This is a genomic window from Allobosea sp. 47.2.35, assembly GCF_024655635.1.
GTDB lineage: Bacteria > Pseudomonadota > Alphaproteobacteria > Rhizobiales > Beijerinckiaceae > Allobosea.
Window position 1 is genome coordinate 55,430 of sequence record NZ_JANLGI010000014.1, and the last position, 57,671, is coordinate 113,100.

The following is a 57,671-nucleotide window of genomic DNA, read 5'->3' on the forward strand; positions in this document are numbered from 1 at the left end:
GCCGATCAGGATCTTGGAGGCGCCGGCGCGTTCGGCCGCCGCTTCCAGCACGGCGGTCGGCTCCGGCTCCTGCGGCGCGATCACGGCCGGGGCGCCGCGCTTGAAGATGCCGGCCTTCTCGCCGGCGATCTTGGTGACGGTATCGCCGAGATATTCGGAATGGTCGAGCGAGACGGGCGTCACCACCGTGCAGGCCGGGTGCGCGATGACATTGGTCGCGTCGAAGCGCCCACCGAGTCCGACCTCCAGCAGCAGGACATCGGCCGGATGCTCGGAGAAGAGCAGCAGCCCGGCCGCCGTGGTCATCTCGAAGAAGGTGATGGGATCGCCGGCATTGATCGCCTCGCAGCGCTCCAGCGCCTCGACCAGCTTGTCCTCGGCGACGAAGCGTCCGCCGCCGGGCGCACCCAGCCGGATGCGCTCATGGAAGCGCACCAGATGCGGCGAGATATAGACATGGACCGAGAGGCCGGCCGCTTCGAGGATCGCCCGCATGAAGGCGATGGTCGAGCCCTTGCCATTGGTGCCGGCGACATGGATCACCGGCGGGAGCTTCTTCTGGGGATCGCCGAGCCGCTCGAGCAGGGTCAGGATGCGGCCGAGCGAGAGGTCGATCAGCTTGGGATGCAGCGCCATGAAGCGCGCGAGCAAGGCGTCGGAAGACCCCATGGCGTGACGGCCCCCAGCCGTAAGCAAAAGTATTTTCGAGCGAAGTGGGCACCGGTTCGCGCGAAGAAAATGCGTCAGTACAAGAGATTAAAGCAGTTCCGCGGAACTGCTTTAACTTAGACGGCCTCGGCCACCGGACGCGCGGACGCCGCCTCTTCCTTCACGGCCGGCTGCTTCATCAGCAGGCGGCCAAGCCGGGCGAGCGTCTCCGGGAGGTCGCGGCGATGCACGACCATGTCGACCATGCCGTGATCCTTCAGGTACTCGGAGCGCTGGAAGCCATCAGGCAGCTTCTCGCGGATGGTCTGCTCGATCACGCGCGGGCCGGCGAAGCCGATCAGCGCGCCGGGCTCGGCGATATGGATGTCACCCAGCATGGCATAGGAGGCGGTGACGCCGCCGGTCGTCGGATTGGTCAGCACGACGAAATAGGGCAGGCCGGCCGCGCGCAGGCGTCGCACCGCGACGGTCGTGCGCGGCAACTGCATCAGCGAGAGGATGCCTTCCTGCATGCGCGCGCCGCCCGACGCCGCGAAGACGACATAGGGCGTCTTCTTGTCGAGCGCCGTCTCGGCGCCCTTCACAAAGGCTTCGCCCGCGGCCATGCCGAGCGAGCCGCCCATGAAGTGGAAATCCTGCACGGCCAGCGTCATCGGCAGGCCCTTGACCCGGCCATAGCCGATCTTGAAGGCGTCCTGCATGCCGGTCTTGGCGCGGGCGTCCTTCAGCCGGTCGACATAGCGCTTCTCGTCGCGGAACTTCAGCGGGTCGGTCGCGACCTCCGGCAGCGCGACGTCGAGCCACTTGCCGTCGTCGAAGGTCAGGCGCAGTCGCTCCGAGGCGGTGACGCGCATATGGTGCTCGGAGCCGGGGATGACGTAGCCATTGGCCTCGACATCCTTGTGGAACACCATCTGCCCGGAATCGGGGCACTTGATCCAGAGGTTCTCGGGGCTCTCGCGCTTAAACAGCGTCTTGATGCGCGGCCGGACGACTTCGGAAATCCAGTTCATCGGATGAATCCCTGATGGGTTGTCGGCGCTTGCGCGCCGTCACGCCGAAAATGGGGTCGCGCCTGCCGGCGGGCAAGCGGCGCGACCGTTGAACGAAACCGGGCTCAGGCCGCCTTGGCGACGGAGCGGATACCTTGGGCGAGCTCGCTGACCAGCGAGGTGACAGCCGAAACCGTCTTTTCCGTGGCCTTGCCCTGATCGTCGAGCGAAAGCCGGACGCGCTCGACCAGCGCCGAGCCGACGACGACGCCGTCCGCCCGCTTGGCGATGGTGGCGGCATCCTCGGCGGTCTTCACGCCGAAGCCGACAGCGACGGGCAGGTCGGTATGGCGCTTGATCCGGGCGACGGCATCGCCGACCGCGCCGTAATCGGCGATGGCGCCGCCGGTCACGCCGGTGACCGAGACGTAATAGACGAAGCCGGAGGTGTTCTGCAGCACCTTGGGCAGGCGCTTGTCGTCCGTCGTCGGCGTCGCCAGGCGGATGAAGGAGACGCCGGCCTTGAGCGCCGGCAGGCAGAGCTCCTCGTCCTCTTCCGGCGGCAGGTCGACGACGATCAGGCCATCGATGCCGACGCGGCGGGCATCCGCCAGGAAGGCTTCGACGCCATAGGCCCAGATCGGGTTGTAATAGCCCATCAGCACGATCGGCGTGTCATGGCCGGCCTTGCGGAAGCTCTCGACCATGGCCAGCGTCTTGCGCAGCGTCTGTCCGGCCTTGAGGGCGCGCTGCCCGGCGAGCTGGACCGGCACGCCGTCCGCCATCGGGTCGGTGAAGGGCACGCCGAGCTCGATCACGTCCGCGCCGGCTCCGGGCAGGGCTGCGAGGATCGCGCTGGAGGTCTCGAAATCCGGGTCGCCGGCGGTGACGAAGGTCACGAGCGCCGCCCGGCCCTCGCGGGCGCAGGCCTGGAAACGGTTCTGGATGCGGGTCTGGCCGGTCTCAGTCATGCCGCAGCGGTTAGCATGACGCGCGCCGGCTGGCGAGTGGCTTGCGCGTAGAGCGCGCCTGCGCCACATCGGCCGGGCATGCGCGCCTTCGACACGCCCCTTCCGATCGACGTTGTTCTCAACGATCTCGCCGCCGCCCTGCAGGCGCGGCCGAATGCCGTTCTGGTCGCTCCGCCCGGCGCCGGCAAGACCACGCGCGTGCCGCTTGCTTTGCTCGACGAGCCCTGGACCAAGGGTGGCAAGCTGATCGTACTCGAGCCACGGCGGTTGGCAGCGCGCGGCGCAGCGAACCGGATGGCGCAGACTTTGGGCGAGCGCGTCGGCGAGACCGTCGGCCTGCGCGTGCGCCTCGGCTCGAAGATCGGCCCGAAGACGCGGATCGAGGTTGTGACCGAGGGCGTCTTCGCCCGGATGATCCTCGACGATCCCGCGCTGGACGGCGTCGCCGCCGTGCTCTTCGACGAATTCCACGAGCGTTCGCTCGATGCCGATTTCGGCCTCGCGCTCGCGCTCGATGCGCAGGGAGGCCTGCGCGAGGACCTGCGCATCCTCGTGATGTCCGCGACGCTGGATGGCGCCCGCGTCGCAAAGCTGCTCGGCGATGCCCCGGTGATCGAGAGCGAAGGGCGGGCCTACCCCATCGAGACGCGTTATCGCAGCCGCGACCCGCTGAAGCGCATCGAGGATCAGGTCACCGAGACGGTTCTGCTGGCGCTCAACGAGCAGCCGGGCTCGCAGCTTGTCTTCCTGCCCGGCCAGGGCGAAATCCGCCGCGTCGAGGAGCGTTTGCGCGAGAGATTGCGCGATCCCGCCGTCGAGATCGCGCCGCTTTATGGCGCGCTCGACCAGCGCGAGCAGGATCGCGCCGTGCTGCCGGCGCCGGCGGGCAGGCGCAAGGTCGTGCTCGCCACCGCCATCGCCGAGACCTCGCTGACCATCGAGGGCGTGCGCGTCGTCATCGATTCCGGCCTCGCCCGCGTGCCGGTCTACGAGCCCGATATCGGCGTGACCCGGCTGGAGACCCGCCGCGTCAGCCGCGCCGCCGCCGACCAGCGCCGGGGCCGCGCCGGCCGCACCGAGCCAGGCGTCTGCTATCGACTCTGGGAGGAAGCCGCGACCGGCGCGCTCGAAGCCTTCGCCCGACCGGAAATCCTCTCGGCCGATCTGAGCACGCTCCTGCTCGATTGCGCCGCCTGGGGCGTGGGTGATCCCACCACGCTGGCCTTCCTCGACCCGCCGCCCGCACCCGCTCTCAAGGAAGCCCGCGCGCTCCTGAGCCATATCGGCGCGCTCGATGCCGATGGCCGCATCACGCCGGATGGGCGCGCCTTGCAGGCCCTGCCGCTGCCGCCGCGTCTCGCCCGCATGATCGTGGCGGCCGCGCGCTTTGGGCAGGCCGACATGGCCGCCGAGCTCGCCGCTGTGCTGGTCGAGCGCGGCCTTGGCGGCGATGCCATCGATCTCGCCGAGCGACTGGATCGCTTCGACCGTGAGCGTGGCGGCCGGGCCGGCGACATGCGCCGCCTCGCCGAGGGCTGGGCGCGAACCGCCGAGCGCAGCGTCGGCAAGGGGCAGGTTTCAGCCAGCGAGGCCCTTTCGGCAGGCCTCATGCTCGCCTTCGCCTACCCGGATCGCGTCGCTAGGGCGCGTGCGCCGAGCTCCGGCCAATATCTCCTCGCCAATCGCCGTGGCGGCGCGCTGGAGCCGTCGCAGCGCCTGGCGCGCGAGCCCTACATCGTCGTGGCCGAGATGACCGGCGCGGCCCAGCAGGCTCGCATCATGGCCGCCGCCGCGATCACGGAAGCGGAGATCGCGGCGCTCGTCGCCCATGGCCTCGCTCCCTTCGCCATCGCAGAGCGCGAGGAAGCGAGCTTCGACCGTGCCGCGCGCGCCCTGCGTGTCCGGGCTGTGCGCCGCTACGGCGCGCTGTCGCTGTCGGAACGGCCACTATCCGTTGCCGACAGCCCGGAGAATGCCGAGGCGCTGGCGAGGGGCATCGCGGCGCTCGGCATCGGCCTGCTGCCCTGGAGCAAGGGGCAGAACCAGCTGCGCGAGCGCGCCGCCTTCCTGCGCAAGGCCGAGCCCGAGGCCAGCTGGCCCGATCTTTCGGACGAGGGTTTGTCGCAGGAGTCCGAGCTCTGGCTGGCGCCGCATCTCGCGGGCCGCGCCTCGCTCGCTTCGATTCAAGCCTCTGATCTCGATTCGGCGCTGGTGGGCCTCCTGCCCTGGGAGATGAAGCGCCGGCTCGATCAGGAGGCGCCGACGCATTTCACCGCCCCAACCGGCTCCTCGCTCGCGGTCGACTACGCCGCCGAGGCCGGCCCGACCATCTCGGTCAGGGTGCAGGAGCTTTACGGGCTGGCGACGCATCCGGCTCTAGCGGGCGGGCGCGTGCCGCTCGTTCTGGAGCTGCTTTCCCCGGCGCATCGGCCGATTCAGGTCACGCGTGACCTGCCCGGCTTCTGGCGCGGTTCATGGGCTGCGGTGAAATCCGAGATGAAGGGCCGCTACCCCCGCCATCTCTGGCCGGACGACCCGGCCGCAGCACTGCCGACGACGCGGGCGAAGCAGCGCGGGACTTGAGCCTAGTTCCCCATCCGGTCGCGCCATTGCCGCTCGCCGGCGAGGCAGGTCGCGATATTGCCGGACTGCGCTTTGTGGAATGTCGCGTCGGCCGGGGCCTCGGCGATCTCGCGCAGCAGCTTCGTCTTGGTCGCCTCGACGAACTGGTGCTTCTCGCGGATCGGTATGACGAAGGCGCCGACGCCGGTGATGACGCAGTCGGTGTAGTAGGTGTCGAGATTGTCGATGTCGAAATAGCCGGCCTGTTTCAGCATCACCGGCAGGCCGTTGATGGCGATGCCCTTGGCGCCGGCCTCGTCGCGCGCCACGGTGACCGGGCGCCCGTCATTATTGGCGCCGTCACCGGAGATGTCGATCACGCGCCGCATTGCGCTGACATTCGACTGTTCCAGCAATTGCACGCCGAGATCGATCGCGCCGGAGATCGAGGTGCGCCGGCCGCGCCGCGTCGGCGCCTCGCCCAGCTCCTCGGCGAAAGCCATCGCCGCGGCCGGGCCGTCGATCACCTTCCAGGGCCGGACGATGTACTGGAAACTGCCGCCGGCCCATTCGAAATAGGTCACGGCGATCTTGCCGATCGCGCCCTTGTTGATGGCATCGTGCAGCTGCTTCGAGCGGAAGGCTTCGATATATCCGTTGCGCTGCAGGGCGAGCTCGTCGAGATCCATGGAATAGGAGACGTCGACCGCGAGCACGAGCGCGACATCGACCTCCTCGGGCGGAGCCGCCGTCTGGGCTCTGGGCAGGGCGGGCTGCCAGAGCGCCGCCACTGCCAGACATGAGAGACCGTACAGCCAACGCCGCATCGCCACCTCCGTCGCCGATTTGCGGAGGGAAGTGTGCGCCCGGCCGGGACGCGCGCCAAGCCGGAAAATCCGGCTAAGGGCGCCTGTTTCGATAGCAAATTCGCGAGCGGAGAGCTCAGGCCGCGCGACGGCCCTCGACGATGCCGATCGCGGCAGCAGCCGCCTCCTCGACGGTGAGTGCCGAAGTGTCGAGCACGACCGCATCCTCCGCCGCCTTGAGGGGGGCGTCGCTACGGCCCGAATCGCGGGCATCGCGCCGGCGGATATCGGCGAGGATGCCGTCGAAGGTCACAGTCTCGCCGCGCCCGACCAGCTCCTTGTGGCGCCGCGCGGCGCGCACTTCCGGCGTCGCGGTGACGAAGAGCTTGGCCGGCGCCTCCGGGCAGATCACCGTGCCGATATCGCGCCCGTCGAGCACGGCTCCGCCGGATTGCGCGGCGAAGCGCCGCTGCCGGGTCAGCAGCCCGGCGCGCACGGCCGGCATCGCGGCGACCACGGAAGCCGCCTCGCCGATCTCGCGGCCGCGCAGCCGCTCCTCCGGGAAGGCGGTCTCGTCGAAGCTGCCGACGATAGCCTCGGCGGCTACGGCGTCATGAATGTCGTGGCCGGCATCGAGCATGGCGCGCGCCACCATCCGGTAGAGAAGGCCGGTATCGAGATAGGGCAGGCCGTAATGCGCGGCGAGCCGGCGCGCGAGCGTGCCCTTGCCGGAGGCGGCAGGGCCGTCCACGGCGATGACGAGCCGGCCGGACCGGGCCGGGCTCATCCGATCTGGCCTCCGAGCCCGTTCATCAGCGAAACGAAGCTCGGGAAGCTCGTCGCGATCATCAGGCCGTCATCGACCACGACAGGATTCTGAGTAGCCAGCCCCATGACGAGGAAGCTCATCGCGATGCGGTGATCCAGATGGGTCGCGATCGGCCCGCCGCCACGAACGGCTGCGCCGCCCGAACCCTCGACGATCAGGTCGTCGCCCTCGATCCGGCAGGTCACGCCGGCGGCCTTCAGCCCGGCCTCGACCGCCGCGAGACGGTCGGATTCCTTGACGCGGAGCTCCTGCAGGCCGCGCATTCGCGTCGTGCCTGTGGCGAAGGAGGCGGCCACCGCCAGCACCGGATATTCGTCGATCATCGCCGGCGCCCGCTCCGGCGGCACCGTCACGCCCTTGAGGCTGGAGGCGCGCACGCGCAGGTCGCAGACCGTCTCGCCGCCCTCGTTGGCCTCGCGCTCGACGGTGATGTCGGCGCCCATCTCGCGCAGAGTGGTCAGCAGCCCCGAGCGCAGCGGATTGGTCATCACGCTCTCGATCAGGATGTCCGAGCCCGGCACGATCAGCCCGGCAACCAGCGGGAAGGCGGCCGAGGATGGGTCGGCCGGCACGACGATCGGCGCTGCCTTTAATTCCGGCTGACCCTTGAGCACGATGCGGCGGCCATGCTCGCCTTCCGGCGTCACCGTGATCTCGGCGCCGAAATGCGCCAGCATCTTCTCGGTATGGTCGCGGGTCGCTTCCGCCTCGATCACGGTCGTCTCGCCGGGGGCGGCGAGCGCCGCCAGCAGCACGGCCGATTTGATCTGCGCCGAGGCGACCGGCGGGCTGTAGGTGATCGGAATCGCCTCCTTCGGCCCGCGCAGGGTCAGCGGCACGCGTCCGCCCTCCTGCTGCGAGACGACGACGGTGCCCATCTGCTCGAGCGGGTCGAGGATGCGCCGCATCGGCCGCTTGCGCAGCGAGGCGTCGCCGTCGAAGGTCGTGGTGATCGGATGCGAGCCGCAGACGCCCATCATCAGGCGGGAGCCGGTGCCGGCATTGCCGAAATCGAGAACCTCGGCCGGTTCGCGCAAGCCGCCGACGCCGACGCCCTGCACGCGCCAGGCGCCTGGCCCGTCATGGTGAACGATGGCGCCGAGCGCACGCGCCGCGGCGGCGGTGCGCATCACGTCCTCGCCTTCGAGCAGGCCGGTGACCTTGGTCTCGCCGATCGCCAGCAGGCCGAAGATCATGGCCCGGTGCGAGATCGACTTGTCGCCGGGCACACGGACGCGGCCCTTGAGCGGGCCCCCGGCGCGGGCGGTGACGGGGACGGGTTCATGGTCGTGGGACACGGTGGGCGGTCTCTGCGGGCTGGCCGAAAGGAATGCAGGAAGGGCCGTAGCATGCCCGCGCGCGATGCGCCAAGGCGAGCGCGTAGCGGCGCGCCGAATCGACGCTCCCGGCCCCCCGCAGGGCGGCCTTGCGCAAATCAACATTTGACAGCGCGGCCTACCCCGACTAACGGACGCGCCTGCTTTTCAAAACATGATAGTTGAAGGTCCGACGCAGTGGCGAAACCGGAACTCGGAACGAAGCGCGTTTGCCCGGTCACGGGCCGCAAATTCTATGACCTGAACAAGGACCCGATCGTCTCGCCCTATACGGGTCAGGCTTATCCGCGGGCGATGTTCGAGCCGCAGGCCAAGGCGGCCGCGGCGTCCAAGCCGGAAGCCGACGAGGAAGACGAGACCGAGGCCGCCGATGGCGCCGTCGAGCTCGTCTCGCTCGACGAGGCCGATGCCGAGGCGTCCGAGAAGGAAGCCGTCGTCACCAGCGAGGACGATATCGAGGTCGAGGATGTCGGCGGCGATGACGAGGACGACACCTTCCTCGAAGAGGATGAGGAAGGCGACGACGACGTCTCGGACCTGATCGATGGCGACATCGAAGGCGACGAGGACAACTGATCCACAGCCTCGAAAAAAGATGACGACACGGCGACATTAAGCGCTTGTGTCTTCCGTCCGAGCCGCCTATAGAGCGCTTCGTCGCCGACAGGGCGGCCCGGACGGAACCGCCGAGGCGGTGCCAAATTCCGGTTGATGATCGATCCCCAAGTCGGTCGTCGCGTGTGGGGCCATAGCTCAGTTGGGAGAGCGCTTGAATGGCATTCAAGAGGTCGGCGGTTCGATTCCGCCTGGCTCCACCAAATTTCCCCGAGAGCACTGAACAGGCTGGTGTCTCGGATCACGCTTCGGCGCTGTCCTGATATTCCGAACGTTTTCGGTCGATCTGGAACCTGACGGGATGGCCGTTTCCTGAACCTCCCGGGATTTCGGACAGTCTTCCTCAAGATGGCGGAAACCGGCGGGAATTCTTCGCTTTTGCGTCATCCCCCCTGACGCTTCCGTCTGGCTCCGCTGGAAGCCGCGAATCACCCGGCAGCTTGCCGCGCAGGCACTCGCGAATCGCGGCGTTAAAGCCGCCCCGTTGCACGCTCCGTAGAAGGAAGCAGGAATGGCCAAGCGTACGAAATCCAAGGCGCTGGATAGCGAGTTCACCATGTTCGACGTCGTCTATGAGGACGGGTCTAGGACCTCGAACCGGCGCGTTCCGACGTCGTTGCTCGGTGGCCTGGATGGCGATGAGCCCGCCCGGACGGCCATCATGGAGCAGGACCAGGTCATCTCGGAGCGGTCGGGCAAGCCGCCCTTGGCGATTGCGACGCTCGTGCGCTCGTCCAAGTCGGCCGCCGAACCGGATCAGCGCAAGGACGACCGCAAGAAGCGCTCGGCGTAAGGCCGGCATCGACGGGGCTTGTCTTTCCTGAAGCGATGAGCGAGCACGCGGCGATGCCGCGCCGCTTGCGGGCGCGCTCTGGAGAGAGGCTGGCCTGATGTCGGACCTGCAGACCATCCTGCGCGAGCCGCGCTACGACCTCGTCAAGGCGCCGACACCGCTCCAGCGTCTTTCCGGCTTCGAGCGCAAGCTCGGCCGCCCCGACCTCTTCATGAAGCGCGACGACCTGATGGAGATCGGGCTCGGCGGCAACAAGCTGCGCAGCCTCGAATTCTGGCTGGGCGCCGCCCTTCGGGAGCGGGCCGATATCGTCCTCGTCGCGGGCGGGGCGACGTCCAATCTCTGCCGCCTCACGGCGGCCGCGGCCTCGATAGCGAGGCTGGATTGCGTGATCATCCACAATGCCGAGGACAGCCCGACGAATCGCGAGCGCTCCTTCCTGAACCGCCTGTTCGGCGCGGAAACGCGTTTCATCGGTGCGGTCGGCGAGGAGGAGCGCGGGGCGGCGATGAAGGCTGCTGCCGCGGAGCTGAAACGGCAGGGGCGGACGCCTTATATTGTCGGCGACGCCGTTCTCGGTGCGCTCGGCTATGTCCTGGCCGCTTTCGAACTGCACGAGCAGTCACAGCGCGAAGCGACACCGCTGCGCCATGTCTTCCTGGCGGGCTCGATGGGGCCGACGGAAGCCGGCTTCATCTTCGGCAATGCCATGCTCGGTCACCCCTTCCAGGTCCATCTCGTCAGCGTCGAATACGAGCAGGCCGAGCTGGAGGCCCGCATCCGCCAAATCTACGATGGCATTGCCGAGCGGACGGGTTTGACGGTCGGCGGGCTCGACGAGGCGCCGCTGCATTATCACATGGCCCATCTCGGCGGCGGCTGGGGTGTTCCTACGCCCGAATCGGAGGCGGCGATCATTGCCTTCGCCCGCATCGAAGGCATCCTAGTTGAGCATGTCTACACGGCGAAGACCTGCGCCGGATTCCTCGATCTGGTCGCGAATGGCGCGATTCCGTCGGGCGAGCCGGCCTGCATCCTCCATACCGGCGGGACGGCCTCGCTCTTCGCGCAGCGCGGGCAGTTTCGCACGGTGAACTGAGAGCGCCGGTTCCGGCTGCGGTCAGAAGCGCGAGCGCGGCCGGTAGGGCTGTGCCAGGTCGCGGGCGTTGTTGAGGGCAAGCGCCAGCTCGGTGATATGCAGCGCGAGCGCCCCGGAGAAGCGCGGCGCCTCGCCGCGCCGGATCGCCTCGGCCTGATCAGCCACGCCGCGCATGAAGTCGATCTGTGAGGGAAAGCCGGGCAGAGCCTTGCTCATCGGCTGGGCTGGATAGGCCAGCTTGCGTCCCGGCGTCGGCTTCCACGGCAGCGCCCGCCCGAGCTTCGCCTCAGCTCGTGTCAAGAGCCGCCCGAGCAAAGGCCGTGGCGCATCGATTTCCTCGACATGGACCGCAGAGCGGTTGTCCCAGAGATCGCGCACCGTCAGCGAGCCCGTTTCGGCGAAGACCTGCAGCGAACGGTCACGCGGCGCGGCGAGGCCGTTGGTCAATCGCGCGACGACGCCGGAGTGGAAGGTCAGGCAACCCACCGAGAAATCCGGCGCCATCGTGATGTGCTGGGTGCCCGGCCCCTTGTCGGGGAAGGTCACGGCCGAGAAGGCGGTCAGACTCTCGACCGGTCCGAACAGCGTCACCAGCCAGGACAGCGCGTAGCCCGCATGCTCCAGCGTGCAGCCGATCTCGAACTCGTGCAGTCCGGGCCAGGGCGCGCCCGAGCGCGAGCGCCAGCTCGCCCATTTGTCGCGGAAGACCGGGCCGTCCTCCATCGCGACATAGATCAATCGCGGCGCACCGATGCGGCCCGAGCGCAAGACCTCCTCGACGAGGCGATGGGTGTCGCTGAGCCCGTTGGCGGGAGCGGTCGCCAGCGTCAGCCCTGCGGCCTGCGCTTGCGCGACCAGCGCCTCGGCCTGCGCCAGTTCCATCGCTAGCGGCTTCTCGCAATAGACATGCTTGCCGGCGGCGAGCGCGCGGCTGGTGATCTCGTAGTGGCTCTCGGGTGTCGTCAGGTTGACGACGATCTGCATGGCCGGATCGGCCAGCAGGGCATCGAGATCGGGATAGGCGGGGACATTGTGGAAGGCGCGGAAGGCTTCGAGCCGCGCCCCATCGCGATCCCAGACGCCCGCGAGAGCGAGCGTCGGATGGTTCGCCAGCGTCGTCATGTAGTAGTCGGCGACAAACCCTGTGCCGACGAGCGCGATCTTCATGCTTGAACCCGTTCCATCGACTCACAAGCCGATGGAACGGCCTCTATCAGGCAAGAGTGAAGATCGGCTTTCGCGGAAATACGGCTTACGCCGCCCCGATCGCGTTGGACGGCGTCTGCCGGTCGGTGATCTGCTGGCCGAACAGGCTGCCGGCGAGCTCGACCGCGAGGCGGGCGGTCTGGCCGCGATCGTCGAGGAACGGGTTGAGCTCGACGATGTCCATCGAGCGCACCAGCCCGGAATCGTGCAGAAGCTCCATCACCAGATGCGCCTCGCGATAAGTCGCGCCGCCCGGCACGGTGGTGCCGACGCCCGGCGCCAGCGGCGGGTCGAGGAAATCGACGTCGAAGGAGACGTGCAGCACGCCGTTCGCCGCGCGCACCTTCTCGATCACCTGGCGGATCAGCACGCCGACGCCATGCTCGTCGATGGCGCGCATGTCGGCGATATCGACGCCGCGCGCCTTCACCGCCGCCTTCTCGAGCGGGTCGATCGAGCGGATGCCGAACAGGCTGAGCTGCTCATGCGCGATTGAGGCGCGCGGCTCCGAGCCGAGCAGGTCGTCGAGCCCGGCCTCGCCGCACAGGAAGGCCGAGGACATGCCGTGCATGTTTCCGGAGGGCGAGATCGCCGGCATGTTGAAATCGGCATGGGCGTCGAGCCAGAGCACGAAGAGCTTGCGGCCTTGCTCCTGCCAGTGGCGGGCGACGCCGTTGACCGAACCCATCGACAGGCTGTGGTCGCCGCCGAGGAAGATCGGCGTGTCGCCGGAGCGGGCGATCTCGTAGGCACGGGCGCTGAGCGCGCGCATCCAGGCGGCGATCTCGTTGTAGAAGCGGGCATTGGCCGGGGCCGGGCCGTCGACCGGGATGAGGTCGCGCGGCAGGATGTCGCCATGGTCGCTGACCGTGTAGCCGAGGTCTTCCAGCACGCGGGCGAGGCCGGCGGTGCGCAGGCCAGCCGGACCCATCAGCGCGCCACGTCGCGAGGCGCCGACCTCGATGGGCGCGCCGAGCAGGGCGATGCGGCCCTGGGAAGCGGGGGCGGTGGCGGAGGAGGCGGTCATTCCAGTGGTCCGTTCATGCGATGTCGATGGGCGTCATGCGCCGACGCGCCGTCCATGGCGCATCGGCATGCCCCTGTCGAGTGCCGTGGTCAGCGGCGCTTGAGCAGGATCATCTTCTCCTGCGTCATGTCGCGCATCGTGTAGGGGATGCCGCCGGTGCCGTATCCGGAGGCGCGCCGCCCGGCGAAGGGCATCCAGTCGGTGCGGAAGGTCGTGGGATCGTTGACCATCACGGCGGAGGCATCGAGCCGGTTCGCGGCGCGCAAGGCTATGTCGATATCCTGCGCGAAGATGCTGGCCTGGAAGGCGACGGGCAGCGAGTTTGCCCGCGCGATGGCGTCGTCGAGCTTGCTGTAGCGGTAGATCGCGACGACAGGGCCGAACACCTCCTCGCTGGAGATGCGCGCTTCCGGATCGGGGTCGATCAGCACGGTCGGCTCCAGCGTCGTCTCAGACAGGCGCTTGCCGCCGGTGGCGAGCCTGGCGCCGCCCTTCACCGCCTCGTCGATCCAGGAGGCGACGCGGTCGGCCTCCTTCGGAATGATCAGCGGGCCGACCTCGGTGTCGGCCTGCGTCGGGTCGCCGGTGCGCAGCTTCTTGACGCGGGCGACCAGCCGCTCGGTGAAGTCGTTGATAACAGCGTCATGGACATAGATGCGCTGCGTCGACACGCAGACCTGGCCCGCGTGATAGTAGCCGCCCTTCACGATCGGCTCGATGATCCCGTCCAGATCGGCGCTCTTGTCGACGATTGCCGGTGCTGCGCCGCCATGCTCCAGCGCCGAGCGGGCGCCATGGGCGAGCTTTGAATGCAGGTACCAGCCGACCTTGGCCGAGCCGATGAAGCTCAGGAAGGCGATGCGCGGATCGGTGGCGAATTTCTCCGCCAGCGCGGTCTCCAAGGGCACGAATGTCTGGCACCAGGCCTCCGGCAGCCCGGCTTCGTGCACCAGCTTGACGAAATCGATGCAGGAGAGCGGCGTCGTGCCGGCCGGCTTGACGATGACCGGGCAGCCCACCGCGATCGCCGGCGCGACCTGATGCACGATCAGGTTGAGCGGGTGGTTGAAGGCCGAGATCGCCGCGACGATGCCGATCGGCTCCTTGGTGGTGAAGGCCCAGCGATCGGCGGCAGCCGCCGAGAGCCCCATCGGGATCTCGCGCCCGGCGAAGTTCCTGAGCTCCTCGGCTGCGTTATAGACGCCATCGACGGCCCGGTTCGCCTCGACGATGGCGTCCGGCAGCGGCTTGCCGCCCTCGCGCGCGATCTGCATGGCGAAATGGTCGCGTCTGGCTTCGAGGAGGCCTGCGAGCTTGCGCAGGATCGCGATGCGCTGATGCGGCTTCAGCCAGTTGTCGCGATCCTTGAAGACGGCCTGCGCCGCCTGCAGCTTGCGTTCGAGCGCGGCTTCGTCGTCGGTCTCGATCTCCGTGATCGGGGCGCGGTCATAGGCCTGCACAACCCTGAGCATGGTCGTCTCCTTGAATTCGCTGGCGATACCGAGGATCAGGCGAGGTCGACGTCCGGCACCTTGTTGCGCAGCTCCTCGACGAGGACGCGGGTGTTCTCGGAATAGTCGATCGGGCAATCGACGAGATGGACGCCACCCCCCTTGAAGGCGGCCTCCAGCGTCGGCACCAGCGCCTCGGCCGAGGTCACGCGCGAGCCCTTGGCGCCATAGGCCTTCGCATAGGCGACGAAATCCGGATTGCCGAAGGTCATGCCGTAATCGGGGAACTGGTCGACGGCCTGCTTCCAGCGAATCATGCCATAGGCGCCGTCATTGAGGACGAGCACGACGAGGTTGAGTCCGAGCCGGACCGCCGTTTCCATCTCCTGCGAGTTCATCATGAAGCCGCCATCGCCGCAGACGGCCATGACCCGCCGCTCGGGATGCAGCATCGCCGCCATCATCGCCGAGGGCAGGCCGGCGCCCATCGTCGCCAGCGCGTTGTCGAGCAAGAGCGTGTTGGCGACATGGGTGCGGTAGTTCCGCGCGAACCAGATCTTGTACATGCCGTTGTCGAGGCAGACGATGCCGTCCTCCGGCATCACCGCGCGCACGTCATGGACGAGCCGCTGCGGCGTCACCGGGAAGCGATCCTCCTCGGCGCGGGCATTGATCTTCGCCAGGATCTTCTGGCGCAATTCAAGCGTCTGCTTCTGCTCGTGCAGCTTGCCTTCCAGCCGGTCGGCGAGCCCGGTCATGGTAACGCCGATATCGCCGATCACCTCGGCATCGGGGTGGTAGACCTGCTCGACATTGGCCGACTGGAAGCCGAGATGGATCACCTTCGGCCCGCCGGCATTGCGCATCAGGAAGGGCGGCTTCTCGATCGTATCGTGGCCGACCGCGATGATCAGATCGGCCGCCGCGACGGCCTCATGGACATAGTCGCCCTCGGAGAGCGCGGCCGTGCCGAGATAGAGGTTCGAGCCACCGGTGACGGCGCCCTTGCCCATCTGCGTGTTGAAGAAGGGCAGGCCGATGCGGCGCACCGCGGCCGAGAGCGGCTCGACCAGCCGCGGCCGGTTGCCGGCGGCGCCGATCATCACCAGTGGGCGCTTGGCGGCGAGGATCATCGCGGCGGCGCGGTCGAGCGAGACGGCTGGCGCGATCGGCCGGTCGAGCGGATGGACCGGGATCAGCGGGACGTCCTCGACCTCCTCCGCCGCGATATCCTCGGGCAGTTCGAGATGGACGGGACCCGGCCGCTCCTCCATCGCCACGCGGAAGGCGTCACGGACGACCGAAGAGATGCTGGCGGGGCTGACGATCTGGCGCGTCATCTTGGTCAGCGGGCGCATCGAGGCGACGACGTCGACGATCTGGAAGCGCGCCTGCTTGGCGGTCATGATCGCCTTCTGCCCGGTGAGCAGGATCATCGGCATCGCCCCGAGATGGGCATAGGCCGCGCCGGTCGAGAAATTGAGCGCGCCCGGCCCGAGCGTCGCGATGCAGACGCCGGGGCGGCCGGTGAGGCGCCCATGCGTCGCGGCCATGAAGGCGGCGGCCTGCTCGTGGCGGGTCAGGACCAGCTCGATCTTCGACTTGCGCAGGGATTCGACGACGTCAAGATTTTCCTCGCCGGGCACGCCGAAGACGCGATCGACGCCCTCGTTCTCAAGCGCCTCGACCAGAAGATCGGAACCCTTCTTCATCGCCCGTGCCTTTCCCGGAGAGAGCCTCGTCGGACGGCAAGGCTAGGCTCTCGACGTAGGAACGCAACCGGGGGCGTGTCAGGGCGCGCGGCGCATGGCAGTCCTGCCCGGCCGCGACTTGAAGCGAAGGAGCCGAGGCCGGCTCAGGCGGCCTGTTTCAGCGCGATCTCGAAGGGCGAGAACGTCACCGCGCCGCCCTGCACCGTGACCAGGGTGTTGCAGGGCAGGGCCTGCCAGCATTCGCGGGCGGCATCGACCGGCTCGGACGCGACCACGACGCTGTCCGGCCGTTCGCAGACATAGAGGCTCGGTGGCTTCGTGTCCGAGGACCAGCGGATCGCGTGGATGCTGTCGCCATCGGCGAGCGCCGCCGCGCAGCGCAAGGGCTCGCGAATGCCGGCCTGCTGCATCAGCGAGAGTGCATCCGACAAGGCTGCGGCGAGTGCGTCGCCCGGTGCCATGCCTTCCGCCATATGAGATAGGGCGAGCAGGAACAGCGCTTCCGAGTCGGTCGTGCCGGCGCGGGCGCCGTAGAGCGAATCCGGGATCAGCGCCTCCAGCCGGCGGCGGATCGTGCCATAGCCGCCGATCTGGCCGTTATGCATGAAGAGATAGCGGCCATGGACGAAGGGGTGGCAGTTCGCCCGCGTCGTGGCGGTGCCGGTCGCGGCGCGAACATGGGCGAAGAACAGATGCGAGCGCACTTGCCGCGCGATCGAGAGCAGGTTCTCGTCGGACCAGGCGGGCCTGACCTCGCGATACTGGCCGGGCTCGGGCCGCTCGCCATACCAGCCGACGCCGAAGCCGTCGCCATTGGTGCCGGTCTTGGCCTCCTCGGCATGGAGCGACTGGTGGATCAGCGAATGGCAGGGCGAGGCGACGAAGTCCTCAAGGAAGACGGGAACGCCGGAATAGGCGAGGAAGCGGCACATCGGCGCCTCGAATCGACGGTTGGAAGCGGGCCGGAGAATGATGTTCTCCGAAGATGAACGCGAACATAACGTTTCTTCGCCCCGCGGGCGAGGACGATCCCGGCGCGCAATCTGCTGCCGCGAAAACAGGCAGCCGCGCACTCCGCCTTTCGTCCAATGGATAAGACCCGCACCGTCTTGCGTGCCGCGCATCCCTCCTATACCGATCCAGCGCATAAGCTGCGCATAAACACGAACCGGCTCGACATGCCCGGTCCATGGCGCCTCTCGACGGGAGCGGGAATGTGAAGGGTCTCCTTGGCATCAGCCGGGTCATCGACGCGGTCAACGGCCAGATCGGCAAGAAAGTCGCCTGGCTGATCCTCGTCGCGGTGCTCGTGGCGGCGATCAACGCCATCGTCCGCAAGGTCTTCAACGTCTCGTCGAATTCCTGGCTCGAGCTGCAATGGATGCTGTTCGGCGCGGTCTTCCTGATGTGCGCCTCCTGGACGATGCAGGTGAAGGAACACATCCGCATCGACATCGTGAACAGCATGCTGCCGAAGCGCGTCCGCCAGTGGATCGAATTGCTCGGCCACGTGCTCTTCCTGATGCCGTTTTGCCTGCTGATCGTCTACCATTCCTGGCCGTTCTTCATGCGCTCCTATGCGATCAACGAGCAGTCGCTCTCGGCCGGCGGCCTGCCGCAATGGCCGGCCAAGGGGCTCGTCGTCATCGGCTTCGTGATGCTGACCTTCCAGGGCGTCTCTGAGATCATCAAGACGATCGCGATCATGCGCGGCGATCTCGAGGACGATGAGGCGGCGCTCGGCCATGCTGCGGCGGCTGAAGCCGAAGCCCAGCGCCTGCTCGACCAAGCCAAGGAACAGGGCCTCGCCTCGTGAGCGGCCCGCAAGAAGTCCGGAACCGTCCCATGCACGCTCATCGCCTTCCGCGCGTCGCCGGCCTGCTGCTCGCGCTGACTCTCCTCGCCTTCTTCGGCCTCCATACCGGCGACGCCTTCGCGGCGGGCGGCGGTATCGGCGATTTCCTGCGCGTCAACATGGCGCCGGTGATGTTCGCGGCCCTCGTCGTCTTCCTGCTTCTCGGCTATCCCGTCGCCTTCGCGCTCGCCGCCAACGGCCTGCTCTTCGCGCTGATCGGCATCGAACTCGGCCTGTTTCAGGAGAACTTCCTGCAGGCCCTGCCCGAGCGCATCTACGGCACCATGAACAACGACGTGCTGCTGGCCGTGCCGTTCTTCACCTTCATGGGCCTCATCCTCGAGCGCTCCGGCATGGCGGAGGACCTGCTCGACACCATCGGCCAGCTCTTCGGGCCGGTTCGTGGCGGCCTCGCCTATGCGGTGGTCTTCGTCGGCGCGCTGCTCGCCGCGACCACCGGCGTCGTCGCGGCCTCCGTCATCTCGATGGGCCTGATCTCGCTGCCGATCATGCTGCGCTACGGCTATGACCGGCGGCTTGCATCCGGCGTCATCGCGGCGTCGGGCACGCTCGCCCAGATCATCCCGCCCTCGCTCGTCCTGATCGTGCTCGCCGACCAGCTCGGCCGTTCCGTCGGCGACATGTACGAGGGCGCCTTCATCCCGGGCCTCGTGCTCTCGGCGATGTATGCCGGCTACGTCTTCCTCATCACGATGGTCTATCCCAATCGCGCGCCCGGCCTGCCGCCGGAAGCGCAGACCCTGCGCGATGCCGACGGCAAGACGCGGCGCTTCTCGCTGCTCGTCGTCACGGTGATCTCGCTGACGCTGGCCTATGGCTACATGAAGCTCTTCACGACGGTGAAGGCCGGCGCCGATTTCGTCGTGCTGACCATGTCGCTGATGGTGGCGGTCGCCTTCGTCATCGCGCTGCTCAACAAGCTCCTGAAGCTCAATCTGCTCTCGCGCATGACCGAGCAGGTGATCTTCGTGATGGTGCCGCCGCTGGCGCTGATCTTCCTGGTGCTCGGCACGATCTTCATCGGCGTCGCGACGCCGACGGAAGGCGGAGCGATGGGCGCGACCGGCGCGATCCTTCTCGCAATCAGCAAGAGGCGGCTGAGTTTCGAGCTTCTGCGGCAGGCGGTCGAGTCGACGGCCAAGCTCTCGGCCTTCGTGCTCTTCATCCTGGTCGGCGCGCGGGTGTTCTCGCTGACCTTCTACGGCGTCAACGGCCATCTCTGGGTCGAGCACCTGCTGGTCGGCCTGCCGGGCGGCGCGACGGGCTTCCTGATCGTCGTCAACGTGATGGTGTTCCTGCTTGCCTTCTTCCTCGACTTCTTCGAGCTGGCCTTCATCGTCGTGCCGCTGCTTGGCCCGGCCGCGGAGAAGCTCGGCATCGACCTGATCTGGTTCGGCGTCATCCTCGGCGTGAACATGCAGACCTCGTTCATGCATCCGCCCTTCGGCTTCGCGCTGTTCTTCCTGCGCTCGGTCGCGCCGAAGAACCCCTACAAGGATCGCGTCACCGGCCGGATGATGGAGCCGGTCACCACGGGCCAGATCTACTGGGGCGCCGTGCCCTTCGTGGTGATCCAGTGCATCATGGTCGCGCTCGTCGTGCTCTTCCCGCAGATGGTGATGCACTACAAGGCGTCGGCCGTGCAGCTCGACCAGAAGGCGATCGACAAGCAGTTCGACTCGATCCAGATCCCGGGGCTCGGCGGCACAGGCCTGCCGGGCGGGTTCGACCTCAACGCGCCGCCGGTCATCGGCACGCCGCCCAAGCCGTAAGGCAGGCTGCGTCGTGACGGGGGCGGCCGGCAGGCTGATCGCGGTGGCATCGTTCGCGCTCGTGGCGATGCCGGGCCCCGCCTGGGCGGCGGGCGATATCGGCGGGGCCGGCATGGGCGCCGGCTGGGCTCTGCCCTTCGCCGGCATGCTGCTCTCGATCGCGCTCGGCCCGGTGCTGTTCCCGCATCTCTGGGAGCACCATTACGGCAAGTTCGCCGCCTTCTGGGCCGCGCTGACGCTGGTGCCGCTCGTCCTGCTGCGCGGCGTCGATCCGGCGCTCGGCGCGCTGCTGCATACCGCACTGCTCGACTATATCCCCTTCATCATCCTGCTCTTCGCGCTCTTCACCATCGCGGGCGGCATCCTGATCTCGGGCAACCTGCACGGCACGCCGCTGACCAACACGGTCCTGCTGGCGATCGGCACGGTGCTGGCGAGCTTCGTCGGCACGACCGGCGCCTCGATCATCATGATCCGGCCGGTGCTGCGCGCGAATGACGACCGACGCTTCAACGTCCATGTCGTCGTCTTCTTCATCTTCCTGGTCTCGAATATCGGGGGATCGCTGACCCCGCTCGGCGACCCGCCGCTCTTCCTCGGCTTCCTGCGCGGCGTCGATTTTTTCTGGACCACCACGCATCTGCTGCCCGAGACGATATTCGCCGTCGTCGTGCTGCTCGCCCTGTTCTATGCGCTCGACAGCTGGTTCTTCCGCAAGGAAGAGGGCTTTCCCAGGCTCAAGGACCCGACGCCGGACCGCGCCATCAAGCTCTGGGGCAAGGTCAATATCCTGCTTCTGGCCGGCGTCATCGCCGCGATCCTGATGTCGGCGAACTGGAAGCCGGGCGTCGCCTTCACCGTCCACGGCGTTCCCGTCGAGGGCCAGAACCTGCTGCGCGACCTCGTCCTGCTTGTGCTTGCAGGCCTGTCGCTGAAGCTCACACCCGGCCCGGTGCGCGCCGGCAACGAATTCTCCTGGGGCCCGATCAAGGAGGTTGCCAAGCTCTTCGCCGGCATCTTCATCTGTATCATCCCGGTGCTGGCAATGCTGCAGGCCGGCAAGGCGGGCGCCTTCGCGCCGCTGGTCGCGCTGGTCAGCAATGCCGATGGCAGCGCCAACACGGTGGCCTATTTCTGGCTCACCGGCCTGCTCTCATCCTTCCTCGACAATGCCCCGACCTATCTCGTCTTCTTCGAGCTGGCGGGCGGCGATCCGAAGGTCTTGATGACGACCGGCGCGCTGACGCTGACGGCGATCTCGGCGGGCGCGGTCTTCATGGGCGCCAACAGCTATATCGGCAATGCGCCGAACTTCATGGTCTACGCCATCGCCAAGGACCGGAAGGTCAAGATGCCGAGCTTCTTCGGCTACATGCTCTGGTCGGGCGCGATCCTGATCCCGCTCTTCGTGGTGCAGACGCTGCTGTTCTTCCGCTAGAGCGAGGTGTCATCCCGTGCGCGCTGCGGCGCGAAGTGCCGCTACGCAGACACGGGCCGCGTGCAGAAAAGGCGCCTCTTCCGTCAGACGATCCCGCATCTGCGCAGCAGCATTCGCATGCTGCAGCGCGTGCGGGATGACACTCACGGCCGGCCGGTCGGCACGCCCTCGCGAATCTGCGCCGAGAACTGCGGATCGTCGAGCGAGAGCGTGCGCGCGTGGTCACCGATGCGTGCGGCCCGGACCAGCTCCTCCAGCGGGATATCCTGCCGGATCGCGCCGATCTGCTGGAGATAGCCCGGCAGATAGCCCGAGAGCAGCACGCGCGGATCGAGCGGCAACGCGAATTTCCAGCCCGGCGCGACGCTGGCGACGAGGTGGTAGACCACCGTGGTGCAATTGGTCGTCAGCGTGTTGTACCAGCGTGGCTTCGCGGCGAGGTCGTTGATGTCGACCATATAAGCGAGCAGCAGGTCGCGCGCCTGGGCGGCCGAGGCACTGAGCCGGAAGAGTCGGGCATCCTCGCGCCGCGCATGGGTGCGCAAGCCGACGATGTCGCGCTCGTCGGCGGCGACATAGGCCATCTCGTAGCTGCGGAAGAAGCCGGCCAGCGCCGACCAGTCCTCGCCTTTCTCGCGCCGGACCTCGATCGAGAAGGTCAGCGGCACCGAATCCGCGAAGGTGAAGCTGACGAGCAGATGCGCGATCGCCTCGCCCGACCAATAGGTCAGGAAGACATCGGCGCCGGTGACGGACGCGAGATTGTAGCGCCGCGTTTCCCAGCGCTGGTCGAAATCCTCTTCCGTGCGCCAGCGGAAATCGCGCAGATTGGAGACGGTGATCGCATCGCCTTGGCGCGCGATGCTCGGCAGCTTCGCCAGCTCCGGGATCCAGTTCCGGTCATGCGAGGGCTGGAAGCTGCTCCACCAACCGAGCAGGCCGATAAAAACGGTTGTGAAGCCCAGTGACAGACGCGCATCGCTTGTCCAGATGCCGACGAGCCCGGCCAGGGCCGCGATACCGAAGCCGACAGCGGCGATGGTGGCGGTCGCGCCCGACAGGCGGAACAGCAGGAAGCCAGCGCCCCAGAGCGCGGCACCGAGAATGACGAGGGTGAGGAGAAGCTTCAGCACGATAAAAAAGAGACGGCCCATGGCCGCCTCTCGTAGCACAGACCGGAAGGCTTGGCCTCAGGCCGCGAGCGAGTTCGTCGGGGCGGCTGCCTTCACAGCGTCGTCGACATGGTCCTCGAACTTGGCGAAGTTCTTAGCGAACATGCCGACGAGGTTCTTCGCGGTCTCGGCGAAGGCGGCCTTATCGGCCCAGGTCTTCACGGGGTAGAGGATATGCGGCTCGACGCCGGGCACCGAGCTCGGCACCGCGAAGCCGAAATAGGGGTCGCGGCGGAAATCGGCGCGGTTGAGCGAGCCATCGAGCGCCGAGGTGAGCAGGCGGCGGGTGACGCGGATCGGCATGCGCCGGCCGGTGCCATATTTGCCGCCGGTCCAGCCGGTGTTCACCAGCCAGCAATCGACATGGTGCTTGGCGATGAAGTCGCGCAGCAGATTGGCGTACTCAGACGGGTGCCGCGGCAGGAAGGGCGAACCGAAGCAGGTCGAGAACTCGGGCTCGACGCCGGTGAGGCCGCGCTCCGTGCCGGCGACCTTGGCTGTGTAGCCGGAGAGGAAGTGATACATCGCCTCGGCCGGGGTCAGCTTGGCGATCGGCGGCATCACGCCGAAGGCGTCGGCGGTCAGCATCACGATGTTCTTCGGGATGCCGGCGCGGCCGGTGCGTGAGGCGTTCGGGATGAAGTCGAGCGGGTAGGCCGAGCGGGTGTTCTCGGTCTTGGTCTGGTCGTCGAAATCGACCTCGCGGGTGATCGGGTCCATGACGATGTTCTCGAGCACGGTGCCGAAGCGCAGCGAGGCCGCGTGGATCATCGGCTCGGCCTCGGCCGAGAGGCGGATCGTCTTGGCGTAGCAGCCACCCTCGAAGTTGAAGATGCCGTCCTTGGACCAGCCATGCTCGTCATCGCCGATCAGCGTGCGCTCGGGATCGGCCGAGAGCGTGGTCTTGCCGGTGCCGGAGAGACCGAAGAAGATCGCGGAATCGTCCTTGGAGCCGACATTGGCCGAGCAGTGCATCGGCACCACGCCCTTGGTCGGCAGGACATAGTTCAGATAGGTGAAGACCGATTTCTTCATCTCGCCGGCATAGGCGGAGCCGCCGATCAGCACGATCTTGCGGGTGAAGTCGATGGCGACGACGGTCTCGCTGCGGCAGCCATGGCGCTTCGGATCGGCCTTGAAGCTCGGCAGATCGACGATCGTCATCTCCGGCACATAGGCGTTGATCTCGTCGCGCGGCGGGCGGATTAGCAGGTTGCGGATGAACAGCGAGTGCCAGGCCATCTCGGTGAAGACGCGGGCCTTGACGCGATGGACGGGGTCGGCGCCGCCATAGAGGTCCTGCGCGAACAGCTCCTTGCCCTCGGCATGGGCCAGGAAATCGGCCAGAAGCGTCTCGAAATGCTCAGGCGACATCGCCTGGTTGTTCTCCCACCAGACGGTGTTCTCGGTCAGCGCGTCGCGCACCGTGAACTTGTCCTTGGGCGAGCGGCCGGTATGGGTGCCGGTATCGGCGCAGAGCGCGCCGCCGCGGGCGAGCTGGGACTCGCCCCGGTCGAGCGACTGCTCGTAGAGCTGCGGCGCTTCCAGGTTCCAGTGCACGGCCTTCAGCTTGCGGAAGCCGAAGCCCTCGGCGCCTTGGGCGGCATTGAACTGACCGATATTGTCCACTGAATTCCTCCGGAGGCCGGCCATGCTGTCGGCGGCCCGTTGTCTTCACGAATGCGCATGGGCCGGTGGCAGGGCCCGGGCGTCGAAGGCGAGGCCTAAAGGGCTGAAGGGTCCGATGGCCCCGCAGCCTCTGGAGGCCACGAAGGTCTTTAAGGCGATGCGGCCCTTCGCTCAAGTCATTGAAAAGGCCCGATGACCTTACGTAGGTCTCTAAATCGATTGAATTTTCGGCTGTGGTAAATGGCCGCGCACGCTCGTCGCGGCCCATCCCAGCGGGTGTTTCTCGATGTCACGCAGCCTTGGCGCGCGCCTTCGTGGCGAGCTCGGCCAGCACCCGTCGCAACCCACCGGGGCCATCCACCGAAGCCGGGAAGGGCAAGCGCAGCGCGGCGCTGCCGAGCGCCATGTCGAGTCCGTCCGGATCGAGCCCGATGGCACGCCAGTCCCCGGGCTTCGCGCCGAGCAATTGCGTGGCATAGAGGCCGATCGCGTCGGCATGATCCTCGTTCATATGCGCGACGGCGCCGGCTTCCACCTCCGCGAGAGCGGTGGCATGGGTGGGGTCGCTCATCAGGTCGGCCGGTGTCGGCGCGAAAGCACGGGCGAAACCGCCATTGAGGCTGGCGCCTTCGATATCGAGGGCGAAGAAGGAGAAATCCGGGAAATCGGCATAGAGCGCCGATTTCGGCTGGCGCGCGAGATAGCGCCGGCGGATGCGGGCGCCCTCATCGCTCTCGCGGTCGATCTTGCGGGCGCGAACCTTGAGCGTGATCCGGGCATGTGCGAGCGGGTCGCCCTTGCCGCCGGGCGAGATCAGCAGCGAAGCGCGCGGATCACCGGCAATGTTGGCTGTATGTGCGGCGAGCCCCGAGATCAGGATGACCGGCGTGCCGTCGATGTCGGTGGCGAGTCCGACGAGGCTCGCGGAGGGGTGGCCGTCGGGACTGAGGGTGGCGAGCGCGGCGGAGCGGGCCTCCCGCAGCAGGCCCTTGGCCTCCGCGCGGACCGCCTCGTCCATCGGCTGGATCACGTCTTTGGCGGCCTTGGTCATGGAACCTCACTCCGATTTCCGGCTTGTGATACGGGGTCATAGGCAAATCGCCACGCCCCGGCTAGATTGCCGCCATGCTTTGGCCCCTCTCGCGCGGGAGGGGAACCCTGTATTGCAACGAGAACAAGAGACGAAAGCCTTATGCCAACGATTGCGCTGGTCGACGACGACCGCAACATCCTGACATCGGTTTCGATCGCCCTCGAGGCCGAGGGCTATCGCATCATGACCTATACGGACGGCGCCTCGGCCCTCGACGGGCTGAAGCAGAACCCGCCCGACCTCGCGATCTTCGACATCAAGATGCCGCGCATGGACGGCATGGAGCTGCTGCGCCGCCTACGCCAGAAATCCGATCTGCCGGTCATCTTCCTGACTTCGAAGGACGAGGAGATCGACGAGCTCTTCGGCCTGAAGATGGGCGCCGACGATTTCATCCGGAAGCCGTTCTCGCAGCGCCTGCTGGTCGAGCGCGTCAAGGCGATCCTGCGCCGCGCCGGTGCCAAGGATGCAACCGCCGCCCCCCGCACCGAGGACGCCAAGGCACTGGAGCGCGGCCTGCTGCGCATGGACCCGGAGCGCCATACCTGCACCTGGAAGGGCGAGCCGGTGACGCTCACCGTCACCGAATTCCTGATCCTGCAGTCGCTGGCGCAGCGCCCGGGCGTGGTGAAGAGCCGCAACGCCCTGATGGACGCGGCCTATGACGACGAGGTCTATGTCGACGACCGCACCATCGACAGCCACATCAAGCGCCTGCGCAAGAAGTTCAATCAGGTCGATGCCGATTTCGACATGATCGAGACGCTCTACGGCGTGGGCTATCGCTTCAAGGAAGTCTGAGGCCAAGAAATCCGATACGAGGAAGATGGCGGCGCAGCGGATTCGGCGCCGTCATCATCCCCAGCGCGAAGCAAGCCGCAGCCATGGCAACCGTCGATAACGAGGCCAGAGCGTCAGCGCCGCCAGCCGGCTGGCGCGCCGTTCTGCGTCGCCGTATCGGCATCGGCTGGCGGCGCATGGCGCGCGCGATCTCGCTAAGGGCTGCATCGAGCCTGACGCGGCGCATCCTCGTCCTCAATCTCGGCGGGCTCGTCGCGCTGCTGATTGGCTTTCTCTACCTCAACCAGTTCCGCGAGGGGTTGATCGAGGCCCGCGTCCAGAGCCTTCTGACCCAGGGCGAGATCATCGCCGGTGCGATCGCCTCCTCGGCCACGGTCGAGATCGATACGATCGCCATCGATCCCGACAAGCTGCTGCAGCTCCAGGCCGGCGAGAGCGCCGGCATCGCCGAGGATCCGCTCGATTTCTCGATCAATCCCGAGAAGGTCGCGCCGCTGCTGCGCCGGCTGGTGACCCCGACCAAGACCCGCGCGCGGGTCTACGACAAGGACGGCATGCTCACCATCGACTCGCGCAGCCTCTATTCGCGCGGCGACGTCTTGCGCCTCGACCTGCCGCGCGTCGGCGAGCCGGACGAGCCGCCGCTGCTCGAGCGCACCTGGAACATGCTGCGCAACCGGCTCGGCAAGGCGGATGTCCCGACCTATGACGATTTCGAGAACGCCAACGGCAAGTCCTATCCGGAGGTCGCTCGCGCCCTGAACGGCGCGCCGGCCAGCGTGGTGCGCGTCAACACGCGCGGCCAGACCATCGTCTCGGTCGCCGTGCCCGTGCAGCGCTTCCGTACCGTGAAGGGCGCGCTGCTGCTCTCCACGCAGGGCGGCGACATCGATGCGGTGATCGCCTCCGAGCGCTTTGCGATCTTCCAGGTCTTCGCGGTCGCGGCCGGCGTGATGATCGTGCTCTCGATCCTGCTCGCCGGCACCATCGCCGAGCCGATCCGCAAGCTCTCGGAAGCAGCCCAGCGCGTGCGGCGCGGCGTCAAGTCGCGCGAGCAGATCCCGGATTTCAGCAGCCGGCATGACGAGATCGGCCATTTGTCCGGCACGCTGCGTGACATGACCAAGGCGCTCTACAGCCGCATCGAGGCGATCGAGAGCTTCGCGGCCGATGTCGCCCATGAGCTCAAGAACCCGCTGACCTCGCTGCGCAGCGCCGTCGAGACGCTGCCACGCGCCAAGACGGACGATGCCCGTGGCCGGTTGATGGCCGTGATCCAGCATGATGTCCGCCGGCTCGACCGTCTGATCTCGGATATCTCCGACGCCTCGCGCCTCGATGCCGAACTCGCCCGCAACGATTCCGCCCCGGTCGACGTGGCGCAGGTGCTCGGCGCGGTCGTGACGATCCAGAACGAGACGCGGCGCGAGGGCCAGCCGAAGATCGAACTGAGCAGCGACCGGCGCAGCCAGCGCCTCGGCGACGACGCCTTCCTCGTGCTCGGCCACGATTCTCGCATCGGCCAGGTCCTGGTCAACCTGATCGACAATGCCCGCTCCTTCTCGCCGGCCGACAAGCCGGTGAGGGTCATGCTCTCGCGCGTCGCCAACGACGTGCTCGTCACCGTCGAGGACGACGGTCCGGGCATCGAGCCGCATGCGCTGGAGCGCATCTTCGAGCGCTTCTACACCGACCGTCCCAACGAGGGCTTCGGCCAGAATTCGGGCCTCGGCCTGTCGATCTCGCGCCAGATCGTCGAGGCGCATCGCGGCTCGATCCGGGCGGAGAACCGCTTGGGACCGATCGGCCCGGACGGCGAGCCGCAGCGCCTCGGCGCCCGCTTCATCGTCTGCCTGCCGGCGGCCTATGCCCATGCGGCCTGACGCCGGGATGGTTGCGATGCCCGCGCACCAACGAACCCGCGTCCACGCCACCGTCGTCGCGGTCGGCGAGGCCGGCATCCTGATCCGCGGCGCCTCCGGCAGCGGCAAGTCGACGCTCGCGCTCGCGCTGATTACGCTCGCCGCGCAGGCGGGCCGTTTTGCCCGGCTCGTCGCCGACGATCGGGTGGAGTTGGCGGCGACGGGCGGGCGGTTGGTGGCGCGTCCCGTCGCTCCGCTGGAGGGAATCATCGAGCGGCGCGGGCTCGGCCTCACGCCCGAGCCGCATACGGGCGCGGTCGTGATCCGGCTCATCGTCGATCTCGGGGCCGACGAGCCGGCGCGCATGCCCGAGCCGGAGGACCTCGTCGACAGCCTCGCCGGCATCGATCTCCCGCGCCTGCGCATGACGGGCAGCGCCGGGAACGAGAGGCTTGCGTTGAACGCCTTGGACTTATTCACAGAGGCCGAACGCTAACCACGATTTTGACAAGTTTGACGGCTGACGGCTTGCGCATATCTCGCTCCTGCCGCATAAACCGCGACCTTGTCCGGGCGCTGACGGCGCTCTCCGGTGCTGGATTGAATGATCGGACTGGTCCTCGTGACGCATGGGCATTTGGCGACGGAGTTCCGCGCTGCGCTCGAACACGTCGTCGGCCCTCAAAAGAACCTCGCCACCATCGCCATCGCCCCCGATGACGACATGGAGAGCCGTCGCCGCGACATCATCGCGGCCGTCGAGCAGGTCGAAACCGACCGCGGCGTCATCATCCTCACCGACATGTTCGGCGGCACGCCCTCGAACCTCGCGATCTCGGTGATGGAGCCTGGCCGCATCGATGTCGTTGCCGGCGTCAATCTGCCGATGCTGATCAAGCTCGCCAGCGTGCGCGAGGAGAAGACCCTCGACGAAGCCGTCACCAGCGCGCAGGATGCGGGGCGGAAATACATCACGGTCGCCAGCCGCGTGCTGGCGGGCAAGTAACGGCGCCAAGAGGGGCGGCAAGAGGGGCGAATGGACGAAGACTGCGACTGCCCCGAAGTCGAAATTCCCAACGGCGCCCTCTACGGCGAATTCCAGATCGTCAACAAGAAGGGCCTGCACGCCCGCGCCACCGCGAAATTCGTGCAATGCGCCGCCCGCTACGAGGCCGATATCACGGTGAGCCGCTGCGGTGAGACGGTCGGCGCCACCTCGATCATGGGCGTGCTGACGCTCGGCGCCGGCATCGGCTCGACGATCACCATTGTCGCCAAGGGTGCCGAGGCGCAACCGGCGCTGGATGCGTTGGCTGCGCTGATCGCCGACAAGTTCGGCGAGGGGGAATAAGTATATCGCACCCGTCATTCTCGGGCGAAGCGTAGCGCAGACCCGAGAATGACGTTCCGGATTGGCCGCGGATCGCTCTTTTCATCGTCATGAGATGCTCGGCTCAAGCCCGAGCATGACGGCTGTCAGACCTGTACGCGTCAATCATATAAAGACATCTTTATATCTTTGATTGCCATTCGCTCCGCGCGCTGCTAGAGAGCGCGCCATCATTCAGGCTGAGCGATTGGAGCCACCCGTGTCGGATTACATCGTCAAGGACATCTCGCTTGCGGATTACGGCCGCAAGGAAATCAACATGGCCCAGGACGAGATGCCGGGCCTGATGGCGATCCGCGCCGAGCACAAGGGCAAGTTCCCGCTCAAGGGCGCCCGCATCGCCGGCTGCCTGCACATGACCATTCAGACCGCCGTGCTGATCGAGACCCTGAAGGAACTCGGCGCCGACGTGCGCTGGTCCTCCTGCAACATCTTCTCGACCCAGGACCATGCCGCTGCCGCGATCGCCGCGTCCGGCACCCCCGTCTTCGCCATCAAGGGCGAGACGCTGGAGGAGTACTGGGAGTACGTGCTGAAGACCGCGACCTGGGGCGACGGCGGCACGCCGAACATGATCCTCGACGATGGCGGCGACCTGACCATGCTGATCATCCTCGGCGCCGAGGCCGAGGCCGGCAAGGCCGAGTTCCTCGATAAGCCGGGCAATGAGGAAGAGACGATCTTCTTCAAGCTGATCAAGCGCGAGCTCAAGGCCAATCCGGGCTGGTTCACCAAGACCCGCGCCGCGATCAAGGGCGTCTCCGAGGAGACCACCACGGGCGTGCACCGCCTGTACGAGCTGGCCAAGGCCGGCCGCATGCCCTTCCCGGCGATCAACGTCAACGACTCGGTCACCAAGTCGAAATTCGACAACCTCTATGGCTGCCGCGAGTCGCTCGTCGACGCCATCCGCCGCGGCACCGACGTCATGATGTCGGGCAAGGTCGCGGCCGTCGCCGGCTATGGCGACGTCGGCAAGGGTTCGGCCGCCTCGCTGCGCCAGGCCGGCTGCCGCGTGCTCGTGACCGAGATCGATCCGATCTGCGCCCTGCAGGCGGCGATGGAGGGCTATGAGGTCGTCACCATGGAGGACGCCGCTCCGCGCGCCGACATCTTCGTGACCGCCACGGGTAACCTCGACGTGATCACCGTCGAGCACATGCGTGCGATGAAGCACCGTGCCATCGTCTGCAATATCGGCCATTTCGACTCGGAGATTCAGGTTGCCGGCCTGAAGAATTTCAAGTGGGACAACGTCAAGCCGCAGGTCGACGAGATCGAGTTCCCCGACGGCAAGCGCATCATCCTGCTCTCGGAAGGCCGCCTGGTGAACCTCGGCAACGCCACGGGCCATCCGTCCTTCGTGATGTCCTGCTCGTTCTCGAACCAGACGCTGGCCCAGGTTGAACTCTGGAACCACCACGCCAAGTACGAGAACAAGGTCTACACCCTCCCGAAGCATCTCGACGAGAAGGTCGCGGCGCTGCATCTGGCCAAGGTCGGTGCCAAGCTGACCGTGCTCAACGATGCGCAGGCCAAGTATCTCGGCCTGCCGGTGACCGGCCCGTTCAAGCCCGAACTCTATCGCTACTGACACGCGCTCAGGCGCTGACCATCGCAAGGCCCGGCATCCGCCGGGCCTTTTTTCATGGCTGTGCCTTCCGGGAATCACCTCGGAGGACACTACAAATTGTGCCGGTTGCTCCCGTGGTATCTAGGGCTTGATGTTCTCAGGCCGACGATGCGCCCGTCCGGAAAAACGGACGATTTACCGGTCATTAAGCACTTCCTGACGGAGTCCAGCGATGATTAGAGTGGGGCTGATTCGGTCGCCGCGATGCGCGGGCCGGAACGAAAGCTCTGATGTGATTGGCGTGGTGGCGAGCGTGGATCGGCCCCTCCGGAGATGGCAGCCCTGCCAGCTCCCCCGGCCGATTCCGACGGGCCCGATGGACAAGGCGGCTCCTGCCGCCGGAGAGACGACGGAAGCGGAATGGGACGGGCGAGGCGACAGGGGCGAGATGGCGGTTGGCGTCCGCGCGCGTTGCTGCCCGGACTGGTGGCCGCCTCGGCGACTGTTCCGACCATCGCCCGCAGTGAATGGCTGGCCCCCGGTTCCTTCGACGCCATGAGCTCGGGCGGGCTGTCGCTGGTCCTGGCAGGCTTGACCGTCTTCGCCACGACGACATCGCTGATCTATGTGCGCGAGCGCACGCGCTGGCAGAAGCGCGAGGCCCAGCTCGCGGCGGATCTCGAGGCGGCGCGCAGCCATCAGGAACGGCTGTCGATCCTGCTCGCGGCCGATCCGCAGGTCGTGGTGAGCTGGAAGGGCCGCAATGCCGAGCCCATTTTCGAAGGCGATAGCGGCTTCCTCGGCGCGCCCGGAACAGCGTTGGCCCTGGCCTATGGCAGCTGGGCGCCGCCGGCCGATGCCAAGCGCCTCGAACTGGCGACGGACGCGCTCAAGGAGCGTGGCGAGGCCTTTAATGTAACCTTGCGCAGCAAGGCCGGCCCTTTCATCGATGTCGAGGGCCGTCCCGTCGCCGGGCGCGCGGTGATCCGCTTCCGAGAGGTCACCGGCGAGCGGGCGCAGGTCATGACCTTGCGCGGCGAGCTCGAACGCGTCACGGCCGGTCATGCGGCGCTCTCCAGCCTGCTGGCGGGGCTGCCGCATCCCGCCTGGATGCGCAATGCCGATGGCCGCCTGACCTGGGTCAACGCCGCCTATGCCCGCGCCGTCGAGGCCACTGACGCGGCGACCGTCGTGAAGAGCGGGCTCGAACTGCTCGATCGCACCGAGCGCGATGCCGCCGGGCGGGCGCGCCGCGAAGGCGCTACCTTCGCCCTGCGGGCGCCGGCCGTGGTCTCCGGCCAGCGGCGCACGCTCGACATCATGGAACTGCCGACCGCGACCGGCTATGCCGGCTTCGCCATCGACATGAGCGAGCTGGAGGCGATCCGCGCCGATCTCCAGCGCCAGATGGACGCCCATGTCCGTACACTCGACCGGCTCAAGACGGCGGTCGCGGTCTTCGATGGCGCCCAGCGCCTCGTCTACCGCAATTCCGGCTTCGATACGCTCTGGTCGCTGGAAGCAGGTTTCCTCGACGGCCAGCCCACCGATGGCGAGATTCTCGACAAGCTGCGCGCCGAGCGGCGCCTGCCCGAGCTCGGCGATTACCGGAGCTGGAAGGCGGCGGCGCAGGCCGCCTATACCGCGACGCGCGCCAGCGAGGACTGGTGGTACCTGCCGGACGGGCGCACCATCCATGTCGTCGCCAGCCCCAATCCGCAGGGCGGCGTCACCTACCTCTACGATGACGTCACCGAGCGCTTCACGCTGGAATCGCGCTTCAACGCGCTGTCCCGTACCCAGCGCGAGACGCTGGACTCGCTGCGCGAGGGCGTCGCCGTGTTCGGCTCGGACGGGCGGCTCAAGCTCTCCAACCCGGCCTTCGCCCAGTCCTGGCGCATCCAGGGCGGCGATCTCGCGGCGAGCGCTCCGCATATCGACGAGGTCATCCGGCTCTGCAAGCCGCTCTTCCCGCAGGACGAGGTCTGGAGCGAATTGCACAGCGTCGTCACCGGCGTGCGTGATGCGCGCGAGGATTACAGCAGCCGCATGGAGCGGCGCGACGGCACGGTGCTCGACATGGCCGCGGCCCCCCTGCCGGACGGCGCGACGCTGATCTCCTTCGCCGACGTCACCGCCAGCGTGAATGTCGAGCGGGCCCTGACCGAGAAGAACGAGGCGCTGGAGAAAGTCTCGCGGCTGCGCGAGGATTTCGTCCATCACGTCTCCTACGAATTGCGCTCACCGCTCACCAACATCATCGGCTTCGCGCAACTGCTGGGCACCGAGACGGTTGGCGCTCTCAACGAGAAGCAGCGCGACTACACCTCCCACATTGTCCGCTCGTCGGGCGCGCTGCTCGCCATCATCAACGACATTCTCGACCTCGCGACCATCGACAACGGCGCGCTGACGCTGGAGATCCAGGATGTCGATGTCGCCGATGCCATCGCACAGGCGGTTTCGGGGCTTCAGGACCGGCTGACCGACAGCAAGCTCGAGCTTAAGGTCGAGATCGATGCCCGCACCGGCCCGCTGCGCGCCGACGGCAAGCGCCTGCGGCAGGTGCTGTTCAACCTGCTCTCCAATGCGATCGGCTTCTCCGCAGCCGGCCAGACTGTCGCGGTCAGCGCGACGCGCACCGGCGGGGATATTCGCATCACCGTCGCCGATCAGGGCCGGGGTATTCCGGCCGAGGTCATGGAAAAGGTCTTCGAGCGCTTCGAAAGCCATTCGCTCGGCTCCAGCCATCGCGGCGTGGGCCTCGGCCTCTCCATCGTCCGCTCGATCGTCGAATTGCATGGCGGCCATGTCGAACTCGATTCCGCGCCGGGACGCGGCACGCGGGTGACGGCCGTCTTCCCGGCACAGGGCGTGCCGCTCTCGGATGCCGCCGAATGACGGAAGAAGCCCGCAAGGCCGGCACGCACCGGCTTCTGCTGGCGGACGAGGCGGCGACGCTGCGTCTCGCCGCCGATATCGCCGCCATCCTCAAGCCGGGCGACATCGTCGCGCTCTCGGGCCATCTCGGCTCCGGCAAGTCGCTGCTGGCCCGCGCCATCCTGCGCGAGCTCGCCCGCGATCCCGCGCTGGAGGCGCCGAGCCCGACCTTCACGCTGGTCCAGAGCTATGAGACTGGACACGGCACCGTCCTGCACGCCGATCTCTACCGCGTGCGTTCGCCCGACGAACTCGACGATATCGGGTTGGTCGAGGATATCGATCGCCTGATCCTGCTGGTCGAATGGCCAGACCGGGCCGGCTCGCGCCTGCCGGCTGCACGGCGTCTCGACATCGTGCTCGACGTCGATCCCGACAATCCCGAGACAGGCCGTATCGCCGATCTCTCGGGCGGCGTGCTCTGGAAGCAGCGCGTGGCCATCGCGGTCGCGTCGCGCCGGCTCGTCGATGCCGCCGGCTGGGGCGAGGCCCGCCGCGACTTCATGCTCGGCGATGCCTCGACGCGCGCCTATGAGCGCCTCACACGGCCGACCGGCGAGACCGCGGTGCTGATGATCTCGCCGCCGCGCCCGGACGGCCCGCCGATCCGCCTCGGCAAGCCCTATAGCGCGCTCGCCCACCTCGCCGAGAATGTCGAAGCCTTCGTCGCGATGGATCGCGGCCTGCGCTCGCTGGGCTATTCCGCGCCGGACATCCTGGCCGAGGACCTCAATACCGGCCTGCTGGTCATCGAAAATCTCGGCAACGAGGGCGTGATCGATGTCGAGCGCCGGCCGATCGCCGAGCGCTATGAGGCGGCGGCCCGGCTGCTCGCCGACCTCCACCGCCACACCTTGCCGGCGATCCTGCCGGTCGCAGAGGGGCGCGATCACGCCATCCCCGAATATGATCGTCAGGCCATGGCGATCGAAGCCGAATTGATCCTGGAATGGTATGCGCCGCATATCGCCGGGGTGACGCTGCCGGCGGTGACGCAGGCCGAGTTCGCACGGATCTGGGGCAAGCTCTTCGACGAGATCCTCGCTCAGCCGGCGACCTGGACCTTGCGCGACTACCATTCGCCGAACCTGATCTGGCTGGAAGGCCGGGAGGGCCATGCCAAGCTCGGCCTGATCGATTTCCAGGACGCGGTGCTCGGCCACCCCGCCTATGATCTCGCCTCGCTCGGCCAGGATGCGCGCGTCGATGTGCCGGCCTCGCTGGAACTCAGGCTGCTCGCCGCGTATGGCGCCGCGCGCCGGGCCGATACGCCGGATTTCGACCTCGCCGATTTCGCCCGCGCCTATGCGATCCTCGGTGCCCAGCGCAACACCAAGATCGCCGGCATCTTCGCGAGGCTCGACAAGCGTGACGGCAAGCCGGACTACCTGAAGCATCTGCCGCGTATCGAGGGCTATCTGCGCCGCAACCTCGATCATCCCGCCCTCGAAGAGCTGAAAGCCTGGTATCAGGCGCATATGCCGAAGCTGTTCGAGACAGAAGCGGCGGATTAAGCTCAGGCAGATCGACACGGAGATTCGCGTGACCACAACCGCTTCCCCGCCGATCCGCCGGGCGATCGTGCTGGCGGCCGGCCTCGGGCAGCGCATGCGCCCGATCACCGACACGCTGCCCAAGCCGCTGGTGAAGATCGGCGGCAAGGCGATGCTCGACCATGCGCTCGACCGGCTGGCCGATGCCGGCGTCGAGGAGGCGGTCGTCAACGTTCATCACCTCGCCGGGCAGGTCGAGACGCATCTCGCCGGCCGGACGCGCCCGCGCATCGTGATCTCGGACGAGCGTGGCGAACTGCTGGAAACCGGTGGTGGCGCCAAGAAGGCCCTGCCGCTGCTCGGCGACGGTCCGTTCTTCAGCGTCAACTCGGATTCGCTCTGGAGCGAGCAGGGCATCTCGAATTTCGGGGCGATGGCCGCCGCCTGGAACGGCGGGACCATGGACATGCTGCTGTTGCTGGCGGAGCGCGAGAGCAGCGTCGGCTTCAACGGCCCCGGCGATTTCTTCCGCGACGAGGACGGGCGCCTGACGCGCCGGGGAACGGCCGCGAACGCGCCCTACGTCTATGCCGGCATCGGGATCGTGACGCCGGAGTTCTTCGTGGATACCCCGGTCTCCTTCTCGTTCAATCTGCTCTTCGACCGCGCCATCGCGCGCGGGCGCCTTTCCGGCCATGTCCTCCAGGGGCGCTGGCTGCATGTCGACCGGCCGGAGGCGATCGCGCCGGCCGAGGCTGCCTTCGCCGCCGCCCAGCCGGTCGATGCCTGAGCTCAACCTGTTCAGCATCCCGGCCGGCGCGCCCTTCCTGGAGGTGCTGGCGCAGGCGATGCTGGACGGCCGGCTCGGGCCGGTCCACGACCCCGCCGATCCCGCCGCGATGGCGCGGACGACGCTCTACCTGCCGACACGCCGCGCCGCCCGCGCCTTTGCCGCGATCCTCGCGGGAAAGCTCGGCGACCGGCCACTGCTCCTGCCCCGCATCGTGCCGCTCGGCGATGTCGACGAGGCCGAGACGGCGCTGATCGGCGCCGGCGCCTGGGCTGAGGCACGCGTCGCCCCGATCGCACCGCTCGAACGCCGCATGCTGCTGACGCGGCTGGTCGATACCTGGGGCCGCACCGCCAATCGCAACCATCTCCGGCTCGATCCGAGCGAACCCGCCTTGGTACCCGCGACGCTGGCCGAGGCCTATGGGCTTGCCGGCGACCTCGCCGCCCTGCTCGACCAGATGCAGACCGAGGGCGTCCCGGTCGAACGGCTGGCCTCGCTTGATGCCGCCCGCTTCGACCGGGTCTGGCAGCTCAATGCCGGATTCCTCGCCATTCTCGGCGAGGCCTGGCCGAACATTCTGGATGAGCGCGGCGCCTGCGACCCCGCCGCCTTCCGCAACCGCATGCTGGCGGCCGAGCGCGACAGGCTCATCGCCGGCGGCGCGACCGGGCCGATCATCGCCGCTGGCTCGACCGGCACGGTTCCGGCGACAGCGCGCCTGCTTGCCGCCATTGCCCGCCTGCCGAACGGCGCCGTGGTCCTGCCCGGTATCGATCTCGGCCTGGATCAGCGCGCCTGGGATGCGATCGCAAGGGAGCCCGCGCCCTCCCATCCGCAAGCGGCCCTGCATCATCTGATGGAGACGCTCGAAGCCGTCCGCGATGACGTGCGCGAGCTGTCGCAGCCCGATGCCGCGCGCGGTGCGCGGGCCGCTTTGCTGCGCGAGGCGATGCTGCCGGCCTCTGTCACCGAACTCTGGTCCGATATCGGCACGCGCATCCCGGAAGCGGTGGCGGCCGAGGGATTCGAAGGCCTTCGCGTCGTCGAGGCCGCCGACGAACGCGAGGAGGCGCTGATCGTCGCCATTGCGCTCCGCGAGACATTGGAACGGCCCGGCGCCCATGCGGCGCTGGTCACGCCGGATCGCGGCCTCGCCGAGCGCGTCGCCGTCGAACTCAGGCGCTGGGGCGTCGAGGTCGATGATTCTGCCGGCCTGCCGCTCGGGCGCTGGCCCGCCGGTTCGCTGCTGCGTTTCGTCCTTGAAGCGGTGCTGGCGGAGATGGCGCCGGTCGCGCTCGTGCCTTTGCTCGCGCATCCGCTCTGCCGCCTGGGGCTCGGCCGGGATGCGCTGGCGCAGGGCGCTGCCGCACTCGACATCGGGACATGGCGCGGCGAGACGGTCGGCCGAGGGATGCCGGGCTTGGAAGCCGCTCTCGCGAATTGGGAGGCAATCCGCGAGAGCGGGCATGTCCCGCGGCCGCGCAAACGATTGACTGCCGAGGATCAGGCCGCCGCCGCCAAGGTGCTGCAGGCGCTGGGCGCGGCCAGCGCCATCTTGCGCGAGGCTTTCGCCGCCGAGAAGCCGACACTGGCCGCCGTGGTGACGGCGGCGCGCGCAGCCGTCACCGCCTTCAGCACGAGCGAGACGGGCACGCCGCTCGCTTTCGTCGGACCCGACGGCGAGGCGCTGGCCGGACTTTTCGACGAGTTGGCCGGGGCCGAAGCCGTGATGCCGCCGAACGGCACGGCGCGGGATTTCGTCGCCATCCTCGATGGCCTGCTGGCGGAGACCGTGGTCAAGCGCGCGGCGCCGGGCTACCCGCGCGTCGCGATCTGGGGCCTGCTCGAAGCGCGCCTCCTTGAGGCCGATCACGTCGTGCTCGGCGGGTTGAACGAGACTGTCTGGCCGCCGCAGACGACCACCGATTCCTTCATCAACCGGCCGATGCGGGCCGAACTCGGCCTCTCCCCGCCCGAGCGGCGCGTCGGCCAGACCGCGCATGATTTCGTCATGGCGGCGCTGGCGCCGCAAGTGACGCTGACGCGCCCGCGCAAGGCCGGTGAGTCCGAGACCATCGCCTCGCGCTTCTGGCAGCGCCTGCAGGCGGTGACGCCGCAACCGGTCTGGGCGAACGCCGTGGAGGACGGTGCGAAGCTGCGGGCCTTGGCCGGCGTGCTCAGCGCTCCTGGCGACGCGAAACCGATCAGCCGTCCGGCGCCGCGCCCGCCGCGCGATCTTCAGCCGCTCTCGCTCAGCGTTACCGAGATCGAGACGCTCTACCGCGACCCCTACCAGATCCATGCCCGCAAGATCCTGAAGCTCGACGCGCTCGACGATCTCGTGGCGGACCCGACCGCGCAGGATCGCGGCAAGCTGCTGCACGGCATCGTCGAGGAGTTCACCAAGACCTATCCCGAAGGCTTGCCGGCCGATGCGCTCGGCCAATTGATCGGGATCGGCGCCCGGCTCTTCCGTGCCTATGACGGCGTGCCGGAGGTCAAGGCCTTCTGGTGGCCGCGCTTCCTGCTGACGGCCGGCCATTTCATCCGCTGGGAGGGGAACCGGCGCGGCGATATCGGCCGCATCGGCGTCGAACTCTTCACGGCCGCGAGCTTTCCGCTCGCCGATGGCAGCGAATTCCGCCTGAGCGGCAAGGCCGACCGGGTCGAGCTGACAAGCAAGCCCTCGCTGCGCATCGTCGATTTCAAGACGGGGGCACCGCCCTCCAAGAAGCAGGTCGAGAAGGGCTTTGCCCCGCAATTGACGCTGGAAGCTGATCTGGCGGCGCGGGCCGGCTTCAAGGGGCTCTCCGGGCCCTTGCCGGTCGACGACGTGCTCTATGTCAAGCTTCACCACGATCCCAGGGGCTGGGGAGCGAGCGCGCCGCTCAAGTTCGGCGACGAATCCTTGGCCGATGTCGCCGCGCGCCATCTCGAGCGCCTGCTCGAATACTTGGACGCCCTGCGCTCCGGCCGCGAACCCTTCGTCTCGCGCCGCGCGCCCGACTATATCCGCTATGCCAGCCCCTACGACCATCTCGCGCGCGTCAAGGAATGGTCGGCCGCGTCCGATGGCGACGAAGGGGGCGAGGCATGAAGCCGGGCTGGATCGTCCCACCGCTGACCAACCAGCGCCAGGCGTTAGCCGCCGATCCCGGCCTCTCCGCCTGGGTCTCGGCCAATGCCGGCTCGGGCAAGACCCATGTTCTGGTCAACCGCGTGCTCAGGCTGCTGCTTGACGATGTCGCACCCGGCCGCATGCTCTGTATCACCTATACCAAGGCCGCGGCCGCCAACATGGAGAACCGCATCTTCAGGGCGCTGGCGGGGTGGGCGACACTGCCCGACGAGGCGTTGGGGCGCGAGCTGGCAAATCTCACGGGTCAGGTACCGACGATGGCCGAGCGCGCCAAGGCGCGGCGCCTCTTCGCCGAGGCGCTGGAGACGCCGGGCGGGTTACGCATCGAGACCATCCACGCCTTCTGCACCCGCGTGCTGCAGGCGGCGCCCTTCGAGGCCAATGTGCCGCCCCGTTTCGAGGTCGCCGATGACCTTGCGCAGGCCGAGATGCTGCGCGCGGCGCGGCGCGAACTGCTCGCCCTCGTCGCAGCCGAGCCGAACGGGCCGGAAGCCCGCGCGCTCGACCTGCTCGCGCGGCTTGCGGCACAAGACTCGTTCGAGACCATGTTCCAAGAGGCGCTGCGCCAGCGCACCCTGTTCAGCGACGAGAACGGCCGCGCCCGCGACGCGGGCTCAGTGACCGCCGGTATCGCCACTCTCCTCGGCATCGCGCCGGATCTCTCGGCTGATACCGTCAGGACTCGCTTCCGTGCCGATCTAGCGGCTCTGCCGGGATTGCATGCACTGATCGAAGCTCTCCAGACTGGCAGCGACACGCGCCAGACCTTTGCAGGCAGCCTGCGGACCTTGTTGGTGGGGGGCGACGACGGCGACCCAATTGCATTTTGCGGCGAGGGCCTGCTCACGAAGCCCGATAAAAAGAAGCCAGAGAGAACGATAAAGAACCACATTCGCGGCACGGGTAAGTCCGCATACGAAGGAGTGCTTCTATCTACGCTAGAAGCACTCGCTGCGTGTGTTCTGGGTGCTTCCGAGCAGCTGAACGCCGTCGCGATCCGCGACCGCAGCGCGGCGCTCGCCTTGCTGGTGACGCGCATGCTCGCCTGCTACCAGCGCCAGAAGAGCCTGCGTTCGCTGCTCGATTATGACGACCTGATCGCGCGCACGCGCTCGCTGCTGGAGCGGGTCGAGGCTGCCTGGGTGCTCTACAAGCTCGATGCCGGCATCGACCACATCCTGCTCGACGAGGCGCAGGACACCGGCGAGGCGCAATGGGCGATCCTGCGCAAGCTCGCCGAAGAGTTCACCAGCGGCGGTGATCTCCGGGCGAAGCCGCGCACCATCTTCGTCGTCGGCGACGAGAAGCAGTCGATCTACGGCTTCCAGGGAGCGGCGCCTTCCGCCTTCGGCGAGGAGCGTCGCGCGCTGGGCCAGCGCATCCGGGCGGCGGAGCGGGATTTCGAGGCGATCAGCCTCAACACCTCCTTCCGCTCGGCGCCGGATATCATGCAGGCGGTCGATGCCGTCTTCGCCCTGCCGGAGCATGCACGCGGCCTCGTCTTCGACGGCGCGGCCCGGCCGGAGATCCACGACACCGTCCGCCGCAACGCGCCCGGCACCGTCGACATCTGGCCGCTTGCCGCCAATGACACCGGCGAGCCGCCCGATGCCTGGACGACACCGGTCGATGCGCCCGAGCGGCGCAGCGGCACGGTGAAGCTTGCCGAGCGAATCGCGCGGACCTTGCAGCGTTGGCATCGCGACCGCCGCGACGATCTCGGCCATCCCTTCGCGGCCGGCGACGTCATGATCCTGCTGCGCCAGCGCGGCGCGCTGTTCGAGGCGATCGTCAAGGCGCTGAAGGATGCGGGCGTCCCCGTCGCCGGCCGAGACCGGCTGACATTGGCCGAGCATCCGGCGGTGGAGGACCTCGTCGTGCTCGGCCGTGCCCTGCTCCTGCCTGACGACGATCTGACGCTTGCGACCGCGCTCAAGACACCTCTGATCGATCTCGACGACGACGATCTCCTGCGCCTCGCGCCGAACCGTAAGGGCTCGCTGCGTGCCGCCTTGCAGGAGGCGGCGGCTGACGAGTTGCGCTATGCCGAGGCCGAAGCGAAACTTGTTCGCTGGACGCAGCAGGCCGGGCGGCAGGGGCCTTTCCGCTTCTTCGCCGACCTGCTCGGCCCGGGCGGCGGGCGTAATCTCGCGCTGGCCCGACTCGGCGCAGAGGCGGGTGATACGCTCGACGCCTTCCTCAACGCTGCGCTCGACCATGAGCGCCGCTATGGCCCCTCGCTTTCCGGCTTCCTCCAGCATGTCGCCGGTAGCGCCGCCGATGTGAAGCGCGATCTCTCGGCCAGCGCTGGCGAGGTCCGGGTCATGACCGTCCATGGCTCGAAGGGCCTTGAGGCGAAAATCGTCATCCTCGCCGATCTCGGTGTCGAGCCCGGCGCGCGGCGCCTGCCGAAAATCCTGGCCGTGCCGACGCCGTCAGGCGAGATCGTGCCGCTCTGGCCGCCGGCTTCCGCGGAGGATGTTCAGGCCACGGCGGCTGCCAAGGCCGTGGTCGTCGGGCAGATGGTCGAGGAGCATCACCGCTTGCTCTATGTCGCGATGACCCGTGCCGAGGACCGCCTGATCGTCTGTGGCGTCCAGCCCAAGGGCGAGCCCCCGCCCGGCAGCTGGTACGCGATGATCGAGCAGGGGCTGATGCGGTCGGATGCCGGCCTGAAGCTGATCGGCGAGGGGGACGACGCCACGCAGCGTTTCATGGTCTCAGTGCCGGTGGCGGTGGAGGAGGAGACCGGTCACGCGGCCGGAGAGGCCGCTTCGGTTCCCGTTCCGCATTGGTTGGGCAGGCGCGTCCTGCGCGAGGCCGAGCCTCTGCCGCCGCTGAAGCCGTCGAGCGCGCTGACGGCCGCCGATGGCGAAGAGCGGCCCGGCGACGGTCCCTTCCTCGCCGAAGCGGCGGCGGCCGGCCGATTGGCGCATGTCCTGCTGCAAGTCCTGCCGAGCGTTCCCGAGGCGCGCCGACTCGCGACGGCGGAAGCGCTGGCCGAAGCGCGTGGCGGAGCCCTGCGGCCCGAGCGGCGGGCAACCATCGTGGCCGATGCCCTGCAATTGCTGGCGGTTCCCGCCTTGGCCGGGCTGTTCGCCGCGGACGCTCTCGCGGAGGTGCCTGTCGCGGGCTCGATTCGCATGCCGGACGGCGAACTGCGCGCGGTGTCAGGCCGGATCGACCGGCTGGCGATCACGGCGGAGAGCGTCATTGTCGCCGATTTCAAGACCACGGCCCGGCCTCCGCAGACGGTGAGTGCGATACCCGTCACGACCATCGCCCAGCTCGCCGCCTATGCCGCGCTGATGCGGGAAATCTATCCGGGCCGACAGGTGCGGGCACTGGCGATCTACACGGCGAGCCTGACCTGTTTCGAGCTGGATGCCGGCCGGCTCGACGCGGCGCTCTCAGTGCTGGCAGCCGATGAGAGTGCCGGCATCGTCGCGGGAGCGCCCACGCCATGAGATTCGTGCCGCATTCCCTGTCGCTGCGCCCGCGCCTGCTCATCGCGCTCGCCGCCGGGGCGGTGCTCACCCTGCTGCTGCCCGGCGAATGGCGCTGGGCGACGCGGCTGCTGGTGGCCTGGGATGCCGGCGCGATCCTCTATCTCGGCCTGCTGGCGACGACGATGTTCACCGAGACGGTCGACGAGATCCGGGCGCGGGCGGAGCAGCAGGACGAGGGCGCGCTCGCCATTCTCGTGATCTCCTGCCTCGCGGCAAGCGCGAGCCTTGCCGCCATCGTCGTCCAGCTCAGCGGCATCGGTGCGCTGCCGGCTGATCAGCGCGGCATCCACCTCGCGCTCGGCGGCGTCACGATCCTGTGTTCCTGGACGCTGCTGCACGCCTTTTTCACGCTGCACTATGCCGGCATCTACTATCGCGGCGGCAAGGCCGAGCCCTGCCTCGACTTTCCCGGCAAGGCCGACCCCGACTATGTCGATTTCCTGTATTTCTCCTACACGATCGGCTGCACCTCGCAGACTTCGGACATTGCCGTGACCACCCGCCATGCGCGCGGCATCGTGCTGGCGCACTCGATCCTGACCTTCATCTTCAACGCCTCGATCCTGGCGATGGCAATCAATGTCGGGGCGAGCCTGGTGTCGGGCGGCTCGTGACGCGCCGGTTTCACCTCAGCCCTGCAATGCACGCGCCTTGACCCGGGGGGCCGGCATTCATAGCTTCGCTGGCGAAGGGTGGCATTGCCTCCCATTGAAACCGAAAGGCGGCCAGTCATGGCAACGAGCAAGGTAACCGACGCGAGCTTCGAGGCCGACGTCCTGAAGGCTTCCGAGCCGGTCGTGGTGGATTTCTGGGCGGAATGGTGCGGCCCCTGCCGCATGATCGGCCCGGCGCTCGAGGAAATCGCGACCGAGCTCAACGGCAAGGTCAAGATCGTCAAGATGAACGTGGACGAGAATCAGCAGATTCCGGCCCAGTTCGGCATCCGCTCGATCCCGACGCTGATGCTGTTCAAGGACGGCAAGCTCGCCTCGCAGAAGGTCGGCGCGGCCCCCAAGAGCGATCTCTCGCGCTGGATTTCCGCGGCGGTTTGATTTGCCGGATCGGATACGAAGAAAGGCCCGCTTCCGATGAGGAAGCGGGCCTTTCTCGTTTGAACGTCGTCAAATGTCAGTTCTTGCGGGAATCGAGCGCGAAGGCGCCGGGGCCGGCGGTCGCGATGTAGAGGAAGATGAAGCAGAACAGCATGGCCGCCTCGCCGCCGTTCAGCAGCGGATAGAAGCCCTTCGAGCCATGGGCCATCCAGTAGGCCACCGCCATCAGGCCGGAGAGGACGAAGGCGGCCGGGCGGGTGAAGAAGCCGACGAGGACGAGCGCGCCGCCGACGATCTCCAGCACGCCTGCGGTCCAGGGCAGGCTCATTGCGGCGGGCAGGCCCCAGGACGGAGCAGCCGGGAAGCCGAACAGCTTCTGCGTGCCGTGCGAGATGAAGCTCAGCGCGGCGAAGATGCGAAGCAGGCCGAGGGCATAGGGCTGGAAGCGCGACAGAAACTGCATGCGGTGGTCCTTGGTTGCGTATAGCTCGGATATTCCAGCTTCGGGTTCTAGGCGAGCCCCCTGATTTTGCGCAATATCCCGGTTGATGACGTTTGCGTTTGCGTGTTTGCAAGTTCGATCACGTTTGCGCGACGGCTGTGATCGCTGTGCCGCATTGCACGCTTTACGAACCCTTAAAAGCGCCATGTTTGAATCCTGTGTGACCTGACCGCATCGCGAGGCGGCTTGGCGGCCGAAAACGGGGCAGGATGAACGACCGGATTGCACGAGGCGAGCGGCGCGAGCCCTCCTTTGGTTATGAGCGTGACGAGCGTCACGTGGACGGTGACATGCGCCTTTCTCCAGACGATCGCCCCTCTCGCTTTCAGAAGGCCGCGGCGCAGCCCGAGCCGAGCCGGCAGCTCCGCAACCCGCCGAGGCGCGACAAGCGTGGCGGCGGCGGCAAGCGCCGTGGCCGTCGCGGCCGCCGCTCGTTCCTGGGCGGCCTGTTCTACTGGTCGATGGTGCTTGGCCTCTGGTGCCTCATCGGCGTCGGGGGTGTGGTTGCCTATCACGCTTCGCAACTGCCGCCGATCGACCAGCTCACCGTGCCGAAGCGGCCGCCGAACATCGCGATCCTCGCCGCCGACGGTTCGCTGCTCGCCAATCGCGGCGAGACCGGCGGACGCACCATCACGATCGGCGAGGTGCCGCCCTATCTGCCGCGCGCCTTCGTCGCGATCGAGGACAAGCGCTTCTACGATCATTTCGGCATCGACCCGATCGGCATCACCCGCGCGCTCGTCACCAATCTGCGTGGGCGCGGCGTGGCGCAGGGCGGCTCGACGCTGACCCAGCAACTCGCCAAGAACCTCTTCCTGACGCAGGAGCGCACGGCAGCCCGCAAGATCCAGGAGGCGATCCTGGCGCTTTGGCTGGAGCGCACCTACACCAAGGATCAGATCCTCGAACTCTATCTCAACCGCGTCTATTTCGGCTCGGGCGCCTATGGCGTCGAGGCGGCCGCGCAGCGCTATTTCAACAAGTCCGCGCGCTCGGTGACGATCGCGGAGGCCGCGATGCTGGCCGGTCTCGTCCAGGCGCCGTCGCGGCTCGCGCCCAACCGCAATCCCGATCTGGCCGAGAAGCGTGCCCAGCTCGTCGTCGCCGCGATGGCCGATCAGGGCTTCATCACCCAGGCCGCGGCCAAGACCGCGCTGACCGCGCCGGCCGAAGTGCCCGAGCGGGTCGGTGCCGGCTCGGTCAATTACGCCGCCGACTACGTCATGGACGTGCTCGACGATTTCATCGGCGCGGTCGAGGGCGACGTCACCGTCCTGACCTCGATCGATTCGAAGCTGCAGTCCTCGGCCGAGACGACGCTCGTCGATGCGCTGTCGGCGCAGGGCGCCAAGCTGAACGCGTCGCAGGGCGCGGTCGTCTCGCTCGCGCCCGACGGTGCCATCCGCGCGCTGATCGGCGGGCGCGACTATACCAAGAGCCAGTTCAACCGCGCCACGGCGGCGCGCCGCCAGCCGGGCTCCTCGTTCAAGCCCTTCGTCTATCTGACGGCGCTCGAGAAGGGCATGACGCCGGATACCATCCGCGACGACGCCCCGGTTTCGATCAAGGGCTGGGAGCCGGAAAACTATTCGCGCAACTATCGCGGCCCGGTGACGCTCGCGACCGCGATGCAGCATTCGCTCAACACGGTCGCCGCCCGCCTGATCCAGGAGGTGACGCCCAGGGAGGTCATCCGCACGGCCCAGCGCCTCGGCATCAACTCGGCCCTGCAGCCGAATCTGTCGCTGGCGCTCGGCACATCGGAGGTGACGCCGCTGGAGCTGACGGCCGCCTATGCGACCTTCGCCAATGGTGGCCAGTCGGTGCTGCCCTATGTCATCCGCGAGGTGCGGCAGACCAACGGCAAGGTCGTCTATGCCCGCAAGGCCGCGAATCTCGGCCCGGTCATCCAGCCGCAGAACCTCGCCATGATCAACACCATGTTCAACGGCGTGATGAACGGCGGCACCGGCAGCAAGTTCAACATCCCGGGCTGGCAGGTCGGCGGCAAGTCCGGCACGACGCAGGATTATGGCGACGCCTGGTTCGTCGGCTTCACCGCCAAGCTCGTCACGGCGGTCTGGGTCGGCAATGACGACGCTTCGAAGATGAAGCGCGTCACCGGGGCCGGCCTGCCCGGCGAAATCTGGGGCAAGTACATGAAGGCGGCCCATGCTGGTGCGCAGCCCGTTCCGTTGCCGGGCGGCCTCTGGCAGGGCGCTCCGAAGGCGATCGGCGATGGGGCACCGGTGGCGGATGCCCGTCAGCTCGAAGCGCCTCCGCCGACCAGCGATCGCGCCTGGGTGCCCCCCCGGCCGCAGGAGAAGAACTTCTTCGAGCGGCTCTTCGGCGGCTGAGGTCCTAAGCCTTCGCCGATCGGATGCCTCGCGTCGCGCGGAACAGGACGAGCGCGGTCACGCCCAGCGCCGACATCACCAGCGGCAAGGGCAGCGCGGCGTTCTTCAGGAGATGCCCGACGAGCAGCCCGACGCAGGCCGAGAGCAGCATCTGGCAGAGCCCGTTGAAGGACGAGGCCGCGCCGGCCCGGTCGGGGAAGGGCATCATCGCCGAGGCCTGGGCCTGCGGCATGGTCAGCCCGACGCCGCAGGCATAGAGCGCCATTGGCACGACCACCCCGGCCGCGCCGCCGAAGCCGGTGAGCACGCAAATCAGCATGATCACGCCGCCGCCGGCGAGGCAGGCGACGCCGATGGCGATGACCCCGTCCATGCCGCGCCGCCCGACCAGCCGCTGCGCGATGATCGTGCCCAGGATGTAGCCGAGTACGCCGAAGCCGAAGGAGAAGCCGTATGCGATCGGCGAGAGTCCGTAGACGCCGATCAGCACGAAGGACGAGCCGGAGATGAAGGCGAAGAGCCCGGCATAGGCGAGCGCCGTCAGCGCGACATAGACGCGGAAGGCGCGATTATGCAGCAGCGTGCCGAAGCCCCGGAATATGCTGACGAGGGAAAGCGGCTGCGGCGAGCGCGCCCGCAGCGTCTCCGGCATCACGGTGACGATGACGGCCGCGAGCATCAGCCCGAAGGCGAGCGAGGCGATGAACGTCGAGCGCCAGCCGAAGGCGACCTGCAGGACGCCGCCGATCACCGGCGCGATCGCCGGGACCAGCCCCATGATCATGCCCATGCGTGCGAGCTCGCGCCCGGCGCGCGGGCCGTCATAGAGATCACGCACCATGGCGCGGCCGAGCACGATCGGACCCGATGCCCCGAGCGCCTGGAAGGCCCGCGCCAGCGTCAGCGCGCCGATCGAGGGGGCGAAGGCGCAGGCCAGCGTCGCCAGCCCGAACAGGGCGAGCCCTGCGAGCAGGACGGGCTTGCGCCCCAGCCTGTCGGAAAGCGGTCCCCAGACAATCTGCCCGGCGGCGAAGCCGAACAGGAAAGAGGACAGCGTCGCCTGCGCGCCGGCGACATCGGTCTGCATCACTCGCGCGATCTCGGGCAGCGACGGCAGGTAGAAATCGGTCGAGAGAGGCCCAAGCGCCGTCAGCATGGCGAGCACGGCGGTCATCGCCAGCGTATCGGGACGAAGCGTCATGCAGGGCCTCCGGCGTGGCCGGAACGGGCCGCGCTGCCCGGCCCTGCTACGACGTCAGCCGGTCATCCGGCAATGGCCTGGGCCGCCGGTCGGTCCTGCGTTTCGCCGTGATAAGCCGTCGCCCGCATCGAGGCTCGCTCGGAGAAGGCCTCGTACCAGCGTGTCAATCGCGGACGCCCGGAGCGGAAATCCGGCAGGTCGCGGAATTCGAGCCAGGCGATCGCCGTCGCCAGCCCGATATGGCCGATATGGACGGGTTCATCGAGGCTTTCGCTGCGCTCGAGCACGTCGAAGCTCTCGACCAGCTTGGCCGTCTGCCCCTTTTGAAGGGGCGGGTAACGCAGAGGCTCCGGCCGGCGCAGCGTCTCCCAGCGCAAGGCGATGCCGGCATCGCAGAGCCCTTGCGCGATGGCGTGCAGGCGCAGCGACTGCCAGCGCGCCTTGCCATCGGCGGGGATCAAACGGCGCCCGCCATGCAATCCGTCGAGATAGTCGCAGATCACCAGCGAGTCGAAGATCGCGCCGGCTTCCGGCGTGATCAGCACCGGCACCTTGCCGAGCGGATTGACCGCGAAGATCTCGGGATTCCGGTTGGTCGGGCTCGTCTCCTGATCGACGATGTCGAGGCGATCGGCGATCCCGGCCTCATGCGCGAACACGATGGTCTTGCGCGCATAGGGCGAATGGCTCTGCGAATGCAGCGTCAACCGCTCGCTGGACGGCGCGCTCACGCGACCTCCTCCGGCTTGAGGCCGACGAGCTCGGCATAGCGTGCGGGGTCGGTCGCGCCCTCGGTATTGACGAGGAAGACGCGCGATTGGCCGTCGAGCTTCAGCGCCGCGCGCGCCTGCGGATCGCGCAAGGCCGCCAGCAATCCGGCGAGCCCGGCCCCGCCGCTTTCACCGGCGACGATGGCAGGGTCGCCCGCGCTCGGGCGAGCCAGGCGGTTCATCGCCTCGACGGCATCGGAATCCTCGGCCGTCATGAAGGCATCGGCGGCGCGATAGAGCACGCGCAGCGCCAAGGGCGAGGGATCATAGCATTCCAGCATCGCCATCACGGTCGGTGCGCCATGCGGGATCTTGCCGGGCTTGCCGCGCTTGGCCGCCTCGAAGATGCAGGCCGCGCGCGATGGCTCGACCACGGTGAAGAACGGCCGTGCCTCTCCGAAGCTGCTTTGCATCTGTGCGGCGAGCGCGGCGGCGATGCCGCCGACGCCAGCTTGCACGAAGACATGTGTCGGCCGCTCGGGCATCTCGGCCAGCCCTTCGCGGGCGATGGCGGTGTAGCCCTGCATCACCAGGCCGGGGATGCGCTCGTAGCCTTCCCAGGAGGTGTCGGAGACGATCGTCCAGCCACGCTCGGTCGCGACGCGGGCGGCCTCGACCACGGAATCGTCATAGGTGCCGGAGACGCGCACCATCTCGGCGCCGAAGCGGGCGATCGCCGCGACGCGCTCGTCGCTGACGCCGCCATGCACGAAGATCACAGCCTTGGCTCCGAGCAGTTGCGCGCCCTGCGCCACCGAGCGGCCATGGTTGCCGTCAGTCGCGCAGGCGAAGGTCATGCCGGCCGCCGCCTCGCGGACAGCGGGGTCGTTCATGTCGGCATCGCCGAGCGGCCGGCCGAGCGCCTCGGATGCCGTCTCAAGCGCCAGCCGGATCACCGCATAGGCGCCGCCGAGCGCCTTGAAGCTGCCGAGCCCGAGGCGCTGGCCCTCGTCCTTGATGAAGAGCGCGCCGATGCCGAGCGCGGCGGCGAGAGCCGGCAGGCTGTGCAGCGGCGTCGGCACATGGTTGGGCCGCTCCGCCAGATGCGCTGCGATCGCGTTCGCTCCGGCCGGCCCGAGTGTCTCGACATCCTCCGGATGCAGGGCGGACCGGTAGTCCGGATGATGGTTGAGCAGGAACATGGCGGCCTCGTCTGGCTGGATTGCCCGAATGGATATTGCATCGTGGGCGAAAAAGGCGCTGGATTTGGTCCCCCACCTTGCAAGTTTCTTTCACAGGATGAGGCATGGCCGAGCCGACCGCTCATGATCTCGACGCTTTCGATCGGGCGATCCTCACGATCCTCCAGCAAGACAACACCACGCCGCAGCGGGTGATCGGCGAGCGCGTCAATCTCTCGGCGCCGGCCGTGCAGCGCCGCATCCGCCGGATGGAGGCGACCGGTGTCATCCGCGCCAATGTCGCGGTGGTCGATCCCGCCGCGCTCGGCCACCCGATCACGCTCTTCGTCGAGATCGAGCTGGTCAGCGAGACCGCGCCCGACATCGACGCGGCCAAGAGCGCCTTCCTCGCCGCGCCGGAGGTACAGCAATGCTATTACGTCACTGGCGAGGTCGACTTCATGCTGGTCGTGCTGGTGCCGAGCATGGCGGCCTATGAGGCGCTGACGCGGCGCCTGTTCTTCGCCAATCCCAATATCCGCAAGTTCCGTTCCTTTGTCGCGATGGATCGGGTCAAGACGGGGCTTGGCGTGCCCATCCCCTAGTTGCCCCGCGACGGGAGCAGGGCGGCTATCGCCGGGCCGTCTTGTTCCGGCCGCTTCGATATGCGACCGCGAACGGACGTGACGAACGAGCCTGGCGGGCCTTGCCGTGATCACCGTGAAAGCCTCGGACATGCCGGCCGGAGAGGGCGAAGCGCCGCAAGGCTGGCGCGCGCTCGTCCGCTCCAGCGAGATCGGCATCGTGGCGCTGGCCGCCATGGTCGGCGTGCTCGCCGGGCTGGTCGTGCTGGCGATGTCCTTCACCACGCAGCTCCTGCATGAGCTGATCTTCGGTCTCGCGCCTGGCCAGCGGCTCTCGATCACCACCACGATTCCCGCCTGGCGGGCGGTCGCCGGGCCGGTTCTCGGCGGCCTCGCCATCGGCTTCGCCTCCTGGCTGTTCTTCCGCCGCCGCAAGCAGCCGATCGACCCGATCGAGGCCAATGCGCTGCATGGCGGGCGCATGTCCTTTCGCGACAGTGCCTTCGTCGCGCTCCAGACCATGGGCTCCAGCGGCGCGGGCGCCTCTGTCGGACTCGAAGCCGGCTATACCCAGGCCGCGAGCGGGCTCGCCTCGCATATCGGGCGTCGCCTGCGGCTGCGCCGGGCGGATATGCGCCTCATGGTCGGCTGCGCCGCCGGCGGGGCCATCGGCGCGGCCTTCGATGCGCCGCTGACCGGCGCCTTCTACGCTTTCGAACTGATCCTCGGCAGCTACTCGATCGCCGCCTTCGTGCCGGTGATGGCCGCGACCTTCATGGCGACGGTGACGCATAGCCTGCTCTCGCCCTCGCTGCTTGCGGTCGAGGTGCCGCCGATCGGGCTGATCACCATGGCGAACCTGCCTCTGGTGGTGATGCTTGGCGCCACCTGCGGGCTCGTCGGCATCGTCGTGATGCGCGCGGCTGCCTTCGTCGAAGCTGGCTTCCGCCGCTCGCGGATTCCGACCTGGCTCAGGCCTGCCTTTGGCGGTCTGTTGGTCGGCGCGCTCGCGGTCTGGAACCCCTCGGTGTTCTCGGCCGGCCATGGCGCGATCAATCTCTATCTCGGCATCGATGCCAGCCTCGCGCTGTTCGCGCTGGTGCTCGTCGCCAAGGCATTGGCCTCCTCGGTCTCGATCGGCTCCGGCTTCCGCGGTGGCCTGTTCTTCGCCTCGCTCCTGCTAGGCGTGCTGACCGGGCGCCTCTTCATCGGCCTGCTGACGCTCGCCTTCCCGAACTTGGCCGGTCACGAGACGCTGTTCGCGTTGGTCGGCATGAGCTCGCTCGCGGTCTCGATCGTTGGCGGGCCGATGACCATGACGCTGCTCGCGCTCGAAATGACCGGCGACCTCAAACTGACTCTCGCGGTCGTCGGCGCGGCCGGCGCGGCTTCGCTGGTGACGCGCCGGCTCTTCGGCTTCTCCTTCGCGACCTGGCGCTTCCATTTGCGTGGCGAGAGCATCCGCGGCGCCCATGATGTCGGCTGGATGCGTGACCTCACCGCCGGCAGCATGATGCGCCTGGAGGTGCCGAAGATCGCGGCCGACGCCAGCATCGCCGAGGCGCGGCTGAAATACCCGCCGGGCTCGACCAGCTATCTCGTCGCCATCGGCTCCGGCGACGCCTATGCCGGGATGGTGCCGCCGGGTGCGCTCTACGAGCCCGATCCGGCACTGGACGAGGAAGCGGCTGCCGAGCCCGCGCCGCGCACCGTGCGCCATCTCCTGCGCAATCCCGATCGGATGCTGCTCGCCGACATGACGGTGCGCGACACGCTGAAGCTGTTCGAGGAGGCCGAGAGCGAGGCCCTGCCGGTCGTCGCCGACCGCGACAGCCGCCGCATCGTCGGCATCCTCAGCGAGGCGCATGCGATCAAGCGCTATAGCGACGAGGTCAGCCGCCGCAACCGCGAGCTGACCGGGGAATAGCTGGAAGGCTCAGGCCGAAGGCAGGGCGACGCTCGTGACGACGCGCCAGTCCGCGATCGGCACATCCTGGCCGGAGGTCACGATGCCGATCCGGTCGAAGCGGATGGGGCGGCCGGCGAGGCGGGCATCGATCTCCGCGATGGCCGCAGCCTTTGCGGAGGCCTCGACCGGACCGTAGAGCAGCGAGACATGCGGCATGAAGCTGGCCAGGCCCTCGGAATCGAGCGCCTGCTTCAGCTTCGCCAGGGCCGGCGAGACGGCGAAGCGGGCATAGAACGAGCGGAAATAGGCATCGCTTCCCTCGACGATGGAGACAGGCTCCGCGAAGACCTCGACCGCACTGGCAGCCGCCACGATCGCGCGCTCCAGCGCGGCAGGCGTCGTCTCCGTGTCGCCCTGTAATGTCAGATGCGGCGCGAAGAACGGCGTGCCGAAACGGTCTGACAGTTCGCCGACAATCCCGGTCAACAGCGCTTCGTCGGAAGGTGCCGGCATCAGCCAGAGAGAATGAATCCGCACTGTCATCTGCCTTTCACAAAGCTCTTGCATAGACTGCGCCCCGTGCGTAACGTTTATTTCAACGGAGCCGATTGTGGAAGAAATATTCCATTGTCAGGCGATAAGAGCAGAACCGGGGGAGTAGGCGCCTTGCAGCCGGAAACGCAAGCGACAGCGGGTAGCGGCGCGGCCATCGGCGTGCGCGGTCTCAAGGTTGCCTATGGCGGCACGCGCGTGCTGCACGGCATCGATCTGGACTTCACACCCGGCAGCTTCACCGCGCTTCTCGGCTCCTCCGGCTGCGGCAAGACCACGCTGCTGCGCTCGCTCTCCGGCTTCGTTCCGGCCGAGGACGGCTCGATCGTCGTCGGCGGCCGCGATGTCGCCGGTCTGCCGCCGGAAAAGCGCGGCATGGCGATGGTCTTCCAGTCCTATGCGCTCTGGCCGCATATGACCGTGCTGCAGAATATCGGCTACGGCCTGAAGCTGCGCGGCAAGTCGAAGGCCGAGATCGCGGCCAAGGTCGGCGAGATGCTGAGCTTTCTCGGTCTCTCCGGCTATGAGGACCGCAAGGTGACCGCGCTTTCCGGCGGCCAGCGCCAGCGCGTTGCGCTCGGCCGGGCGCTCGCCATCGATCCCGGCATCCTCCTGCTCGACGAGCCGCTGTCCAATCTCGACGCCAAGATCCGCATGGTGATGCGCCACGAGATCCGCGCCATCCAGCAGCGCCTCGGCCTCACCGCCGTCCATGTCACGCACGATCGCGAGGAAGCGATGACCATGGCCGACCGGCTGGTCATCATGCAGGCCGGCCGCGTCGCCCAGGTCGGCACGCCCGAGGAGGTCTATGACCGCCCGGCCAGCGCTTTCGTCGCAAATTTCATGGGTGCGGAGAACGTGCTCCCGCTCAACATCGCCAAGGGTGAAGGACAGGCCCTTGTCGTGGCCGGCGCGGCCCGCGCGACGCTCGCAGGCGCTGCGACGGCAGCCCTGCCGAACGGCGAGGCGCTCGCCTATTTCCGCGACGACGTCGCGCGCCTCGACGCGCATGATGCTGCGGCCGGCGACGGCGATCTCGTCGTCCCCGGCACCATCGCCGCGCGCGCCTATCCCGGTGGCATCTACCGCTACAAGGTGGAAGCCGCCGGCCGCCAGATCACGGTCGACGATGTCGCCCGTCACGAACTCGGAACGAAGGTCGGGCTGCGCATTCCGCTGCAGCGCCTTCACATCTTCCCGGCGACCGAGGCCGGGATCGCCGCCTGACAGGGAGTCAGACACATGCGCATCCTCACGCTTGCCTGCTCGCTCGCCGCGCTGATCGTGGCTTCGCCGCTATCCGCGCAGACCCTCAACGTCGCCTCCGCCGGCGACCAGAACATGGTCGACTACGTCAAGGACTATCTCGGGCCGATGTTCGAGAAGGCCCATCCGGGCGTGAAGGTCGTCTCGGTCGGCACCGGCCCGGGCGATTCCGGCTCACAGAAGATCTACGAGAAGCTCGACGCCCAGAAGGGCGCCGCCACCACCGATTTCGACGTGGTCGTCATCCACCAGAAGGCCGCCGGCCAGATGGTCAAGGAAGGCCTGCTCAACAAGTACACGGGCAATGTCGAGACGGCCAAGCTCGCCACGGGCGATGCCGCCAAGAACGCGCTCGGCACCGATGTCGGCGGCTTCGTCATCCCGATGTTCCAGTCGCAGACCGCGCTCGCCTACAATGCCGATATGGTCAAGACGCCGCCGGCGACCTTCGCCGAGCTCGCCGACTGGGCCAAGAAGAACCCCAAGCAGTTCGGCTATAACGGCATCAAGGGTGGCATGTCCGGCGTCTCCTTCGTCGCCGGCTGGGTCTATGCCTTCGGCGGCGACGCCGACAAGCTGATGAAGGGCCCCTATGACGCGGCCACCAAGACCAGCTGGGACAAGGCCTTCGCCGATCTCAAGGAGTTCAACAAGAACGCCGTGATCACCCCCGGCAATGCCGGCACGCTCGACATGCTGAACCGCGGTGAGATCGCCATCGGCCCGGTCTGGGTCGACATGTTCTATTCCTGGCAGGCCGACGGCAAGCTGCCGCCGAACATGAAGCTGAAGCTCGTCTCGCCCGGCATGCCCGGCCAGCCCATGTATTACGCTGTGCCGGAGAAATCGGCCCAGAAGAAGCTGGCCGAGGCCTTCATCGCGCTCGCGACCTCGCCGCAGGTCCAGGCCGACGGTATCGTCAAGAAGTTCAACTGGTATCCGGGCATCGACGCCAAGAACCTCGAGGGCAAGCTCGACAAGGCCGCCTGGGACAAACTCTTCACCGACGTCACCCCGGCCGAACTCGCCAAGAACGGCAAGCCCTTCCCGATCGCGCCCTATTTCAACGACATCCTCGAAGGCTACGAGAAGAAGGTCGCGAACTGAGGTTCGTCCTGAGAAACCGTCATCCTCGGGCCTGACCCGAGGATTTCACGGCCAGCTCGCACTGGTTGAAGAGATGGCCGGGTCAAGCCCGGCCATGACGACCCTTCCAGCCCTACGCGATTGGTTAGCCGGAACCGAGAATGTCCCTTTCCCAACGCAACCTCGCTCTGCTGCTGATCGCGCCCGGCCTTGCGCTCGTCGCGGCGCTGTTTCTCTATCCGCTCTGCTTCTCGCTGATCTCGGCCTTCACCGGGCCGCAGGGCGGCTTCTCGCTGCAGGCCTTCGGCAAGGCCTGGGAGCTCTATTCCGGTGATGTCGTCTTCACCGTCGTCATCGTGCTCGCCTCCTGCTTCTTCACCGGACTCGCGGCCATCATCATCGCCGGCACGCTAACGCTCGGCGAGAACCGCTACATTGTCGGCACGCTGAAGGCGCTCTATCGCTGGCCGCTCTTCATCCCCTTCATCGTCGCGGCGCAGTGCATGCGCACCTTCCTCGCCAAGAACGGCCTGATGAACAACACCTTCGTCTCCATGGGCCTGATGGAGCCATTGCAGGCGGTGAGCTTCCTCGACTGGCGCGGCATCATCGCGACCTTCGTCTGGAAGCAGACGCCCTTCGTCGCGCTGCTGCTCGCCGGCGCGCTCGCAGCGCTTGATCGCGCCACGCTGGAGGCCGGCCGTAATCTCGGCGCCTCGCGCATGCGCGTCCTCGTCGAGCTCGCGCTGCCGCAGGTGATGCCGCAGCTCCTCGTCGCGCTCGTCCTCTCCTTCGTGACGATGCTCTCGGTGCTCTCGGTGCCAATGATGGTTGCTGGCTCGCAGCCGACCATGCTGACCGTCGACATGGCCTTCCGCATCAACGCCTATGGCGACTACGCCACGGCCAACGCGCTCGGCGTCATCACCTATCTGATCTCGGCGGGTGCTGCGATCATCTACCTCAAGCGCGGCATGGCCAAGGAGGGCACGCCATGATCCGGGCCGTCTCCGGCCTGCGCATGGTCCTTGCGGCCTTCGCGCTTGCGGCCTTCGCCTTCTTCCTGATCGGACCCTTGGTCAACCTGGCGCTCTGGTCCGTCGCCGAGCGCTGGTACACGCCCTACAAGCTGCCGGTCGTCTACGGCACGCGCTACTGGGAACAGGTCTTCCGGCCGACCGGCGACGCTATGGCCTCGCTCGCGACCTCGGTCTGGATCGCGGTGCTGACGGTTCTCGTCGCGCTCGCGCTCTCGATCCCCGCCGGCTACGCGCTGGCGCGGCTCAAGCTGCCGGCCCGCGCCTTCTTCATGGTGCTCTTCCTGCTGCCGCAGGCCTTTCCCTCGGTCGCGATCTATATCAACGTCGCCCGCGTCTTCTATTCGCTGGGGATCAACGGCACGGTCTTCGCGGTCGTGCTCGTCCATGCCGCGCACGGTCTCGTCTATTCCGTCTGGATCGCGGCAGCGGCCTTCGCCGCCGTCGACAAGGATCTCGAGCTCGCCGCGCGCAATATCGGGGCTTCACCACTCAAGACCTTCTTCTCGGTGACGCTGCCTTTGGCGGCGCCCGGCATCATCGCGAGCGGCATCTTCGTCTTCCTGGAATCGCTCGACGAGTTCACCGGCACCTTCTTCGTCGGCGTGCCGCAGGTCACGACGCTGCCGCTGCTGCTCTACAACGCGGCGATGGGCGGCAATTATCAGGTCGCCTCGATCACGGCGCTGATCCTGCTCGTGCCCTCGGTGCTGTTCATGCTGTTCATCGAGCGCTTCCTGCGGGCCGATGTGCTCGCCAAGGTCGGGGCCTGAGGCAAGGGCGGGCTTGCGCGCCCTCGGGCGATCCGCAACTCTGCCGCTCCCTCCTGCCTTGCGGACCCGCGATGACGAACGCTGCTGAACTCCCTCGATCCGGGGCGATTCCGGAGTCAGTTCCGCGTGGCCGGCCCTTCGCAGGGCTTGTCCCCAGCCTGATCGGCTTCGGCGGGGCGCCGCTCGGCGATCTCTACGGTCATCTCGACGAGGTGACGGCGCAGGACACGGTCCGTGCTGCGCTAGCGGCCGGCATCAATCTCGTCGATACCTCGCCGCTCTACGGCCACGGCCTCTCCGAGCACCGTATCGGCGCCGCCTTGCGCAGCGTGCCGCGCGAGAGTGTCATCATCTCCACCAAGGTCGGGCGCTGGATGCAGGCCGGCCAGCCGAAAGGCGACGGCTCCGGCTATGCCGGCGGCCTGCCGCATCCGGCGGTGATCGATTATTCCTATGACGGCGCGATGCGCTCCTTCGAGCAATCGCTGCTCCGGCTTGGCACCGACCATATCGACATCCTGCTGATCCACGATGTCGATGTCTGGACCCATGGTGACCGGATGGAGCAGCGCTTCGCCGAGGCCATGGACGGCGCCTATCGCGCGCTGGAGAAGCTGCGCGCGTCTGGCGCGGTCAAGGCGATCGGCGTCGGCGTCAACGAGGCCGAGATGTGCGTGCGCTTCGCCCACGCGGGCGATTTCGACGTGATGATGCTGGCCGGCCGCTACTCGCTGCTGGAGCAGTGCGCGCTACCGGAATTCCTGCCGCTGGCGCTGGAGAAGAAGATCGCGGTGATGCTGGCCGGCGTCTTCAACTCCGGCATCCTCGCCACCGGTGCCAGGCCCGGCGCCTTCTATAATTACAAGCCGGCGCCGCCCGAGATACTGGCGCGTGTCGCCCGGATCG

The 57,671-nt window shown here is 67.7% G+C and carries 47 protein-coding genes and 1 tRNA gene (2 of these 48 running past the window's edge); 29 read left to right on the forward strand and 19 right to left on the reverse strand.

What is annotated here, in order from left to right; translation table 11 throughout:
* From NUV79_RS17320 to trpA, 3 genes are all read right to left on the reverse strand, one after another.
* Positions 1–669, reverse strand: partial view of a bifunctional folylpolyglutamate synthase/dihydrofolate synthase gene (locus NUV79_RS17320; protein WP_257734349.1) — the 5' portion only. 654 nt of this gene lie to the left of the window's left edge; the window shows 669 of its 1,323 coding nt (coding positions 1–669); its start codon is at positions 667–669; its stop codon lies beyond the left edge, outside the window.
* 116 nt (positions 670–785) lie between these two features.
* Entirely contained in the window at positions 786–1,682 is an 897-nt protein-coding gene (gene accD / locus NUV79_RS17325) for an acetyl-CoA carboxylase, carboxyltransferase subunit beta (protein ID WP_257734350.1), read from the reverse strand.
* A 104-nt stretch (positions 1,683–1,786) separates the two neighbouring features.
* Positions 1,787–2,632: a tryptophan synthase subunit alpha gene (gene trpA / locus NUV79_RS17330; protein ID WP_257734351.1), complete on the reverse strand. Its 846-nt coding sequence runs from the start codon at positions 2,630–2,632 to the stop codon at positions 1,787–1,789.
* A gap of 78 nt (positions 2,633–2,710) precedes the next feature.
* Here trpA and hrpB point away from each other — a divergent pair, with 78 nt between their 5' ends.
* Positions 2,711–5,215, forward strand: coding sequence for an ATP-dependent helicase HrpB (gene hrpB, locus NUV79_RS17335; RefSeq protein ID WP_257734352.1), 2,505 nt, complete (start codon positions 2,711–2,713; stop codon positions 5,213–5,215).
* 2 nt (positions 5,216–5,217) lie between these two features.
* Here the strand turns inward: hrpB and NUV79_RS17340 are convergent, their stop codons facing one another.
* From NUV79_RS17340 to aroA, 3 genes are all read right to left on the reverse strand, one after another.
* The gene (locus NUV79_RS17340) at positions 5,218–6,021 is read right to left on the reverse strand and encodes a DUF1194 domain-containing protein (protein ID WP_257734353.1); all 804 of its coding nucleotides are present in this window, start codon (positions 6,019–6,021) and stop codon (positions 5,218–5,220) included.
* Between the two features lie 115 nt (positions 6,022–6,136).
* Positions 6,137–6,787, reverse strand: a complete 651-nt coding sequence (gene cmk, locus NUV79_RS17345) for a (d)CMP kinase (protein WP_257734354.1) — start codon at positions 6,785–6,787, stop codon at positions 6,137–6,139.
* Positions 6,784–8,127, reverse strand: a complete 1,344-nt coding sequence (aroA, locus tag NUV79_RS17350; RefSeq protein ID WP_257734355.1) for a 3-phosphoshikimate 1-carboxyvinyltransferase — start codon at positions 8,125–8,127, stop codon at positions 6,784–6,786. The genes cmk and aroA overlap by 4 nt, the downstream gene beginning before the upstream one ends.
* 216 nt (positions 8,128–8,343) lie before the next feature.
* On the opposite strand from aroA, the gene NUV79_RS17355 reads away from it, so the two are divergent.
* The 4 genes from NUV79_RS17355 to NUV79_RS17370 all read left to right on the forward strand — a co-directional run bounded on the left by NUV79_RS17355 (position 8,344) and on the right by NUV79_RS17370 (position 10,673).
* Positions 8,344–8,742 carry a TIGR02300 family protein gene (locus NUV79_RS17355; RefSeq protein WP_257734356.1) on the forward strand — a complete coding sequence of 133 codons (399 nt, stop codon included), beginning with the start codon at positions 8,344–8,346 and terminating at the stop codon, positions 8,740–8,742.
* A 166-nt stretch (positions 8,743–8,908) separates the two neighbouring features.
* Positions 8,909–8,984: transfer RNA gene (locus NUV79_RS17360), tRNA-Ala, on the forward strand.
* A gap of 308 nt (positions 8,985–9,292) precedes the next feature.
* The gene (locus tag NUV79_RS17365) at positions 9,293–9,574 is read left to right on the forward strand and encodes a hypothetical protein (RefSeq protein WP_257734357.1); all 282 of its coding nucleotides are present in this window, start codon (positions 9,293–9,295) and stop codon (positions 9,572–9,574) included.
* A 97-nt stretch (positions 9,575–9,671) separates the two neighbouring features.
* Positions 9,672–10,673, forward strand: a complete 1,002-nt coding sequence (locus NUV79_RS17370) for a pyridoxal-phosphate dependent enzyme (RefSeq protein WP_257734359.1) — start codon at positions 9,672–9,674, stop codon at positions 10,671–10,673.
* 21 nt (positions 10,674–10,694) lie between these two features.
* On the opposite strand, the gene NUV79_RS17375 is transcribed toward NUV79_RS17370, so the two are convergent.
* From NUV79_RS17375 to NUV79_RS17395, 5 genes are all read right to left on the reverse strand, one after another.
* Positions 10,695–11,840 carry a Gfo/Idh/MocA family protein gene (locus NUV79_RS17375; protein WP_257734360.1) on the reverse strand — a complete coding sequence of 382 codons (1,146 nt, stop codon included), beginning with the start codon at positions 11,838–11,840 and terminating at the stop codon, positions 10,695–10,697.
* Between the two features lie 85 nt (positions 11,841–11,925).
* Positions 11,926–12,906, reverse strand: coding sequence for an arginase (rocF, locus tag NUV79_RS17380; RefSeq protein ID WP_257734361.1), 981 nt, complete (start codon positions 12,904–12,906; stop codon positions 11,926–11,928).
* 89 nt (positions 12,907–12,995) lie between these two features.
* Entirely contained in the window at positions 12,996–14,378 is a 1,383-nt protein-coding gene (locus NUV79_RS17385) for an aldehyde dehydrogenase family protein (protein ID WP_257734362.1), read from the reverse strand.
* 35 nt (positions 14,379–14,413) lie between these two features.
* Positions 14,414–16,069, reverse strand: a complete 1,656-nt coding sequence (locus tag NUV79_RS17390; protein WP_257734363.1) for an acetolactate synthase large subunit — start codon at positions 16,067–16,069, stop codon at positions 14,414–14,416.
* A 143-nt stretch (positions 16,070–16,212) separates the two neighbouring features.
* Positions 16,213–17,001 (reverse strand): class II glutamine amidotransferase, encoded by a 789-nt coding sequence (locus NUV79_RS17395; protein WP_257734364.1) that lies wholly within the window; start codon positions 16,999–17,001, stop codon positions 16,213–16,215.
* Between the two features lie 284 nt (positions 17,002–17,285).
* Between NUV79_RS17395 and NUV79_RS17400 the strand changes: the two genes are divergently transcribed.
* The 3 genes from NUV79_RS17400 to NUV79_RS17410 all read left to right on the forward strand — a co-directional run bounded on the left by NUV79_RS17400 (position 17,286) and on the right by NUV79_RS17410 (position 21,155).
* A complete protein-coding gene (locus NUV79_RS17400) occupies positions 17,286–17,885 on the forward strand; it encodes a TRAP transporter small permease subunit (protein ID WP_257734365.1) in 600 nt (199 codons plus the stop codon).
* Between the two features lie 158 nt (positions 17,886–18,043).
* Positions 18,044–19,717: a TRAP transporter large permease gene (locus NUV79_RS17405; RefSeq protein ID WP_374679295.1), complete on the forward strand. Its 1,674-nt coding sequence runs from the start codon at positions 18,044–18,046 to the stop codon at positions 19,715–19,717.
* A gap of 67 nt (positions 19,718–19,784) precedes the next feature.
* A complete protein-coding gene (locus NUV79_RS17410; RefSeq protein WP_257734420.1) occupies positions 19,785–21,155 on the forward strand; it encodes a sodium:proton antiporter in 1,371 nt (456 codons plus the stop codon).
* A gap of 143 nt (positions 21,156–21,298) precedes the next feature.
* Here the strand turns inward: NUV79_RS17410 and NUV79_RS17415 are convergent, their stop codons facing one another.
* From NUV79_RS17415 to NUV79_RS17425, 3 genes are all read right to left on the reverse strand, one after another.
* Positions 21,299–22,309: an Lnb N-terminal periplasmic domain-containing protein gene (locus NUV79_RS17415; protein WP_257734366.1), complete on the reverse strand. Its 1,011-nt coding sequence runs from the start codon at positions 22,307–22,309 to the stop codon at positions 21,299–21,301.
* Between the two features lie 36 nt (positions 22,310–22,345).
* On the reverse strand, positions 22,346–23,956 hold the full coding sequence (locus NUV79_RS17420) for a phosphoenolpyruvate carboxykinase (RefSeq protein ID WP_257734367.1): 1,611 nt from the start codon (positions 23,954–23,956) through the stop codon (positions 22,346–22,348).
* 289 nt (positions 23,957–24,245) lie between these two features.
* Positions 24,246–25,007 (reverse strand): HugZ family pyridoxamine 5'-phosphate oxidase, encoded by a 762-nt coding sequence (locus NUV79_RS17425; protein ID WP_257734368.1) that lies wholly within the window; start codon positions 25,005–25,007, stop codon positions 24,246–24,248.
* Between the two features lie 141 nt (positions 25,008–25,148).
* Between NUV79_RS17425 and NUV79_RS17430 the strand changes: the two genes are divergently transcribed.
* The 13 genes from NUV79_RS17430 (at position 25,149) to trxA (ending at position 43,601) form a co-directional block, all read left to right on the forward strand.
* Positions 25,149–25,850 carry a response regulator transcription factor gene (locus NUV79_RS17430; protein WP_257734369.1) on the forward strand — a complete coding sequence of 234 codons (702 nt, stop codon included), beginning with the start codon at positions 25,149–25,151 and terminating at the stop codon, positions 25,848–25,850.
* Positions 25,851–25,933: 83 nt separating this feature from the next.
* Positions 25,934–27,733 (forward strand): stimulus-sensing domain-containing protein, encoded by a 1,800-nt coding sequence (locus tag NUV79_RS17435; RefSeq protein ID WP_374679288.1) that lies wholly within the window; start codon positions 25,934–25,936, stop codon positions 27,731–27,733.
* 16 nt (positions 27,734–27,749) lie between these two features.
* Positions 27,750–28,208 carry an HPr kinase/phosphorylase gene (locus tag NUV79_RS17440; RefSeq protein ID WP_257734370.1) on the forward strand — a complete coding sequence of 153 codons (459 nt, stop codon included), beginning with the start codon at positions 27,750–27,752 and terminating at the stop codon, positions 28,206–28,208.
* A gap of 108 nt (positions 28,209–28,316) precedes the next feature.
* Entirely contained in the window at positions 28,317–28,718 is a 402-nt protein-coding gene (locus tag NUV79_RS17445) for a PTS sugar transporter subunit IIA (RefSeq protein WP_061971766.1), read from the forward strand.
* 30 nt (positions 28,719–28,748) lie between these two features.
* Positions 28,749–29,063, forward strand: coding sequence for an HPr family phosphocarrier protein (locus tag NUV79_RS17450; protein WP_257734371.1), 315 nt, complete (start codon positions 28,749–28,751; stop codon positions 29,061–29,063).
* Between the two features lie 226 nt (positions 29,064–29,289).
* On the forward strand, positions 29,290–30,696 hold the full coding sequence (gene ahcY / locus NUV79_RS17455; protein WP_374679289.1) for an adenosylhomocysteinase: 1,407 nt from the start codon (positions 29,290–29,292) through the stop codon (positions 30,694–30,696).
* 450 nt (positions 30,697–31,146) lie between these two features.
* Complete coding sequence (locus NUV79_RS17460; protein ID WP_257734373.1) at positions 31,147–33,576, forward strand: sensor histidine kinase; 2,430 nt, start codon at positions 31,147–31,149, stop codon at positions 33,574–33,576.
* Positions 33,573–35,129 carry a tRNA (adenosine(37)-N6)-threonylcarbamoyltransferase complex ATPase subunit type 1 TsaE gene (tsaE, locus tag NUV79_RS17465; RefSeq protein WP_257734374.1) on the forward strand — a complete coding sequence of 519 codons (1,557 nt, stop codon included), beginning with the start codon at positions 33,573–33,575 and terminating at the stop codon, positions 35,127–35,129. Before NUV79_RS17460 ends, tsaE begins: the two co-directional genes overlap by 4 nt.
* 28 nt (positions 35,130–35,157) lie before the next feature.
* On the forward strand, positions 35,158–35,898 hold the full coding sequence (locus NUV79_RS17470) for a nucleotidyltransferase family protein (RefSeq protein WP_257734375.1): 741 nt from the start codon (positions 35,158–35,160) through the stop codon (positions 35,896–35,898).
* Positions 35,891–38,998 (forward strand): double-strand break repair protein AddB, encoded by a 3,108-nt coding sequence (gene addB, locus NUV79_RS17475; protein ID WP_257734376.1) that lies wholly within the window; start codon positions 35,891–35,893, stop codon positions 38,996–38,998. Before NUV79_RS17470 ends, addB begins: the two co-directional genes overlap by 8 nt.
* Positions 38,995–42,507, forward strand: coding sequence for a double-strand break repair helicase AddA (gene addA, locus NUV79_RS17480; protein WP_257734378.1), 3,513 nt, complete (start codon positions 38,995–38,997; stop codon positions 42,505–42,507). The genes addB and addA overlap by 4 nt, the downstream gene beginning before the upstream one ends.
* The gene (locus tag NUV79_RS17485; RefSeq protein ID WP_257734379.1) at positions 42,504–43,163 is read left to right on the forward strand and encodes a DUF1345 domain-containing protein; all 660 of its coding nucleotides are present in this window, start codon (positions 42,504–42,506) and stop codon (positions 43,161–43,163) included. The genes addA and NUV79_RS17485 overlap by 4 nt, the downstream gene beginning before the upstream one ends.
* Before the next feature lie 117 nt (positions 43,164–43,280).
* A complete protein-coding gene (gene trxA, locus NUV79_RS17490; RefSeq protein ID WP_257734380.1) occupies positions 43,281–43,601 on the forward strand; it encodes a thioredoxin in 321 nt (106 codons plus the stop codon).
* Positions 43,602–43,677: 76 nt separating this feature from the next.
* On the opposite strand, the gene NUV79_RS17495 is transcribed toward trxA, so the two are convergent.
* Positions 43,678–44,064, reverse strand: a complete 387-nt coding sequence (locus NUV79_RS17495; RefSeq protein WP_257734381.1) for a DoxX family protein — start codon at positions 44,062–44,064, stop codon at positions 43,678–43,680.
* Between the two features lie 248 nt (positions 44,065–44,312).
* Between NUV79_RS17495 and NUV79_RS17500 the strand changes: the two genes are divergently transcribed.
* Positions 44,313–46,463 (forward strand): transglycosylase domain-containing protein, encoded by a 2,151-nt coding sequence (locus NUV79_RS17500; protein ID WP_374679290.1) that lies wholly within the window; start codon positions 44,313–44,315, stop codon positions 46,461–46,463.
* A gap of 4 nt (positions 46,464–46,467) precedes the next feature.
* On the opposite strand, the gene NUV79_RS17505 is transcribed toward NUV79_RS17500, so the two are convergent.
* From NUV79_RS17505 to NUV79_RS17515, 3 genes are all read right to left on the reverse strand, one after another.
* Positions 46,468–47,664 carry a multidrug effflux MFS transporter gene (locus NUV79_RS17505; protein WP_257734383.1) on the reverse strand — a complete coding sequence of 399 codons (1,197 nt, stop codon included), beginning with the start codon at positions 47,662–47,664 and terminating at the stop codon, positions 46,468–46,470.
* Between the two features lie 62 nt (positions 47,665–47,726).
* On the reverse strand, positions 47,727–48,371 hold the full coding sequence (locus NUV79_RS17510; RefSeq protein WP_257734422.1) for a glutathione S-transferase family protein: 645 nt from the start codon (positions 48,369–48,371) through the stop codon (positions 47,727–47,729).
* Between the two features lie 20 nt (positions 48,372–48,391).
* Positions 48,392–49,576 (reverse strand): diaminopropionate ammonia-lyase, encoded by a 1,185-nt coding sequence (locus NUV79_RS17515; RefSeq protein WP_257734384.1) that lies wholly within the window; start codon positions 49,574–49,576, stop codon positions 48,392–48,394.
* 104 nt (positions 49,577–49,680) lie between these two features.
* On the opposite strand from NUV79_RS17515, the gene NUV79_RS17520 reads away from it, so the two are divergent.
* Both NUV79_RS17520 and NUV79_RS17525 read left to right on the forward strand, forming a co-directional pair.
* Positions 49,681–50,160: an Lrp/AsnC family transcriptional regulator gene (locus NUV79_RS17520; protein WP_257734385.1), complete on the forward strand. Its 480-nt coding sequence runs from the start codon at positions 49,681–49,683 to the stop codon at positions 50,158–50,160.
* Positions 50,161–50,266: 106 nt separating this feature from the next.
* On the forward strand, positions 50,267–52,066 hold the full coding sequence (locus NUV79_RS17525) for a chloride channel protein (protein WP_257734386.1): 1,800 nt from the start codon (positions 50,267–50,269) through the stop codon (positions 52,064–52,066).
* A 9-nt stretch (positions 52,067–52,075) separates the two neighbouring features.
* Here NUV79_RS17525 and NUV79_RS17530 read toward each other — a convergent pair whose 3' ends face one another.
* The gene (locus NUV79_RS17530) at positions 52,076–52,615 is read right to left on the reverse strand and encodes a haloacid dehalogenase (protein ID WP_374679291.1); all 540 of its coding nucleotides are present in this window, start codon (positions 52,613–52,615) and stop codon (positions 52,076–52,078) included.
* Positions 52,616–52,714: 99 nt separating this feature from the next.
* On the opposite strand from NUV79_RS17530, the gene NUV79_RS17535 reads away from it, so the two are divergent.
* The 5 genes from NUV79_RS17535 to NUV79_RS17555 all read left to right on the forward strand — a co-directional run.
* On the forward strand, positions 52,715–53,830 hold the full coding sequence (locus NUV79_RS17535) for an ABC transporter ATP-binding protein (protein WP_257734387.1): 1,116 nt from the start codon (positions 52,715–52,717) through the stop codon (positions 53,828–53,830).
* 15 nt (positions 53,831–53,845) lie between these two features.
* Positions 53,846–54,976 carry an ABC transporter substrate-binding protein gene (locus tag NUV79_RS17540; protein WP_257734388.1) on the forward strand — a complete coding sequence of 377 codons (1,131 nt, stop codon included), beginning with the start codon at positions 53,846–53,848 and terminating at the stop codon, positions 54,974–54,976.
* Between the two features lie 140 nt (positions 54,977–55,116).
* Entirely contained in the window at positions 55,117–55,953 is an 837-nt protein-coding gene (locus tag NUV79_RS17545) for an ABC transporter permease (RefSeq protein ID WP_257734389.1), read from the forward strand.
* Positions 55,950–56,765, forward strand: a complete 816-nt coding sequence (locus NUV79_RS17550; RefSeq protein WP_257734390.1) for an ABC transporter permease — start codon at positions 55,950–55,952, stop codon at positions 56,763–56,765. Before NUV79_RS17545 ends, NUV79_RS17550 begins: the two co-directional genes overlap by 4 nt.
* A 71-nt stretch (positions 56,766–56,836) precedes the next feature.
* Positions 56,837–57,671: the 5' portion of an aldo/keto reductase gene (locus NUV79_RS17555; protein ID WP_257734391.1), read on the forward strand. The gene runs 218 nt beyond the window's last position; the window shows 835 of its 1,053 coding nt (coding positions 1–835); the start codon lies at positions 56,837–56,839; the stop codon falls past the right edge of the window.

Excerpts from the sequence above, each read along its gene's own strand:
- NUV79_RS17425 (WP_257734368.1), bottom strand. The coding sequence starts at position 25,007 with ATGACCAAGGCCGCCAAAGACGTGATCCAGCCGATGGACGAGGCGGTC.
- trpA (WP_257734351.1), bottom strand. The coding sequence starts at position 2,632 with ATGACTGAGACCGGCCAGACCCGCATCCAGAACCGTTTCCAGGCCTGC.
- NUV79_RS17410 (WP_257734420.1), top strand. The coding sequence starts at position 19,785 with ATGCCGGGCCCCGCCTGGGCGGCGGGCGATATCGGCGGGGCCGGCATG.
- NUV79_RS17385 (WP_257734362.1), bottom strand. The coding sequence starts at position 14,378 with ATGCTCAGGGTTGTGCAGGCCTATGACCGCGCCCCGATCACGGAGATC.
- NUV79_RS17340 (WP_257734353.1), bottom strand. The coding sequence starts at position 6,021 with ATGCGGCGTTGGCTGTACGGTCTCTCATGTCTGGCAGTGGCGGCGCTC.
- addB (WP_257734376.1), top strand. The coding sequence starts at position 35,891 with ATGCCTGAGCTCAACCTGTTCAGCATCCCGGCCGGCGCGCCCTTCCTG.
- NUV79_RS17415 (WP_257734366.1), bottom strand. The coding sequence starts at position 22,309 with ATGGGCCGTCTCTTTTTTATCGTGCTGAAGCTTCTCCTCACCCTCGTC.
- NUV79_RS17520 (WP_257734385.1), top strand. The coding sequence starts at position 49,681 with ATGGCCGAGCCGACCGCTCATGATCTCGACGCTTTCGATCGGGCGATC.
- trxA (WP_257734380.1), top strand. The coding sequence starts at position 43,281 with ATGGCAACGAGCAAGGTAACCGACGCGAGCTTCGAGGCCGACGTCCTG.
- NUV79_RS17365 (WP_257734357.1), top strand. The coding sequence starts at position 9,293 with ATGGCCAAGCGTACGAAATCCAAGGCGCTGGATAGCGAGTTCACCATG.
- NUV79_RS17495 (WP_257734381.1), bottom strand. The coding sequence starts at position 44,064 with ATGCAGTTTCTGTCGCGCTTCCAGCCCTATGCCCTCGGCCTGCTTCGC.
- NUV79_RS17550 (WP_257734390.1), top strand. The coding sequence starts at position 55,950 with ATGATCCGGGCCGTCTCCGGCCTGCGCATGGTCCTTGCGGCCTTCGCG.
- NUV79_RS17405 (WP_374679295.1), top strand. The coding sequence starts at position 18,044 with ATGGCGCCGGTGATGTTCGCGGCCCTCGTCGTCTTCCTGCTTCTCGGC.
- cmk (WP_257734354.1), bottom strand. The coding sequence starts at position 6,787 with ATGAGCCCGGCCCGGTCCGGCCGGCTCGTCATCGCCGTGGACGGCCCT.
- NUV79_RS17445 (WP_061971766.1), top strand. The coding sequence starts at position 28,317 with ATGATCGGACTGGTCCTCGTGACGCATGGGCATTTGGCGACGGAGTTC.
- NUV79_RS17530 (WP_374679291.1), bottom strand. The coding sequence starts at position 52,615 with ATGCAAGAGCTTTGTGAAAGGCAGATGACAGTGCGGATTCATTCTCTC.
- NUV79_RS17430 (WP_257734369.1), top strand. The coding sequence starts at position 25,149 with ATGCCAACGATTGCGCTGGTCGACGACGACCGCAACATCCTGACATCG.
- NUV79_RS17505 (WP_257734383.1), bottom strand. The coding sequence starts at position 47,664 with ATGACGCTTCGTCCCGATACGCTGGCGATGACCGCCGTGCTCGCCATG.
- NUV79_RS17500 (WP_374679290.1), top strand. The coding sequence starts at position 44,313 with ATGAACGACCGGATTGCACGAGGCGAGCGGCGCGAGCCCTCCTTTGGT.
- NUV79_RS17370 (WP_257734359.1), top strand. The coding sequence starts at position 9,672 with ATGTCGGACCTGCAGACCATCCTGCGCGAGCCGCGCTACGACCTCGTC.
- rocF (WP_257734361.1), bottom strand. The coding sequence starts at position 12,906 with ATGACCGCCTCCTCCGCCACCGCCCCCGCTTCCCAGGGCCGCATCGCC.
- NUV79_RS17435 (WP_374679288.1), top strand. The coding sequence starts at position 25,934 with ATGGCAACCGTCGATAACGAGGCCAGAGCGTCAGCGCCGCCAGCCGGC.
- tsaE (WP_257734374.1), top strand. The coding sequence starts at position 33,573 with ATGACGGAAGAAGCCCGCAAGGCCGGCACGCACCGGCTTCTGCTGGCG.
- NUV79_RS17390 (WP_257734363.1), bottom strand. The coding sequence starts at position 16,069 with ATGAAGAAGGGTTCCGATCTTCTGGTCGAGGCGCTTGAGAACGAGGGC.
- hrpB (WP_257734352.1), top strand. The coding sequence starts at position 2,711 with ATGCGCGCCTTCGACACGCCCCTTCCGATCGACGTTGTTCTCAACGAT.
- NUV79_RS17540 (WP_257734388.1), top strand. The coding sequence starts at position 53,846 with ATGCGCATCCTCACGCTTGCCTGCTCGCTCGCCGCGCTGATCGTGGCT.
- accD (WP_257734350.1), bottom strand. The coding sequence starts at position 1,682 with ATGAACTGGATTTCCGAAGTCGTCCGGCCGCGCATCAAGACGCTGTTT.
- NUV79_RS17485 (WP_257734379.1), top strand. The coding sequence starts at position 42,504 with ATGAGATTCGTGCCGCATTCCCTGTCGCTGCGCCCGCGCCTGCTCATC.
- NUV79_RS17440 (WP_257734370.1), top strand. The coding sequence starts at position 27,750 with ATGCCCGCGCACCAACGAACCCGCGTCCACGCCACCGTCGTCGCGGTC.
- NUV79_RS17450 (WP_257734371.1), top strand. The coding sequence starts at position 28,749 with ATGGACGAAGACTGCGACTGCCCCGAAGTCGAAATTCCCAACGGCGCC.
- NUV79_RS17375 (WP_257734360.1), bottom strand. The coding sequence starts at position 11,840 with ATGAAGATCGCGCTCGTCGGCACAGGGTTTGTCGCCGACTACTACATG.
- NUV79_RS17395 (WP_257734364.1), bottom strand. The coding sequence starts at position 17,001 with ATGTGCCGCTTCCTCGCCTATTCCGGCGTTCCCGTCTTCCTTGAGGAC.
- addA (WP_257734378.1), top strand. The coding sequence starts at position 38,995 with ATGAAGCCGGGCTGGATCGTCCCACCGCTGACCAACCAGCGCCAGGCG.
- NUV79_RS17545 (WP_257734389.1), top strand. The coding sequence starts at position 55,117 with ATGTCCCTTTCCCAACGCAACCTCGCTCTGCTGCTGATCGCGCCCGGC.
- NUV79_RS17515 (WP_257734384.1), bottom strand. The coding sequence starts at position 49,576 with ATGTTCCTGCTCAACCATCATCCGGACTACCGGTCCGCCCTGCATCCG.